General features: G+C 73.0%; 51 protein-coding genes and 1 pseudogene (1 of these 52 only partly in view). 15 read left to right on the plus strand and 37 right to left on the minus strand.

All coding sequences use genetic code 11. The features are described 5' to 3' along the window. From KUM38_RS41930 to KUM38_RS18020, 3 genes are all read right to left on the minus strand, one after another. Positions 1–312: SPFH domain-containing protein (locus KUM38_RS41930; RefSeq protein ID WP_254397370.1), on the minus strand; the 312-nt coding region annotated here is incomplete at its 3' end. Positions 313–521: 209 nt separating this feature from the next. After that, positions 522–1427, minus strand: coding sequence for a S1 family peptidase (locus KUM38_RS18015; protein WP_217130397.1), 906 nt, complete (start codon positions 1425–1427; stop codon positions 522–524). Between the two features lie 300 nt (positions 1428–1727). Next, positions 1728–2906, minus strand: a complete 1179-nt coding sequence (locus KUM38_RS18020) for a DUF5685 family protein (RefSeq protein WP_254397320.1) — start codon at positions 2904–2906, stop codon at positions 1728–1730. Between the two features lie 299 nt (positions 2907–3205). Here KUM38_RS18020 and KUM38_RS18025 point away from each other — a divergent pair, with 299 nt between their 5' ends. Continuing rightward, positions 3206–3643 (plus strand): cell division protein SepF, encoded by a 438-nt coding sequence (locus KUM38_RS18025; protein WP_217130399.1) that lies wholly within the window; start codon positions 3206–3208, stop codon positions 3641–3643. 36 nt (positions 3644–3679) lie between these two features. On the opposite strand, the gene KUM38_RS18030 is transcribed toward KUM38_RS18025, so the two are convergent. Further along, positions 3680–4870, minus strand: coding sequence for an acyl-CoA dehydrogenase family protein (locus tag KUM38_RS18030; protein ID WP_217130400.1), 1191 nt, complete (start codon positions 4868–4870; stop codon positions 3680–3682). Between the two features lie 112 nt (positions 4871–4982). Beyond that, a complete protein-coding gene (locus tag KUM38_RS18035) occupies positions 4983–6584 on the minus strand; it encodes an MFS transporter (RefSeq protein ID WP_217130401.1) in 1602 nt (533 codons plus the stop codon). Positions 6585–6846: 262 nt separating this feature from the next. Here KUM38_RS18035 and KUM38_RS18040 point away from each other — a divergent pair, with 262 nt between their 5' ends. Next, positions 6847–8211 carry a glycosyltransferase family 39 protein gene (locus tag KUM38_RS18040; RefSeq protein WP_217130402.1) on the plus strand — a complete coding sequence of 455 codons (1365 nt, stop codon included), beginning with the start codon at positions 6847–6849 and terminating at the stop codon, positions 8209–8211. 238 nt (positions 8212–8449) lie between these two features. Further along, positions 8450–9451, plus strand: a complete 1002-nt coding sequence (locus tag KUM38_RS18045) for a phosphatase PAP2 family protein (RefSeq protein WP_217130403.1) — start codon at positions 8450–8452, stop codon at positions 9449–9451. Between the two features lie 72 nt (positions 9452–9523). On the opposite strand, the gene KUM38_RS18050 is transcribed toward KUM38_RS18045, so the two are convergent. Continuing rightward, positions 9524–9739 carry an I78 family peptidase inhibitor gene (locus tag KUM38_RS18050; protein WP_217130404.1) on the minus strand — a complete coding sequence of 72 codons (216 nt, stop codon included), beginning with the start codon at positions 9737–9739 and terminating at the stop codon, positions 9524–9526. A 425-nt stretch (positions 9740–10164) separates the two neighbouring features. Here KUM38_RS18050 and ctaD point away from each other — a divergent pair, with 425 nt between their 5' ends. Continuing rightward, positions 10165–11856, plus strand: a complete 1692-nt coding sequence (gene ctaD, locus KUM38_RS18055) for a cytochrome c oxidase subunit I (protein WP_217130405.1) — start codon at positions 10165–10167, stop codon at positions 11854–11856. A 200-nt stretch (positions 11857–12056) separates the two neighbouring features. Here the strand turns inward: ctaD and KUM38_RS18060 are convergent, their stop codons facing one another. Then, complete coding sequence (locus tag KUM38_RS18060) at positions 12057–13355, minus strand: ABC transporter substrate-binding protein (protein ID WP_217130406.1); 1299 nt, start codon at positions 13353–13355, stop codon at positions 12057–12059. Beyond that, positions 13324–13896 (minus strand): hypothetical protein, encoded by a 573-nt coding sequence (locus tag KUM38_RS18065; protein ID WP_217130460.1) that lies wholly within the window; start codon positions 13894–13896, stop codon positions 13324–13326. Before KUM38_RS18065 ends, KUM38_RS18060 begins: the two co-directional genes overlap by 32 nt. An 82-nt stretch (positions 13897–13978) precedes the next feature. Here KUM38_RS18065 and KUM38_RS18070 point away from each other — a divergent pair, with 82 nt between their 5' ends. Genes KUM38_RS18070 through KUM38_RS18080 form a run of 3 tightly spaced genes read left to right on the plus strand, consistent with a single transcriptional unit; the run spans position 13979 to position 18208 of the window. Beyond that, on the plus strand, positions 13979–14452 hold the full coding sequence (locus KUM38_RS18070; RefSeq protein WP_217130407.1) for a hypothetical protein: 474 nt from the start codon (positions 13979–13981) through the stop codon (positions 14450–14452). Positions 14453–14462: 10 nt separating this feature from the next. Beyond that, positions 14463–17549, plus strand: coding sequence for an ATP-binding cassette domain-containing protein (locus KUM38_RS18075; protein ID WP_217130408.1), 3087 nt, complete (start codon positions 14463–14465; stop codon positions 17547–17549). Beyond that, on the plus strand, positions 17546–18208 hold the full coding sequence (locus KUM38_RS18080) for an ABC transporter ATP-binding protein (protein ID WP_217130409.1): 663 nt from the start codon (positions 17546–17548) through the stop codon (positions 18206–18208). Before KUM38_RS18075 ends, KUM38_RS18080 begins: the two co-directional genes overlap by 4 nt. A 51-nt stretch (positions 18209–18259) precedes the next feature. Here the strand turns inward: KUM38_RS18080 and KUM38_RS18085 are convergent, their stop codons facing one another. Then, complete coding sequence (locus KUM38_RS18085; RefSeq protein WP_217130410.1) at positions 18260–18907, minus strand: transglycosylase family protein; 648 nt, start codon at positions 18905–18907, stop codon at positions 18260–18262. A 539-nt stretch (positions 18908–19446) separates the two neighbouring features. Here KUM38_RS18085 and KUM38_RS18090 point away from each other — a divergent pair. Together KUM38_RS18090 and KUM38_RS18095 are read left to right on the plus strand one after the other, a co-directional pair. Next, a complete protein-coding gene (locus KUM38_RS18090; protein WP_217130411.1) occupies positions 19447–20229 on the plus strand; it encodes a hypothetical protein in 783 nt (260 codons plus the stop codon). A 99-nt stretch (positions 20230–20328) separates the two neighbouring features. Then, the gene (locus KUM38_RS18095; RefSeq protein WP_217130412.1) at positions 20329–20709 is read left to right on the plus strand and encodes a hypothetical protein; all 381 of its coding nucleotides are present in this window, start codon (positions 20329–20331) and stop codon (positions 20707–20709) included. Positions 20710–20769: 60 nt separating this feature from the next. Here KUM38_RS18095 and der read toward each other — a convergent pair whose 3' ends face one another. From der to aroH, 5 genes are all read right to left on the minus strand, one after another. Continuing rightward, a complete protein-coding gene (gene der, locus KUM38_RS18100; protein WP_217130413.1) occupies positions 20770–22260 on the minus strand; it encodes a ribosome biogenesis GTPase Der in 1491 nt (496 codons plus the stop codon). Between the two features lie 78 nt (positions 22261–22338). Further along, positions 22339–22986, minus strand: coding sequence for a 1-acyl-sn-glycerol-3-phosphate acyltransferase (locus KUM38_RS18105; RefSeq protein WP_217130414.1), 648 nt, complete (start codon positions 22984–22986; stop codon positions 22339–22341). Then, complete coding sequence (gene cmk, locus KUM38_RS18110) at positions 22983–23669, minus strand: (d)CMP kinase (protein WP_217130415.1); 687 nt, start codon at positions 23667–23669, stop codon at positions 22983–22985. Before cmk ends, KUM38_RS18105 begins: the two co-directional genes overlap by 4 nt. Before the next feature lie 153 nt (positions 23670–23822). Further along, entirely contained in the window at positions 23823–24908 is a 1086-nt protein-coding gene (locus KUM38_RS18115; protein WP_217130416.1) for a prephenate dehydrogenase, read from the minus strand. Beyond that, on the minus strand, positions 24905–25267 hold the full coding sequence (gene aroH, locus KUM38_RS18120; RefSeq protein ID WP_217130417.1) for a chorismate mutase: 363 nt from the start codon (positions 25265–25267) through the stop codon (positions 24905–24907). The genes KUM38_RS18115 and aroH overlap by 4 nt, the downstream gene beginning before the upstream one ends. A gap of 194 nt (positions 25268–25461) precedes the next feature. Here aroH and KUM38_RS18125 point away from each other — a divergent pair, with 194 nt between their 5' ends. Both KUM38_RS18125 and KUM38_RS18130 read left to right on the plus strand, forming a co-directional pair. Then, the gene (locus KUM38_RS18125; RefSeq protein ID WP_217130418.1) at positions 25462–25887 is read left to right on the plus strand and encodes a Rieske (2Fe-2S) protein; all 426 of its coding nucleotides are present in this window, start codon (positions 25462–25464) and stop codon (positions 25885–25887) included. Between the two features lie 22 nt (positions 25888–25909). After that, positions 25910–26653, plus strand: a complete 744-nt coding sequence (locus tag KUM38_RS18130) for a DNA polymerase beta superfamily protein (protein ID WP_217130419.1) — start codon at positions 25910–25912, stop codon at positions 26651–26653. Here KUM38_RS18130 and KUM38_RS18135 read toward each other — a convergent pair. From KUM38_RS18135 to KUM38_RS18190, 12 genes are all read right to left on the minus strand, one after another. Next, on the minus strand, positions 26579–27331 hold the full coding sequence (locus KUM38_RS18135) for a nucleotidyltransferase domain-containing protein (RefSeq protein WP_217130420.1): 753 nt from the start codon (positions 27329–27331) through the stop codon (positions 26579–26581). The genes KUM38_RS18130 and KUM38_RS18135 overlap by 75 nt on opposite strands. A 3-nt stretch (positions 27332–27334) precedes the next feature. Further along, positions 27335–28363, minus strand: coding sequence for an ADP-ribosylglycohydrolase family protein (locus tag KUM38_RS18140; protein ID WP_217130421.1), 1029 nt, complete (start codon positions 28361–28363; stop codon positions 27335–27337). Beyond that, on the minus strand, positions 28360–29079 hold the full coding sequence (locus KUM38_RS18145; protein WP_217130422.1) for an NUDIX domain-containing protein: 720 nt from the start codon (positions 29077–29079) through the stop codon (positions 28360–28362). The genes KUM38_RS18140 and KUM38_RS18145 overlap by 4 nt, the downstream gene beginning before the upstream one ends. Before the next feature lie 65 nt (positions 29080–29144). Further along, positions 29145–30260, minus strand: coding sequence for a pseudouridine synthase (locus KUM38_RS18150; protein ID WP_217130423.1), 1116 nt, complete (start codon positions 30258–30260; stop codon positions 29145–29147). Then, positions 30260–30913 (minus strand): SMC-Scp complex subunit ScpB, encoded by a 654-nt coding sequence (gene scpB / locus KUM38_RS18155; protein ID WP_217130424.1) that lies wholly within the window; start codon positions 30911–30913, stop codon positions 30260–30262. Before scpB ends, KUM38_RS18150 begins: the two co-directional genes overlap by 1 nt. Continuing rightward, positions 30910–31899 (minus strand): ScpA family protein, encoded by a 990-nt coding sequence (locus KUM38_RS18160; protein WP_374227060.1) that lies wholly within the window; start codon positions 31897–31899, stop codon positions 30910–30912. The genes scpB and KUM38_RS18160 overlap by 4 nt, the downstream gene beginning before the upstream one ends. Before the next feature lie 411 nt (positions 31900–32310). After that, the gene (locus KUM38_RS18165) at positions 32311–32862 is read right to left on the minus strand and encodes a hypothetical protein (protein WP_308408988.1); all 552 of its coding nucleotides are present in this window, start codon (positions 32860–32862) and stop codon (positions 32311–32313) included. Continuing rightward, a complete protein-coding gene (locus KUM38_RS18170; protein WP_217130426.1) occupies positions 32847–33983 on the minus strand; it encodes a ParA family protein in 1137 nt (378 codons plus the stop codon). The genes KUM38_RS18165 and KUM38_RS18170 overlap by 16 nt, the downstream gene beginning before the upstream one ends. A gap of 411 nt (positions 33984–34394) precedes the next feature. Then, complete coding sequence (gene ald, locus KUM38_RS18175) at positions 34395–35519, minus strand: alanine dehydrogenase (RefSeq protein WP_308408989.1); 1125 nt, start codon at positions 35517–35519, stop codon at positions 34395–34397. 136 nt (positions 35520–35655) lie between these two features. Further along, on the minus strand, positions 35656–37713 hold the full coding sequence (locus tag KUM38_RS18180) for a tetratricopeptide repeat protein (RefSeq protein ID WP_217130427.1): 2058 nt from the start codon (positions 37711–37713) through the stop codon (positions 35656–35658). Positions 37714–37876: 163 nt separating this feature from the next. After that, positions 37877–38503, minus strand: a complete 627-nt coding sequence (locus KUM38_RS18185) for an NUDIX hydrolase (protein ID WP_217130428.1) — start codon at positions 38501–38503, stop codon at positions 37877–37879. Positions 38504–38613: 110 nt separating this feature from the next. Then, a complete protein-coding gene (locus tag KUM38_RS18190) occupies positions 38614–40263 on the minus strand; it encodes a CTP synthase (protein ID WP_217130429.1) in 1650 nt (549 codons plus the stop codon). Positions 40264–40724: 461 nt separating this feature from the next. On the opposite strand from KUM38_RS18190, the gene KUM38_RS18195 reads away from it, so the two are divergent. Next, positions 40725–42527: a glycoside hydrolase family 15 protein gene (locus KUM38_RS18195; protein ID WP_217130430.1), complete on the plus strand. Its 1803-nt coding sequence runs from the start codon at positions 40725–40727 to the stop codon at positions 42525–42527. Between the two features lie 18 nt (positions 42528–42545). Here KUM38_RS18195 and KUM38_RS43600 read toward each other — a convergent pair. After that, positions 42546–43518: pseudogene (locus KUM38_RS43600) on the minus strand (TIGR03619 family F420-dependent LLM class oxidoreductase). 97 nt (positions 43519–43615) lie between these two features. Between KUM38_RS43600 and KUM38_RS18210 the strand changes: the two are divergent. Then, complete coding sequence (locus tag KUM38_RS18210) at positions 43616–45247, plus strand: PucR family transcriptional regulator (RefSeq protein WP_217130432.1); 1632 nt, start codon at positions 43616–43618, stop codon at positions 45245–45247. A gap of 15 nt (positions 45248–45262) precedes the next feature. Here the strand turns inward: KUM38_RS18210 and KUM38_RS18215 are convergent, their stop codons facing one another. From KUM38_RS18215 to KUM38_RS18235, 5 genes are all read right to left on the minus strand, one after another. After that, positions 45263–46384 (minus strand): glycosyltransferase family 4 protein, encoded by a 1122-nt coding sequence (locus KUM38_RS18215; protein ID WP_217130433.1) that lies wholly within the window; start codon positions 46382–46384, stop codon positions 45263–45265. 195 nt (positions 46385–46579) lie between these two features. Beyond that, positions 46580–48298, minus strand: coding sequence for a DNA repair protein RecN (gene recN / locus KUM38_RS18220; protein WP_217130463.1), 1719 nt, complete (start codon positions 48296–48298; stop codon positions 46580–46582). A 195-nt stretch (positions 48299–48493) separates the two neighbouring features. After that, positions 48494–49399, minus strand: coding sequence for an NAD kinase (locus KUM38_RS18225; protein ID WP_073933519.1), 906 nt, complete (start codon positions 49397–49399; stop codon positions 48494–48496). Then, positions 49396–50211, minus strand: a complete 816-nt coding sequence (locus tag KUM38_RS18230; protein ID WP_217130434.1) for a TlyA family RNA methyltransferase — start codon at positions 50209–50211, stop codon at positions 49396–49398. The genes KUM38_RS18225 and KUM38_RS18230 overlap by 4 nt, the downstream gene beginning before the upstream one ends. A 7-nt stretch (positions 50212–50218) precedes the next feature. Continuing rightward, complete coding sequence (locus KUM38_RS18235; protein WP_217130435.1) at positions 50219–50506, minus strand: hypothetical protein; 288 nt, start codon at positions 50504–50506, stop codon at positions 50219–50221. A gap of 42 nt (positions 50507–50548) precedes the next feature. Between KUM38_RS18235 and KUM38_RS18240 the strand changes: the two genes are divergently transcribed. Further along, positions 50549–50896, plus strand: a complete 348-nt coding sequence (locus KUM38_RS18240; protein ID WP_217130436.1) for a sterol-binding protein — start codon at positions 50549–50551, stop codon at positions 50894–50896. Here the strand turns inward: KUM38_RS18240 and KUM38_RS18245 are convergent. The 4 genes from KUM38_RS18245 to KUM38_RS18260 form a co-directional block, all read right to left on the minus strand. After that, positions 50880–51761, minus strand: a complete 882-nt coding sequence (locus tag KUM38_RS18245) for an ABC transporter ATP-binding protein (RefSeq protein WP_217130437.1) — start codon at positions 51759–51761, stop codon at positions 50880–50882. The two genes, KUM38_RS18240 and KUM38_RS18245, sit on opposite strands and share 17 nt — an antisense overlap. Beyond that, a complete protein-coding gene (locus KUM38_RS18250) occupies positions 51758–52795 on the minus strand; it encodes an iron chelate uptake ABC transporter family permease subunit (protein WP_217130438.1) in 1038 nt (345 codons plus the stop codon). The genes KUM38_RS18245 and KUM38_RS18250 overlap by 4 nt, the downstream gene beginning before the upstream one ends. Continuing rightward, positions 52792–53835 (minus strand): iron ABC transporter permease, encoded by a 1044-nt coding sequence (locus KUM38_RS18255; protein WP_217130439.1) that lies wholly within the window; start codon positions 53833–53835, stop codon positions 52792–52794. The genes KUM38_RS18250 and KUM38_RS18255 overlap by 4 nt, the downstream gene beginning before the upstream one ends. Before the next feature lie 72 nt (positions 53836–53907). Further along, positions 53908–54936 carry an HAD hydrolase-like protein gene (locus KUM38_RS18260; RefSeq protein WP_217130440.1) on the minus strand — a complete coding sequence of 343 codons (1029 nt, stop codon included), beginning with the start codon at positions 54934–54936 and terminating at the stop codon, positions 53908–53910. 72 nt (positions 54937–55008) lie between these two features. On the opposite strand from KUM38_RS18260, the gene KUM38_RS18265 reads away from it, so the two are divergent. Then, positions 55009–56298: a DUF1015 domain-containing protein gene (locus tag KUM38_RS18265; protein ID WP_217130441.1), complete on the plus strand. Its 1290-nt coding sequence runs from the start codon at positions 55009–55011 to the stop codon at positions 56296–56298. 58 nt (positions 56299–56356) lie between these two features. Here the strand turns inward: KUM38_RS18265 and KUM38_RS18270 are convergent, their stop codons facing one another. After that, on the minus strand, positions 56357–56982 hold the 3' portion of the coding sequence (locus KUM38_RS18270; RefSeq protein WP_217130464.1) for a tetratricopeptide repeat protein. It continues 97 nt past the right edge of the window; the window shows 626 of its 723 coding nt (coding positions 98–723); its start codon lies beyond the right edge, outside the window; the stop codon is at positions 56357–56359.

Consider the following 56982-nt stretch of genomic DNA (forward strand, 5'->3'; position numbering starts at 1 on the left):
CTGCACCAGGGCGTCGGCCGCGTCGACGACCTTGAAGTAGACGACCGCGTCGACCCGTACGGTCACGTTGTCCCGGGTGATGCCCTCCTGGGCGGGGACCGGCATCGTGACGATCTGGAGGTTCACCTTGTGCAGCCGGTCCACGAACGGAACGATCATGGTGAACCCGGGCCCGCGCACCTGCGGGCGGAGCCGGCCGAGCCGGAACACCACGCCCCGCTCGTACTGCTTGACGACCCGTGCCGCCGCCATCAGACAGACCGCTCCGGCGGACGCCACCGCCGCTCCCGCCGTCACCAGCTCCTCGACCATCACGGCCCCCCGGGGTCCGAAGTGGCGCACCAGGTGATCCCACGCGTCCGGTACCGCCCGGCGCGTCCCGGTGTGTCCTTCGACGGTAGCCCCGTACCCCTGACGAGAGCGAGCCCCTGCACGCGATCGCGTGCAGGGGCTCGTCGTGCTGCCGGCTGCGAGGTGGGACCCGCGGGACCGGTGGTGCCGGCCGGTCCCGGTGTCCGTTCCTAGGTGAGGGTGACGCCGTAGGCGCTCAGAGCCTCGGTCACCGGCTGGAAGAAGGTCGTACCGCCGGAGGAGCAGTTGCCGCTGCCGCCGGAGGTCAGGCCGTACGCGGTGCCGTTGCTGCCGTAGAGCGAGCCGCCGGAGTCGCCGGGCTCGGCGCAGACCGTGGTCTGGATGAGGCCGTAGACGATGTCGCCGCCGCCGTAGTTGACGGTGGCGTTCAGGGCGGTGACCCGGCCGCTGTGGGTGCCGGTGGTGGAGCCGTCGCGGATGACGGTGGTGCCCACGCTCGGGGTGGCCGCGCGGGTGATGTCCACGCCGTTCGCGGTGCCGGGCCGGCTGACGGACCCGGTGTACCGGACGATGCCGTAGTCGTTGCCCGGGAAGCTGGTGCCGGCGGTCGAGCCGAGCACCGTGGTGCGGCTGGAGTTGCCGTACCAGGTACCCGCGCCCTCGGTGCAGTGACCGGCGGTCAGGAAGTAGTCGGCTCCGCTGCTGGAACGGACGTTGAAGCCGAGGGAGCAGCGGCCGCTGCTCGAGTAGATCGCGTCGCCGCCCTGGATGAGCTTGCTGAACGTACCCGGGGTGCGCTTGACGGTGATCGCGTCGGCGTCGTCCCCGGCCTGCTGCTTGATCTTGTTGATCTCGGCCTGGGAGACGGTGCTGTCGACGGTGAGCAGCACCCGGTTGGTCTTGCTGTCGACGGCCCAGGCGGTGCCCGGGACATCGGCCTTCAGCACCGAACCGCTCACGCTCTTGAGTTCGGCGGAGCTGAAGGTGGTGGGGGTCTCGGCCGCGTTCGCGCTGGGGACCACGATCGCGGCAGCGGCCACGAGTCCGGTGGCTACGGCGATCAGCCGAGTCCGTCTCGAGACGCCGCTGCGGGGGGTGGTGCGCTTGATCCTCACTTCTCGTTCCTCCACAAAGGAAGTAGGGGGCCCTCGTGGGGTTTGTGGGCCCGTGAGGCGCAGCCAGGAAGCCTGGTGCCCGGATTCCGAACACGTCGTGCCCCTGACAAGCGCTGTGGGAAGCGAGTATTCGACCGACCGACCGTTCGGCGCAAGGGTGCCTTTCGGCCGTCAACCTTTGAACCGTCTAGGAGATTTGGTCCGCGTACGGGATCGCGTTACCCGTGGCCACGCTCGCGGCACGACCGGTCGAACGATCGCGCGATGTCCGGAACTCGCCCCTCCGGATGGCCGGTCCGGTCAGCAGCCGCAGTCGCAGCCGCAGTCGCACCCGTCACAGCAGCCGTCCTCACCGCAGCAGTTGCAGCAGCTGCAGCAGTCGCCGCACCCGCTGCAGTCGCAGTTGGCGCAGCTCCCCTCCTTGCGCTCCCCGCTCCAGGGGTCCTCGTAGGTGCCGCAGCACAGCTGGCACGTGCAGGCGAGCCCCAGCCACACGGCGCAGCCGGCCAGCAGCCCGCGCCGGTCGCGGCGCGGCGGCTCGGGGGGCGGCGGGGCGCCGGGGGTGCCGGGAGGCGCGTAGGGGCCGGTTCCGTGGGCACAGGAGACCGTACCGAAGGCGCGACGGACGGAGTTGGGCAGTTCATGGACGAGCAGCCGGTGCGCGAGACCGCCGTCGGAGCTGTGCCTTCCCGGGGAGACCCCGGACCCCCAGTCCACCTCGCGCAGGGCGAGCCGGATGCCGTGCACCGCGTCGTCGGCGAGCCGACGGGCCTCCTCGAGCGGGGTCCCGGTGGCGGTGAGCGGGTTCCAGGCACCGGAGGCGGCGTCGGCCTCCCGGTCCTCCACCGCGTCCAGGAGGTGCGCGAGGCGCCCGAAGAGGCGCCCGGCCTCCGCGAGCGGTACGGCGTTGTGCGGCCGGCCGGCCAGCACCGCGGTGTGCGCGAAGGCCGCGGCCGTCGCGGTCTCGGTCGGCTCGGTGACGGTGAGGACCGGGGTGCCGGGCCCGGCGAGGGTCTCGACGCCGGTCTGCCGGTCCACGGCGTCGACGAGGACGGCGGTGTCGAACCCGACGTCCGAACCGGTCCGCGCTCCCGCCCGGTCCCAGCTCGCCGCGACCCGGCGCGCGGCGAACGCGACCGGCTTGCGCGCCAGCATCCCGTCGCCGTCGGCGACATGGTCGCGCATCTTGGCGGAGGCGAGGACGAGGGAGACGGCCGCCGCGAGCCGCGCGCCCTCACCGTGCGCGACGGACGCGGTGCGCATGCCGCGCAGCGGGCACGGCCCCGCGGTGCGCCGTCCCGCGTCGGGACGTTCCGCCTGAGCCTCCGTCAGAACGGATATGAGGAGCCCGTCGTAGTTGGTGACGATCCGCGCGAGCTGTCCGTGGTCCCCGCGCAACGCGAGGCACAGCCCGCACAAATGGGCCATCCACTGGGCGGTGAGCTTCTCCCCGAGCCGGTGCCGACACGGCCTGACCATTCCGAACACGACGTTCCCCCGTGCAGTCGTACGACGTTGAGCGGCGGCATCGTATCGGCCCGGCGTTCACCCGTACGCCCCCTCCCTCACCCGTACGCCGCGAAGAATCATATTTCACTCACAGTCAGCAGCCGTTTACACCAAGACCCTTGGGAAACCCGGGCTCTCGACGGATCAGCTGTGCACCAGTACCGTCACAAACCCCCCGCGCGGCGTCTATCCACTTGGCGCGACGTCCGCATCATGGACGACCATAGGGATGCGGAAAGCAAAAAAGACCGCTGTGAGAGGAGGCGTCCATGGGATCGGTACGCAAGGCGAGTGCCTGGCTTGGCCTCGTCGACGACAACGAAGACGAGCGTTACTACGACGACGACTACTCCGACGGGACCGAGCCCGGCGAGGCCTGGGTCACCGATCCGCGGGTCAAGGTGGCCGCGGACGTCGCCGAGGAGAGGGGCCGCCGGATCGGCACGGTCACCCCGGACAGCTTCCGGGACGCCCGCGCCATCGGCGAACTGTTCCGCGAGGGCGTTCCCGTCATCATGAACCTCACGGCCATGGACGCCGGCGACGCCAAGCGCGTGGTCGACTTCGCCGCGGGCCTGATCTTCGGTCTGCGCGGTTCCATCGAGCGCGTGTCCAGCCGGGTGTTCCTGCTCAGCCCGGCCGACACCGAGGTCGTCAGCGGTGATCCGGCCGCGCACCGGTCGGACGGCTTCTTCAACCAGAGCTGAGGCGGGGCCGTTCACCGGCCCCGCCTCTTCGGAGGCTCACCGGAAGGCGTCGAGTCCGGTGAGCGCCTTGCCCAGCACGAGCTGGTGCATTTCCACGGTGCCCTCGTAGGTGAGCACCGATTCCAGGTTGGTCGCGTGCCGCATCACCGGGTACTCGAGCGAGATCCCGTTGGCACCGAGGATCGTGCGGGCCGTACGGCAGATGTCGATGGCCTCGCGGACGTTGTTGAGCTTGCCGAAGCTGACCTGCTCGGGACGCAGGCGGCCGGCGTCCATGCGCCGCCCCAGATGGTGGGCGAGCAGAATCCCCTTGTGCAGTTCGACCGCCATGTCGGCGAGCTTGGCCTGGGTCAGCTGGAATCCGCCGATGGGCCGTCCGAACTGTTCCCGTGACTTCGCGTAGCCGACCGCCGCCTCGAAACAGCTCCGCGCGGCGCCCATGGCGCCCCAGACGATCCCGTACCGGGCGTGCGTCAGGCAGCCGAGCGGGCCCTTGAGGCCGGTCACCTCGGGCAGGACGGCATCGGCGGGCAGCCGTACGTCGTCGAGGACCAGCTCGCTGGTGACGGAGGCGCGCAGTGACCACTTGTGCTTGATCTCGGGCGCCGAGAAGCCGGGAGCGTCGGTGGGTACGACGAAGCCGCGGATCCCGTCCTCGGTCCCCGCCCACACCACGGCGACCCCGGCCACGGACCCGTTGGTGATCCACATCTTGCGCCCGTTGAGCACCCAGTCCCCGCCGTCGCGCTTGGCGTGGGTGCGCATCGAGGCCGGGTCGGAGCCGTGGTCGGGTTCGGTGAGCCCGAAGCAGCCGATGACCTCGCCGGACGCCATCCGGGGCAGCCACCGCTGCTTCTGCTCCTCGCTGCCGAACCGGTGGATGGCGTACATGGCCAGCGAGCCCTGCACGGAGACCAGGGAGCGGATCCCGGAGTCGGCCGCCTCCAGCTCCAGACAGGCGAGTCCGTACTGGACGGCACTCGCGCCCGCGCAGCCGTAGCCGTCGAGGGACATGCCGAGCGCGCCGATCCCGCCGAGCTCCCGGGCCAGCTCCCGGATGCCGGGCAGCTCGCCCTGCTCGTACCAGTCGGCGACGTACGGGAGCACGCGGTCGGCGGCCCAGGCGCGCACGGTGTCCCGGACGGCCAGGTCCTCCGGCTCCAGCAGGTCGTCGAGGCCGAGGGGGTCGGCGGGGTCGAAGGGGGGCAACTTCGCGGACGCGGACATGGGGGCACCCTCCGGGGGCTGGTCCGGGGTTAACTAGCGCTGCTAGTCACGGCTCGGGGCGACGTTACGACGCGGTCTCCCGCACGTCCACCCGGCCGGTGCGGGACACGGCTCACACCTTCAGCTCGGAGACACGGCGCTCCGTGGCCTCCCGCGGCACGGGCACCTGCACGGCCGGCGGCTCGCACTGCATCACCCGCGGCAGGCGCAGCGCCATCGCCGCCCCGAGCAGCAGCAGACCCGCGCTCACCAGCAGGGTCACGTGCAGTCCGTGCACGAAGGAGTGGCGCGCCGCATGGCGCAGGGCGGTCCCGGCGGGCCCGCCGAGCCGGTCGGCCACCTCGTAGGCCTCCCCCAGCGAGTGCGAGGCCGCCGCGGACGCCGCCGCGGACACCCCGGGTATGCCGGTGAGGCCGGGTGCGTAGGCCGCGTTCATCACGCTGCCGAGGAGGGCGATCCCGATGCCGGCGCCCAGCTGGTAGGAGGTCTCGCCGATCGCGGCCGCCCCGCCGGCCCGGTCCGGCGGCGCCTCGCTGAGCATCGACTCGTAGGCCCCGAACAGCGTGGTCTCCAGGCCGAAGCCGAGCAGGACGAAACCGGTGAGCAGCAGTGGGGCGTTGTCCTGTCCGCCCATCGCGGTCAGGACCACCACCGCGGCGGCCGTCAGGCAGAAGCCGGAGCAGACCATGCGGCGCGGGCCGAACCGGCGCAGCATCCGCGCGCCCGCCAGGCCCGCCGCCATCGCCGCGATCGTCAGCGGCAGCAGGCGCAGCCCGGTCTCCAGCGGGGAGAGCCCGAGCACGAGCTGGAGGTACTGGGCCGCGATCAGCTCCAGGCCCACCAGGGCGAGCATCGCCAGCACGATGCAGCCCACCGACGTGCTGAACGCGGGCCGGGCGAACATCCGCAGGTCGACCAGCGGGTGCGCGCGGCGCCGCTGCCGGCGCACGAAGGCGGTCAGCAGTCCGGCGCCCACGAGCAGCGGCAGCACGGTCCACACGTCGGCGGCGCCGCCGCCGAGCCGCTTCACTCCGAGGACCACCGCGAACAGCCCGGCGGCGGCCGTCAGCGCGCCGGCCACGTCCCAGGGGCCGTCGTCGTCGCCCTTCGACTCGGGCAGCAGGATCCACCCGACCGGGAGGCTGACCAGCATCAACGGGATGTTGACCAGGAACACCGAGCCCCACCAGAAGTGCTCCAGCAGGAAGCCGCCGAGCAGGGGGCCGACCGCCGCGCCCACGGCGGCGACCGCGCTCCAGACGCCGATGGCGAGCGCCCGCTCGCGCCGGTCCGGGAAGACCTGGCGCAGGATCGACAGCGTCGCCGGCATGATCATCGCGCCGCCGACACCGAGCAGCGCCCGCGCCACGATCAGCACCTGGGCGCTGTCCGCGAGGGCCGCCATGCCGGAGGCGACGCCGAACAGGGTGTAGCCGAGCAGCAGGACGCGTCTGCGGCCGATCCGGTCGCCGAGGGTGCCGAAGAGGATCAGCAGCGAGGCGCAGACCAAGGGGTAGGCGTCGACGATCCAGAGCAGCTCCATCGCGCCGGGCCGCAGGTCCTCGGTGACGGCGGGGACCGCGACGTGCAGCACGGTGGCGTCGACGGCGACCAGCAGCAGGCTGACGCAGAGGACGACGAGCACCACCCAGCGGTTGGCACCGGCCCCGGCCGCCCGACGGCGCAGCGCGGCGGCCGTGGTCGTCCCGGACATGTACGTACCTCCCAGATGTTCCCTCGCGACCGGCGGGCTCACGGGGTCGGGGACTCCCCCGTGACTCGGCCGGAGAGGAGCGGTGGTCTCCGGCCCGCGCGGCGAGCGGCGAGTGACACGTCAGAGTACGCGAGTGGGAGCCGGGGTCGAGTGGTGGGCCTCTCACTGCTCCGGCGGATCGGTGTGGCGTACACCACTCCCCCGTCGGGGTCACACGCCCCGCCGGGCGGGCCGGTTCCCCTCCGGGTCGATAATCGGGCGCGTGAACGATCTCGACGCGCGCGGTGTCCCGGCCCGCCCCGGAGCACTGCGACGGGCCGCGCCGGCGCTCCTCGGGTACGCCGCCGTGCGTGCCCTGGGCCTGGTCGTGCTGGCCCTGTGGAGCGGGGCGCGCGGCAAGGACGCGTACACCCTGCTGACCGCCCGCTGGGACTCGCTCTGGTACACGAGGGTCGCCGAGCTGGGGTACGGCTACGAGGTGCGGCTGCCCAACGGGGACGTGCACTCCAACCTGGCGTTCTTCCCGTTGCTCCCGTGGCTGGAGCGGCTGGTGGCGGCGGTGTCCCCGCTGTCGTACGCCGACGGCGGCTTCGTGGTGAGCGTGCTCGCCTCGCTCGCGGCGGCCTGGGGGATCTTCGCGGTGGCCGACCACGTGTACGGGCGCCGGGCCGGGGTGTGCGCGGTGCTGCTGTGGGCGGTGCTGCCGGTCGGGATCGTGCAGTCGATGGCGTACAGCGAGTCCCTGTTCACCGCGCTCGCCGCGTGGTCGCTGTACGCCGTGCTGACGGGGCGCTGGGTGACGGCGGGCGTCCTGGCGGGCCTGGCGGGGCTGACCCGCCCGGTGGGGCTGGCGGTGGTCGCGGCGGTGTGGGCGGCGGGCGTCGCCGCGTTCCTGCGGGAACGCGCCTCCACGCGGGGACACGCCTCCACCCGGGAACGCGCCTCCTCCCGGGAGCACGTCTCCGCGCGAGGGCACGCCTCCGCGCGGGACCGCACTTCTTTCGCGCGAGATCGCAGCGCGGCGCCGGAGGACGGCGCGCGGGCCGGGGAACGCGCCGGCGCTCCCGCGAACGCCCGGCGCGTCGGGGCACCGGAGGGCGCCCCGCACGCGACGGACACCTCCGGCGTGCGCCTGCGCCGGGTGCTCGGCATGCTCCTCGCGCCCCTCGGGGCCGCCGGTTACGTTCTGTGGGTCGGGCACCGGACCGGCGACGGGCCGCTGGGATATCTCGACGTGCAGGCCGGATGGCGGAACGGTTTCGACGGGGGCTACGCCTTCGCCCGTTTCATCGCCGCCATGTTCACGTCGTTCCCGTCCGCCCTGGCGGGCCTCGGGCTGGTGGCCGGCGTCGGCCTCGTGGTGTGGCTGTACGTCGTCTGCGTACGGCAGCGCCAGCCGCTCCCCCTGCTGGTGTACGCCGGGGTCGTCACCGCGCTCGCCCTGTGCGCGTCGAGCTACTTCGGCTCGAAACCACGGCTGCTGCTGCCCGCCTTCCCCCTGCTGCTGCCCCTCGCCCTGGCCCTGGCCCGGCTGCGTACGCCCAGGTCCGCGCTGGTGGTGGGGGCGGTCGCGGCGGCCTCGGCGGTGTACGGGGCCTTCTGGCTGAACGGCTCCGGTCCGCCCTGACCGTCCCGGAACGGACGATGAGCGACAAGGAAATTCCGCACCAGCCCCCGGTGAACGAATTCAAAAGCGCGATAAAACCCTCCCCCGGAATGATCAAAGGAATTGAAGTCCACGGCATCCGGGCTTTGCGGATTCACCGGCGATAAAGGCCCTCCTGAGAGGAATGCCACATCACATCGTCATCACAAAGAGCCTGATTCGACGGGGTTCCGCACTCAATCGCTGTAACGTCGATTGGGTGCGTACCGAACGGAAGCCCACCCGTCTGGACCGGGTGTTCGCGAGGCTGGATCGTGAGCCGGAACGACCGGCTCACATCGGCGTGCCGCGAATGAGCCGGCACCGGGTGGTGCTGTTCGCCGCCGGTCTGGCCTTCTATCTGGCGATCGTGTGGGCCGTACTGATCACCTCCTGGCTGGTCCGGCTGGACTGGCAGGTGATGTTCTTCCGCCCCTACCAGCAGTGGTCCGAGATCCACGCCTTCGTCGACTACTACGTGGTCCTCGGGCAGCGCGGCCCGACGGCGGTGATGGTGGCGGCCTGGCTGGGCTGGCGCTCCTGGCGGCAGCACACCCTGCGCCCGCTGCTCGCCCTGGGCGTCTCCCTGCTGTTGCTCAACGTCACCGTCGGTGCCGCGAAGTACGGCATGGGGCGCCTCGGACCGCACTACGCGACCGAGATCGGCTCGAACGAGATGTGGCTCGGCGGCGATATATTTCCCAGCGGCCACACCGCCAACGCCGTGGTGACCTGGGGAATCCTGGCCTATCTGGCCTCCACCCCGAGAGCGCGCCGCTGGCTGTCCGCACTGTCGGCCGTGACCTCACTCGGGGTCGGGCTGTCCACCGTCTACATCGGGACGCACTGGCTGAGCGATGTGATCCTGGGCTGGGTCGCGGGCCTGCTGATCCTGCTGGCGCTGCCGTGGTTCGAGCCGCTGATCGCCCGCGCGGAGACGCGTGTTTTCGACCTGCGCACCCGCTGGCGGGCATACAGGGGAGGCACGGCGGAGGCCGGACCGCCCGGGCGGTCCGTCGTCCTCAAGCCGCTCGCCGACCGCCCGGACACGGCTCCCGAGCCGCTTCCCACGGGCCGCCCGGCCTCCCGGTCGCCCGCCTACCTGGCGCCCGGGCCGCACACGGCCCGCGCGGAGCGCTCCCCGGTCACCCCGGCGGGCAGCCGCCGCCCGCCGCACGCGGAGCGCCACCCGCGCGGTACGACCTCGGCCACCCGTCCCTGACGGACGGCGCGGCGTCCGCCGCGCACGCCACGGCCCCGGTTCCGGCGAGGGAACCGGGGCCGTCACCGTGCGTCAGCCCTTCCAGGCGCGCGCCACCAGGCCGTCCCTCACCTCGAAGTTCAGCCGGCCCACGCGGTACTCCATGGTGATGATCGCCCCCGGGGGCAGCGCCCGCACCGTCGACCAGCCGCGCTCCCGCGCGAGGTGCTCGGCCCGGTCCGCCGCGAGGCCGACATAGGAGTCCGGACTGTCGTGGGGTTCCGCGGAGGGTGTCGGAATGGGTGCCATGCGGCCACGCTATGCCCTGGCCCGGGAGCCGGGGAAGCCGGAAGCGGGAACACCGGGCCGGATCCGTCGGCGGTCACACTTCTGTCACAAGATCACGACAGACGTTCATGACGGTGACCATCACCCGAACGGCCGCTTCGGTACGCCTTCCGCAGGTATTCGAACGTAATTACCGCGTGTCACGCCACGGGCGCGATTAACTCCGGCGGAAAGTGCCGGGGGACGTGCTCCCGGACCCCATTCCTTTTCCGCCACCACACATGACCGTACAGGCCGGTGCGCACATAAAATACGCGATTCCGCCACACGATCCGCCACGTCCCCGGTCGGGGACCGGCAGGGGCGAGCATCATGGCGTGGGCCCGGGGTACATGTGGCGCGGGCTCCCGGCGGGGCCCGGCGCGCGAGGAGCGAAGGGGCGAGCGATGGGGACGCAGACCGTCCAGGCTGCGGCGCGACCGGCGCGCCGGCAGCGGCGCGGGCAGGTGGTGATCGACTGGCTGACCACCACCGACCACAAGAAGATCGGCCACCTCTACCTGATCACGGCGTTCGTGTTCTTCCTGATCGCCGGCGTGATGGCACTGCTGATGCGCGCCGAACTGGCCCGGCCCGGACTGCAGCTCATCGACAACCAGCAGTTCAACCAGATGTTCACCCTGCACGGCACGATCATGCTGCTGCTGTTCGCGACGCCCAGCTTCGCGGGGTTCGCCAACGAGCTGATGCCGCTGCAGATCGGGGCACCCGACGTGGCCTTCCCGCGGCTGAACATGTTCTCGTACTGGCTGTTCCTCTTCGGCGGGCTGATCGTGCTCGGTTCGCTGGTGGTCACCGGGGGACCGGCCGCCTACGGCTGGTTCGCCTACGCGCCGCTGAACAGCATGCGGTACTCGCCCGGCCTCGGCCCGGACCTGTGGATCATGGGCCTCGCGCTGTCCGGCTTCGGCACCATCCTCGGCGCGGTCAACTTCGTCGCCACCATCGTCGGGATGCGCGCCCCCGGGATGACGATGTTCCGGATGCCCCTGTTCACCTGGAACACGCTGTTCACGTCGATCCTGATCCTGCTGGCGTTCCCGGTGCTCGCGGCGGCGCTGCTGGTGCTGGAGGCGGACCGGCGGTTCGGCTCACAGGTCTTCGAGGCCGCCCACGGCGGAGCGATCCTGTGGCAGCACCTGTTCTGGTTCTTCGGCCACCCCGAGGTCTACATCATCGCGCTGCCGTTCTTCGGCATCGTCACGGAGATCATCCCGGTCTTCAGCCGCAAGCCGCTGTTCGGCTATCTGACGCTGGTGGGCGCCACCATGGCCATCACGGGCCTGTCGATGGTGGTGTGGGCGCACCACATGTTCGCCACCGGCGCCGTGCTGCTGCCGTTCTTCTCCTTCATGAGCTTCCTGATCGCGGTGCCCACGGGGGTGAAGTTCTTCAACTGGACCGGCACCATGATCAAGGGTTCGCTGTCCTTCGAGACACCGATGCTGTGGGCGACCGGGTTCCTGGTGTCGTTCCTCCTGGGCGGGCTGACCGGGGTGCTGCTGGCGTCGCCGCCCCTGGACTTCCACGTGACGGACTCGTACTTCGTCGTCGCGCACTTCCACTACGTGGTCTTCGGCACCGTCGTCTTCGCGACCTTCGCCGGGTTCTACTTCTGGTGGCCCAAGTTCACCGGCAAGATGCTCGACGAACGGCTCGGCAAGATCCAGTTCTGGACGCTGTTCATCGGCTTCCACACCACGTTCCTGGTGCAGCACTGGCTGGGCGCCGAGGGCATGCCGCGCCGCTACTCCGACTATCTGGCGGCGGACGGCTTCACCGCGCTGAACACCGTCTCCACCATCGGCTCCTTCCTGCTCGGCATGTCCACGCTGCCGTTCCTCTACAACGTCTGGAAGACGGCCAAGTACGGCGAGAAGGTCGAGGTCGACGATCCCTGGGGCTTCGGGCGCTCCCTGGAGTGGGCGACCTCGTGTCCGCCACCCCGGCACAACTTCACGACGCTGCCCCGGGTCCGTTCGGAGTCGCCGGCGTTCGACATGAACCATCCGGAGTACGCGGCCGTGACGTCCCAGCCCGAGCCAAGGAGCGAGCAAGCCGGTCATGAGCCGCTCTGACCGCGTCGATCAGCCCGGCCCGGGCTCCAGCACCTCGAAGCGGCTCGACGGTACGGCGTGCCCCCGGGCGAGACCGGCGCCGGACCACTCACGGTGGGCCTGGAGCAGGGACGGCAGGCGCAGCAGGCGTGCCGAGGTCTCCCCCGTGCGGGCGAGTCCGCCGGCCGTCGCGGACGGCCACTGTCCTGAAGGGACGGGCGTCAGGGCTCGTAGGCCAGTTGCGGCACCGTGAAGCAGGTGCGGTTCATGTCGCCCTGCGACACCCAGCCCTCACCGTCCCGCCAGCGGGCCACGGACAGACAGGTCCGGCCGGTGGCCGGCGGCTCGGGCGACCGCCGGAACGAGACGGGCAGCAGCAGTCCGCCCGCGGTGTAGTCCCGGGCGCGGCCGACGTGGGCGTCGACGCACGCACGCGTGATGCCCGTACGGGCGCAGGACCTCGCCGCGTCGGTGAACCAGCGGGCGGCGGCCCAGCCCTCCAGCTGCCACTGGGAGTGCGTCTCCAGGTCCTCGGTGGCGTCCCGGAACTCGCGCACGGCCGGATGGCCGGTGTCCTCGAAGTTGCGGCTGGAGCCGGTGGCCCACAGGGCGTTGCGGCAGTGCGGGGCGTCCTTGTGGTCCTCGGCGACGGTGGACGTCCAGTTCTGCACGTTGGTGACCTTGGCGGTGACCCGGGCGCCGACGTCGTCCATGGCCCGGCACAGGCGGGCGTTGCCGTGGCCGTCGATGGCGTCGAAGACCAGGTCGGCGCCCTGCTGCTTCAGGTCGGCGGCCACCGCGCGGAAGTTGGGCAGCGCGAAGTCGACCCGCTCGGTGACGACCTCGTAGCCCTCGGCCTTCAGGCCGCGTTCGACGAGCCGGGCGTAGGCGGCGGACGCGGACTGGTTGTAGGAGACGACGGCCGCGGTGCGGGCGCCGTGCTCGCGCTTGAAGTAGCGGTACACCTCGGTGCCGCCGTACAGCGTGCCGTCCCAGCCGGGGGTGCCGTTCCTGGGGGCCCTGCTGCCGTAGATGCTGTAGAGGTGCGGGTAGGTGTCGTACGCCGTCCCGATGGGCTGGCCGCCGATGTCGGGCACGCCCGCGCGGGAGACGCGGGGGGCGCCCGCGTAGTCCAGGGCGGTGGTGGCGACCAGGGCGACGACCTTCTCCTCGTCGATCAGCTCGTGCACGCACTCGTTGTTGCCGACGCCGCTGCCGCCGTCGTCGCACAGCCGCACCTCGACGCGCCGGCCGTCGATGCCGCCGCGCGCGTTGAGCCGGTCGAACCAGGCCTTCGCGCCGTCGCGCGGGCCGGTGAAGGCGCTGCCGCCGACCGGGCTGGTGGCGCTGGTGACGATGCCGACGCGGATCGGCTCGCCGGCACCCCCGGCGGTCGCGGGCGGGCGGTCGTCGTGCTCGAAGTCGCTCTCCGGCAGGCGGCTGCCGCAGGCCGCGGTCAGCGCGAGGAGCGCCGCCGCGGCAAGGGCCTCAGCAGCCCGGAATGTCCGGGGGTGATTCATCGCCGCTCAGTCGCACCAGCGCGCACAGGGACTTGACGGACACCTTCCAGGTGCCGTCGTCCTCGACGGCGACGCCGGAGGCGTCCGGGAGGGCGGTGGCTCCCCTGAGGGTCAGGGTGAACGTCACGTCCGCCTCGGTCGGTGAGATGAACGCGATCTCGGTGACCTCAGCCTTCACCTGTCCGACGCGGTTGTCGCCACTGAACGCCTCGAGCACCGGGCCCAGCAGCTCACCGTTCTGCAGGAGCTTCTTCTTCTCCTCCACCGGGGTCTGGGGGTCGAAGAACTTCTCCCAGTTCTGCCGGATCTCCTGTTCGGCCTCCGCCTGGTTCGCGGGCGCGCTGCCCGGTGCGCTCGTCGTCCGGTCCGCCGACGGCGTGGAAGTCCCGCCGCCACCGCCACCGCCGTCGTCGCCGCACGCCGCGAGGCCCGGCGCCAGGACCAGGAACAGGGCGGCGATCAGTGCCGTGCCCCGTCCCGCCGTCCGCGGGCCGCGCCCCGCCCTCGCGTTCCCCCGCCCGATGTCACTGCCGAGAACCATCTGGCTCACCAATCGGGTGTCGGTCCGGAACCTGTACGTCCGGTGCTTTCAGGGTCGGCCTCCAAGGGGCATAGTGCAAACCATGCGGACAGCCCGGCAGCGGATCGCGCACCCCGTCCGGTGGGCGGGCTGGGCCGCGCTCGCCGCCGGCGCGGTGCTGTGCGTCATCGGCTGGTACGGCGTCTCGGGCGAGCGTCACGCCGAACGGCAGCTGCCCTACCTGGCCTCCTGCAGCATCCCCGGAGCCGCGCTGATCGTCGCCGGGGCGGTACTGCTCGCCCACGGCCGGGGCGCGAGCGCCGCCACACGCGCGGAGGAGCCGTACGGCCTGCCTGCCGCCGAGCCGGGCGGCGCCGACGATCCGGGCCGGCCGGCGGGCGGGCCGGTGGCCGCCGGCGGGGAGACGCTGATGGTGCCGGGCGGGACCCTGTGGCACCGCGCGGACTGCCCGCTGGTCGCGGGGAAGGCGGAGGCGGTCCCGGTGGACGAGAAGCTGGTCGCGGGCGGTGAGCTGGAGCCCTGCCCTATCTGCGGACCCGCCGAAGAGACCGGCTGAAGCCTCGCCGATGTCCTCGCTGACGTACGACCTCACACTGGCCGGACTGTCGGTCGGCGCCGCGGCGGCGCTCACCGGGATCGGCCTGATCGTGACGTACCGGGCGACCGGGGTGCTGAACTTCGCGCACGGCGCGATCGCGATGGTGTGCGCCTATGTGCTGCGCGGCCTGGTGGTCGACCGGGGCTGGCCGCTGTGGTGGGCCGCCGCGCTGACGCTGCTGGTGGTGGCGCCGGGGATCGGGGTGGTGCTGGAGCGGTTCGTGTTCCGGCCGCTGTCCGTGCGGGGCGGTGACCCGGCGCGGACACTGGTGGCGTCCCTCGGGGTGTTCGTGCTGCTGGTGGGCGGGGCGGCACTGGTGTGGGGGCAGGGGGCGCGGGACGACGCGCCGGTGCTGGTGGCGGCGGAACCGTGGGGACAGCTGGCGGTGGTGGCGGTGCTGGCCGCGGGGGTCGGGGCGGTGATCCGCCGGACGCGGTTCGGGCGGGAGCTGCGGGCCGTCGTGGACGACCGCCGGCTGGCCGTGCTCGCCGGTGTGGACGCGGACCGGGTGGCGGCGGCGGGCTGGGCGTTCGGCTCGTTCACGGCCGGTCTGACCGGCGTGCTGCTGGCGCCGTACGTGCGGCTCGACCCGTACGGGCTGCCGCTGCTCGTGATGGAGGTGGTGGCGGTCGCGGTCGCCGCGCGGATGCGCGGCCTGACGGTGGCGGTGGTCGTCGCGCTCGGCGTCGGGGTGGCGCAGAGTCAGCTGACGCGGCTGCACCCGTCCGGGTGGGGCGAGCCGTTGCTGCAGGCGATCGGCGCCAACCTCTTCGTCGTGGCACTGCTGGTCGCCACCCTCGTGCTGCCCGGAGTCGGCACGCGCGACGCGCTGCCGCACCCCGTCACCGCGCGGGTGTCCACTCCCCCGGGCGCCTGGATCGTGGCCGGGGTGCTGTTCCTGCTGCCGCTGGGCTTCGCCGGGCGCGATCTGCACACGGCGGTGCAGGTACCGGCGCTCGGGGTGGTGCTGCTGTCACTGGTGGTCGTCACCGGCCGGGGCGGGCAGATCTCGCTCGGGCAGGCGGCGTACGCGGGTCTGGGCGCCCTCTTCACGGCGCTGCTGGCGGCCGGCCGCTTCCCCGGCCTGCCCCGGCTGCCGGAACTGGCCGCGCTCGCGGTGGCGGTCGTCCTGGTCGCTCCGCTGGGCGTGCTGACCGGCTGGCCGGCGATCGGCCGCCGGGGGCTCGCGTTGGCGCTGGCGACGTTCGCGGTGGGCGTCGGGGTGAGCCGGTTCGTCTTCGACCAGCCGTACGCCACGTCCGGACTGTCCCTGGGCCGCCCGGCGGGCTTCGACGGCGACCGGGCGTACTACGTCCTGGAACTGGTCCTCCTGGCGTGCGCGCTCCTCGCCGCCCGGGCCCTGCGCCGGGGCCGCACGGGCCGCGCCCTGGCGGCGGTGCGTGACCACGAGGCGGGGGCGCGGGCGGCGGGCGTGCGCGTGCCGTCGCTGAAACTCCTCGCGTTCGTCTCCGGCGCCGCGCTGGCCGCGCTCGGCGGGGGCATGCTCGGCATGGGGCTGCGCGCCTTCGACCCGGCCGCGTACGACCCCGTGCGGGGCCTGCTGTGGTTCGCCGCGGTGGTGGTCCTGGGCGCCGACAGCACCCTGGGCGCCCTCCTCGCGGCGGCCCTCCTGGTCGGCCTGGACGCGGGCACGCGCGGGGGCGTGGCAGCGGCGGTGATCGGCGTCCTGGCGGTCCTGTCCGGCCGCTTCCCCGACGGCCCCCACGAGGTCCTGCGCGACGCGGCGAACCGGCTCCGCGTCCGGTTCCGCCCGGCACCGGCCCCCTTGGCCGCACACCGGCGCGCCCGCCCGCACCCTCCGGGACCGCCACCAGGGCCGCCCCGGGTCCCGGCGGGCGCGACGGCGACGGGCGCCGGGCCGGGACCGGACGCCCGGGCCGGTGAACCGGGCGAACACGGCGCCGGCTCCCGGACCGGGATGCCGGAACGGACCGCGCCGGGCACCCGGACCGGCGAGCCGGGCACGGGGGCCCTCGGCCGCCCCGAAGCCACCGGCGGACCACGAACGTCGGCGAGCCGGCCCGCCGACGGCCCGGCACGACGGCAGGGCGCCACGGAAGCCACCGGGGACGAACGCGCCACCGGACAGCCGCCAGGGCACCCGCGCGAAGAAGAACCGGCCGCCGAAGGGCCACCGGGCCACGAGCCCGCACGACGGCAGGACGACACGGGCCGGGAAACCACCGAGGACGAACGCGCTCGGGAGCTGCCCGGCCGGGGGGCGCCGCACGCGCCTCACCGGCCCTCGGCGCCGGGCGCCCCCGCGCCGGTGCGTGAGGGCGGGGGCGAGGCCCCGGTGGGGCGTCGGCCCGCGGGGCCCTCCGCGCCGGCCCCCGGCCCTCCGGTGCTCGCCGCCCGCGGTCTGCGTGTCCGTTACGGCGGGTTCACCGCGCTGGACGGGGTGGACCTGGACGTCCCGGCCGGGCGGGTGACCGCCGTCGTCGGGCCCAACGGCGCCGGGAAGAGCACGCTGTTCCACTGTCTGGCGGGGACCCTGCACCCCACGCGGGGGTCGGTTTCGCTCGACGGGCGGGACATCACGCGGCGGCCCGCGCACGCCCGCACCCGGCTCGGGATCGCGCGGACGTTCCAGCAACTGGCGGTCTTCCCGACGCTGACCGTCACCGAGAACGTGCGCGTCGGTGCCGAGCAGGGCCGGCTGCCCGATCCCGGCGCGGTGGAGCGGACGCTGCGGCTCTTCGGGCTCGACGGGCCGATGAGGGCGCGGCCCGCCGCCGGGCTGCCCACCGGGACGCTGCGCCGGGTGGAACTCGCGCGGGCCCTCGCCACCGCCCCGCGCGTGCTGCTGCTCGACGAACCCGCCGCCGGTCTCGACACCGCCGAGGTCACCGCGCTGGCCCGGGTCCTGGGGGCGCTGGCCGCCGACGGCATGGCGCTCCTGGTCGTCGAGCACGATCTCGACCTGGTCGCCGGCCTCGCCGACGTCGTGCACGTGATGGCGGCGGGCCGGATCGTCGCCTCCGGACCGCCCCGGAACGTCCTGGACGCCCTCGGGGAGGCGACCGGCCCGTGACCACCATCGCCCTGCGCCACGCGCGCGTGCGCCACGGCCCCCTGGAGGCCCTGCACGGCGTCACCCTCGTCGCGCCCGGCCCCGGCCTCACCGTATTGCTGGGCCGCAACGGCTCCGGCCGTACGACCGCCCTGCGCGCGCTGGCCGGCGACGTGCCGCTGTCCGGCGGGGCCGTCGTGTGGGACGGGCTGGACGTGACCGGCGTACCGGCGTACGAGCGGGCCCGGCGCGGGCTGTGCCTGGTGCCGGAGCGGCGGGCGGTGTTCGGTTCCCTCACCGTGCGGGAGAACCTCGCCCTCGCCCTCCCCGACCCCGCTCGCGCCCTCGACGCCTACCCGCGGCTGCGGCCGCTGCTGGAGCGCCGGGCCGGCACGCTCTCCGGAGGCGAGCAGCGGATGCTGGCCCTGTGCCGGGCGTTGTCGCCGCGCGTGCGCGTGGTGCTCGTCGACGAGCCCGTCCAGGGCATGTCACCGGCGGTCGCGGCCCGTACGTACGCGCTGCTGACCGCGCTCGACGCGTGCGTGGTCCTCGCCGAGCAGCGGCTGCCGCCCGCCCTGCACGGCCGGCCCGCCTTCGTGTACGTGCTGCGCCGGGGCGCGGTGGTGTTCGCCGGTGAGGCCGGTGAACTCGGCCGGTCCGCCTCCGCGCGGCAGCCGTAGGCCCCGTCCGGCCGGCCGGACGGGGCCCGTGTCCCGGGTGAGGGGGGCGGCTCAGACGTCGAGACGCTGCCCGGGCACGATCACGTCGGGGTCCCCGCCGATGACGGACCGGTTGGCCTCGTACAGGCGCTGCCAGCTCGTGCCGTACCGCGCGGCGATCCCGCTCAGCGTGTCGCCCGCGCGGACGGTGTGGTCGCCGCGGGACGCGCCCCGGTCCGTGTGCCCGGACGGTGCCGAAGTCCTGGCCGGCTCCGACGGTTTCGACGGATTCGACCGCTTCGACGGGGTTCGCTCCGCGGTCACCGGGTCCGCGGCGGGTGCGTTCCCGGCCGCCCCCGCGCGCGCCGAGCAGGTCGGCCAGGCGCCCCAGCCCTGGGCGCGCTGCACCTTCGTGGCGATCGCGATCTGCTGGGACCTGGTGGCCCGGTCGGCCGTCGGCGCGTGGGCCGTGCCGCCGTAGGCGCGCCAGGTGGCGGCGGAGAACTGCAGTCCGCCGTAGTAGCCGTTGCCGGTGTTGATGTGCCAGTCGCCGCCGCTCTCGCACTGTGCGATGCGGTCCCACACTCCGCTGTCCGCCGCCGTGGCGGTCCCGGTCGCGGCGAGCAGTCCGAGGGGCGCGAGCAGTGCCGCGCCGGCCAGGACGGCCGCCGTACGGGTCGTGCGGACGTGGTCGCGGGTGTTATCGGCACATGCGGACATGTAGGTCCTTCCCGAAGGACTCGGGGTCCCCGAGGCGGAGCGCCGCCCGCCGCGTCATGGGACGCGTGGGCCGCGCTCGCCCCGTCCGCCTCCGGGTCGTGCGGTGGTGCCGTGCGGTGTGGTCGGCGGACGTACCCGAGCGGTGCTCGTTGCACACGGCGGAGGAATCTAAGGAGCCTCCGGCACCGGGATCAACCAACGTCCCGTCGCTCCAGGCCAGTTGCCCCTTACCTCGAGTAGCGGCGATTTCCGGCCACCCATTTCATTCCCTGATTTCGGGATTTGTCGACCAGCGCACGAGGTGCCCTGTGAGCCACTTCACCCCTTCAACGGCGCTGCGACAGCAAGGAGTTGACGATGAGTGGCCGGTTCCGCGCCGAACGTGACCGTGTGCGCTGGATGGTTCGATTCCGTTCGCCCTGGGGCGTGACTACCGCCACAGATCGCCCGTTGTCTTCTTCATGAGCCGGGGACCCACCCGGACCACGGGCCGGGAGCCACCCGGCCTCGCCACGCACCGCATCCCGAGGGAGCCACCCGTGCCGCGCATGCTCGACGTCAGCGACGAGGTACGCGCCGAGATCGGCGACGAAGAAGCAGCCCGCCTGCTCGCCGGGGAGTCCGCCCCGGGCAGTTACGACTGCACCTCCTGCCGCACCCCGGGCGACCCGGAGCAGGAGCGCACCAGCACCGTCCTGTTCATCGGGGACGAGACCGCCGTCCTCGCCTTCGCCCACGCCGGCTGCCTGCCCTCGCAGGTCGTCCAGGTCACCGAGGAACAGCTCCAGGGGGCCGTGCGGGCCATCGGCGGCGACACCGGGGAACCGGCGTCCGCGAAGGCCGCCCCCGAGCAGGCCGTGCTCGGGGTGACCAGCGGACTGGTCCTGATCTCCGGGGAGTTGCACCCGGCGCTGGTCGTGGAGCCGACCGCGCCGGTCGCGCGGCCCGGTTCGCCCGGGGCCGGCGACGACTTCCTGCCGCTCCTCATCGAGCAGGGCTTCATGCCCCTGACCGAGCTGTCGGCCGTACCGCCGGCGCTGCACGGCTGGTCGGTCCTGCTCGCCGCGGGGCAGCTGCACGCCGTGCTCCAGCCGAACCCCCACGGCGGCCGTCCGGTGGCCTGGTGGCAGGCGCACCAGCCGCTCCAGGTCACCGACGGCTGGCGGTCGGCCGCCAACAAGCACCAGCAGGTGCTGATGTTCGCGGCCCCGGTCGGCTCGATCGGCCGCCAGCCGCGCGAGGACCTGCTGCGCGACGCGCTGGACAAGGCGGCGGCGAACGGGAAGCTCGTCGCCGCGGCGCTGCCCCTCGCCGGCCTCTGACCGATCCCGCCGGTGCCCGGCCGGCACCCGACCGGAGCACTGACGGCGAATGCCGCAAAAGGGCCGCATCCCTTACGGCACGGGGTCGTTTGGACATACGTGCACGCATACGACGTTCCCCGCCGCCAGTCCCTCGCCTCGGTCCCCGCACCCGCGCGCCCGGCGCAGGGCTCCCGGAGCGGCCTCTCGGCCACGCCGATCTACGACGCCCTCTACACCGAGTACGTCAAGTCCTTCCGTTCGCTGCCGGGTGACCGCAGCGGCGAGGAGGAGCTGGGCTTCACCGCCTTCGGGAACATCCCGCGCAGTACGGACTCGTACGGCGGCCACGGCTCGAGCACGTTCGGCACCTCCCTCGTGAGCGTCGGCCGCCAGGGCACCGGGCCGCAGTGGCAGCGGGTCGGCACGGTCGGCCGGCCCGCCTCCGGGATGCACCACGTGCCGGCCGGACTGCCGCCGGCCCCGCGCAGGGGCGCCTGACCCGGGCACGGTGAAGGGGCGGCCCCACCGGGACCGCCCCTTCACCATGTCTGCCGTCGGCTACTTCTTCTTGCCGCGCTTCTCCCGCACCCGCACGGAGATGTGGATCGGCGTCCCCTCGAAGCCGAACTCCTCGCGCAGTCGGCGCTCGATGAACCGCCGGTAGCCGGCCTCGATGAAGCCGGAGGCGAACAGCACGAACCGCGGCGGCTTGGTGCCGGCCTGGGTGCCGAACAGGATGCGCGGCTGCTTGCCGCCCCGCACGGGGTGCGGGTGGGCGGCGACCAGCTCGCCGAGGAAGGCGTTCAGCCTGCCCGTCGGAACCCGGGTCTCCCAGCCCTCCAGGGCCGTCTCGATGGCCGGGACCAGCTTCTCCATGTGCCGGCCGGTGCGGGCCGACACGTTCACCCGGGGCGCCCACGCCACCTGGCCGAGCTCGGTCTCGATCTCCCGCTCCAGGTAGTAGCGGCGCTCCTCGTCGAGGGTGTCCCACTTGTTGTACGCGAGGACGAGGGCGCGGCCCGCCTCCACGGCCATGGTGACGATCCGCTGGTCCTGCACCGAGATGGAGTCGGCGGCGTCGATGAGGACGACGGCCACCTCCGCCTTCTCGACGGCGGCGGCGGTGCGCAGCGAGGCGTAGTAGTCGGCGCCCTGCTGGAGGTGGACGCGCTTGCGGATGCCCGCCGTGTCGACGAACTTCCAGGTCTTGCCGCCGAGTTCGATCATCTCGTCGACCGGGTCACGGGTGGTGCCGGCGAGTTCGTTGACGACGACCCGGTCCTCGCCCGCGACCTTGTTCAGCAGCGAGGACTTGCCGACGTTGGGCCTGCCGATCAGGGCCACCCGGCGGGGGCCGCCGACGGCGGTGCCGAAGGTCTGCGCCGGGGCCTCGGGCAGCACCTCCAGGACCTGGTCCAGCATGTCGCCGGTGCCGCGGCCGTGCAGGGCGGAGACCGGGTACGGCTCCCCCAGGCCCAGGGACCACAGGTAGGCCGCGTCGGCCTCGCCGCTCGGGCCGTCCACCTTGTTGGCGCACAGCACGACCGGCTTGCCGGCCTTGCGCAGCAGCCGGACGACGGCCTCGTCGGTGTCGGTGGCGCCGACCTTGGCGTCGACGACGAAGACGACCGCGTCGGCGGCCTCGATGGCGTACTCGGCCTGGGCGGCCACGGAGGCGTCGATGCCGAGGACGTCCTGCTCCCAGCCGCCGGTGTCGACGACCTTGAAGCGGCGGCCCGCCCACTCGGCCTCGTAGGTGACGCGGTCGCGGGTGACGCCCGGCTTGTCCTCGACGACCGCCTCACGGCGGCCGATGATGCGGTTCACCAGGGTCGACTTGCCGACATTGGGACGGCCGACGACGGCGAGCACGGGCAGCGGACCGTGGCCCGCCGCCTCGAGGGCGCCCTCGACGTCCTCGAGGTCGAAGCCCTCCTCCGCGGCGAGCTCCATGAACTCCGCGAACTCGGCATCGCCCAGCGCCCCGTGGTCGTGCTCGTGCGCACCCTCGTACGCGTCCGAGCCGTCGGGCTGGATGTGGTCGTTCATGAAGTCCGTACCTCTGCGTTCATCGTGGTGATCGGTGGAACGCCCCGCATGCGAGGCTGATCCACTACTCAGTGTCGCCTAGCGCCCGGTGAGGCGCCTGGCGTTTTCCAGGTGCGCGGTGAGCTGCTTCTGGATGCGCTCGGTCGCCTCGTCCAGCGCCTTGCGCGTACGTCTGCCGGTGCCGTCGCCGGCGTCGAAGGGGTCGCCGAAGACGACGTCGACGCGGGAGCGCAGCGGGGGCAGTGCCTTTATCAACCGTCCGGACCGCTCGGAACTTCCCAGGACGGCGACCGGCACGATCGGCGCGCCGCTGCGGACGGCGAAGTACGCGAGCCCCGCGCGGAGCGCGGCGAAGTCGCCCTCGCCCCGTGTGCCCTCGGGGAAGATGCCGAGGACGCCACCCTGCTCCAGCACGCCCAGCGCCCGGGAGATCGCCGTGCGGTCGGTGCTGTGCCGGTCCACCTTCAGCTGGCCGATGCCGGTCAGGAACGGGTCGAGCGGGCCGACGAACGCCTCCTTCTTGATCAGGAAGTGCGTCGGCCGGGGCGCCACGCCCATGACCATGGGGCCGTCGACGTTGTGGGAGTGGTTCACGGCGAAGATCACCGGGCCGGCCGCGGGCACCCGCCAGGCGCCCAGCACACGCGGCTTGAACAGCCCGTACATCAGGCCGACGCCGATGCGCCGGCCGACCTCGGCGCCGCGCACCGATGGGACGTCGGTCACTTCCCGGCCCGCTTCTCCTCGACGAGGGTGACGACACACTCGATGACCTGCTGGAGCGTGAGGTCGGTGGTGTCCACCTCGACCGCGTCGTCCGCCTTGGCCAGCGGGGAGGTCTTGCGGCCGGCGTCGGCCGCGTCCCGCTTGATCAGGGCCTCGCGGGTGGCGTGGACGTCGGCGCCCTTGAGCTCACCGCTGCGGCGGGCGGCACGGGCCTCCGCGCTGGCGGTGAGGAAGATCTTCAGGTCGGCGTCGGGCAGCACGGTGGTGCCGATGTCGCGGCCCTCGACGACGATGCCGGTGACGGCGGAGGCGGCGATGGACCGCTGCAGCTCGGTGATCCGGGTCCGCACCTCGGGGACCGCGGAGACCGCGCTGACCTTGGAGGTGACGTCCTGTCCGCGGATCGGGCCGGCCACGTCGACGCCGTCGACGGTGATCGTCGGGTCCTGGGGGTCCGTACCGGAGACGATCTCGGGCTTGCCGGCGACGGCGGCGATCGCGGAGGGGTCGTCTATGTCGATGCCGTTGGTCACCATCCACCAGGTGATGGCCCGGTACTGGGCGCCGGTGTCCAGGTAGCTCAGGCCGAGCTGCGCCGCCACGGCCTTCGACGTGCTCGACTTGCCCGTGCCGGAGGGGCCGTCGATGGCGACAATCACGGGCTGGGCGGCGCCGTTTTCCACGGGGGAACACCTTCCTGGTGCGGTGGAGTGGTGTGTGCGGGGCGCGGACACGCCCCGCACCAGGTTACCGGCCTCCCGGAACCCTTCCGACAAGCGGACGATCCGGCCCTTCGGGGGGAAGGACCGCCTCCGGGCCTCCCCCGCCCCGGGCCGTCACTGCCGGATCGCCCAGCCCCGCTCCCGCAGCCCCGCCATGAGGACGGGGGCCGCCTTGGGCTCCACCATGAGCTGGACCAGACCGGCCTGCTGTCCGGTGGCGTGCTCGATGCGGACGTCCTCGATGTTGACGCCGGCGCGCTCGGCGTCCGCGAAGATGCGGGCCAGCTGGCCGGGCTGGTCGTCGATGAGCACCGGCACGACCTCGTAGACGCGCGGCGCGGAGCCGTGCTTGCCGGGGACGCGGACCTGGCCGGCGTTGCCGCGGCGCAGCACGTCCTCGATGCCGGTGCTGCCCTCGCGGCGCTTGTCCTCGTCGGAGGACTGCAGCGCGCGCAGGGCGCGCACGGTCTCCTCCAGGTCGGCGGCGACGTCCGTGAGCAGGTCGGCGACCGGCCCGGGGTTCGCGGAGAGGATGTCGATCCACATGCGGGGGTCGGAGGCGGCGATCCGGGTCACGTCCCGGATGCCCTGCCCGCACAGTCGTACGGCGGCCTCCTCGGCGTGCTCCAGGCGCGCGGCGACCATGCTGGACACCAGGTGCGGCATGTGGGAGACGAGGGCCACGGCCCGGTCGTGGGCGTCGGCGTCCATGACGACGGGCACGGCCCTGCAGTGCGAGACCAGCTCCAGGGCGAGGTTCAGCACCTCGGTGTCGGTGTCCCGGGTCGGGGTCAGCACCCAGGGGCGCCCCTCGAAGAGGTCCCCGGTGGCGGCCAGCGGACCGGACCGCTCGCGGCCGGACATCGGGTGGGTGCCGATGTACGGGGCCAGGTCGAGCCCGCGCTCCTGGAGCTCGCGGCGCGGTCCGCCCTTGACGCTGGCGACGTCGACGTAGCCGCGTGCCGCGCCGCGCCGCATCGCGTCGGCGAGCACGTCGGCCACGTGGGCGGGCGGGGCGGCGACGATCGCCAGGTCGACCGGCCCGTCGGGCGCCTCGTCCGTGCCGGCGCCCAGCGCGGCGGCCGTACGGGCCTGCTCCGGGTCGTGGTCGGCGAGGTGGACGGCGACGCCCCGCTGGGACAGGGCGAGGGCGGCGGACGTGCCGATCAGTCCGGTGCCGATGACGAGTGCGGTCCTCATTGGGCGATGTCCTTGCGCAGGGCGGCCGCCGCGCCGAGGTAGACGTGCGCGATGTCGGCGCGGGGCCGGTCGGAATCGATGTGCGCGAGGACCCGGACGACGCGGGGCATGGCGCCCTCGACGTCCAGTTCCTGGGCGCAGATCAGGGGGACGTCGGCGATGCCGAGCTTGCGGGCGGCGGCGGCCGGGAAGTCGCTGTGCAGGTCGGGCGTGGCCGTGAACCAGAGGCTGATCAGGTCGTCGGTGTGCAGGCCGTTGCGCTCCAGGATCGCGGTGAGCAGCGCGCCGACCTGCTCCTCCATGTGACCGGCCTCGTCCCGCTCCAACTGGACGGCCCCCCGGACCGCGCGTACCGCCACGACGATGCTCCTTGCTGACGTGCGTGTCTGCTGCTCGGTCGTCCAGCGTAGTCAGCCCGCGCGGGGGGCGGTGCCGGGTGCCCGCCACCTGAGACGGGCGATACGCGTGTTTGACGATGCTTTGTCGTAAGTTGCTCATTGTTCGGCGCATTCGGTGTCAGGATGCGGGAACCGCGACCTCCGGGAGTGATGACATGGCCCCTCGTGCGACGCGCCGCACGGTTCTTCTCGCGACAGGTGCGGCGGCGCTGGCCGCCGGCTGCGGCTCGGACGGCGGGAACGGCGGAGACGGCAGGGACGGCGACGGGGGCGGCGCCCCGCCGGACACCGCCGGGCAGGAGCTGATCTCGACCGCCGACGTCCCGGTGGGCGGGGGCACGGTCCTCGCGGACGAGAAGATCGTGGTCACCCAGCCCGAGGAGGGCGGCTTCAAGGCCTTCTCGGCGATCTGCACCCACCAGAACTGTGTCGTGGCCGACGTCGCGGACGGCACGATCAACTGCGCCTGCCACGGCAGCCGGTTCAGGATCACCGACGGCTCGGTGGAGCAGGGCCCCGCGACCCGGCCACTGCCCGAGGAGCGGATCACGGTGGAGGGAAATTCGATCCGCCGGGCGTGATCCACCGCGTACGCTCCCGGGCATGCGCCCCGAGACCCTGGTCGGCGACCACACGATCTACGCCTGTGTCATGGGCTCGCGCGCCTTCGGTCTGGCCACCGAGGGCAGCGACACCGACCGCCGGGGCGTCTTCCTCGCGCCCACTCCGCTGTTCTGGCGCTTCGAGAAGCCGCCGACGCACGTCGAGGGCCCGGCCGAGGAGCAGTTCAGCTGGGAGCTGGAACGCTTCTGCGGGCTGGCCCTGCGCGCCAACCCCAACATCCTGGAGTGCCTGCACTCCCCGCTGGTGGAGTACGCCGACGCCACCGGCCGCGAACTGCTGTCCCTGCGCGAGGCGTTCCTCTCCCGCAGGGTCCACGAGACCTTCACCCGGTACGCCCACGGCCAGCGCCGCAAGCTGGATGCGGACGTCCGCGCGCACGGCGCCCCGCGCTGGAAGCACGCGATGCACCTGCTCCGCCTGCTGACCAGCGCCCGCGACCTGCTCCGCACGGGCATCCTCACGATCGACGTGGGCGAGGACCGCGAGTCCCTGCTCGCGGTGAAGCGGGGCGAGGTGTCCTGGCCCGAGGTGGAGTCCCGGATGACCCGGCTGGCGGAGGAGGGCTCGGAGGCCGCCCGGCGCAGTCCGCTGCCCGAGGAACCGGACCGGCGCCGGGTGGAGGACTTCCTCGTCCGCACCCGCCGCGCCTCAGCCCTCCAGCCGGATCCGTACGACGAGGTCGTGCAGGGCGTCGTACGCGGTGGGGGCGTCGGGCAGGGCTGACGCGGCCTGCGCCTCGTCCAGCACGCCGTGCAGCCGCTCCACGTCGGCCCGCACGCGTGCGTGGTCGACGGCGGCGTCCCCGTGCTCGCGCTCCGCCTTGGCGGCGATCAGCTCCGGCAGGTGGTCCGGGGCGACGTCGACCTCCCCGGCGAGGGTGGGCAGATGGGGCTGCACCTCGCCGGAGCGCATCAGGTGGATGCCGGTGAGCAGTACCCGGAAGGTGTAGAGCAGCGGTTTGAGTTCGCCGGTCTTCTCGAACAGCCGCCACTGGGTCTGTGCGAATCCCCGGTAGTGGTGGGCGTGGTGGCTGGTGAGGACGTCCGGGGCGAGCGCGGCCAGTTCGCGGTGGGTGTCGGTGGTGTGCACGACCAGCGGGGACAGCAGCTGCTCCAGCACATAGCCGTTGCGCCGCAGCATCAGGCGGACGAACTTGCGCAGGTCGTGCGTGACCAGGTCCATCTCGACGCCGTCCCTGACCCACATCCGGGACCGGGTCTCGTCCGGCTCGCGCAGCCCGACGAGGTCGGCGGCGGGCAGCAGGTGCACGCCCCGCAGGTCCACGTCGGAGTCGCGGGACGGGAAGCCGTACAGGTGCGCGCCGGAGACGGTGGCGAACAGCACCGGGTCGGGCTGTTCGGCGATCACCGGGCTCAGGTCGAGGTCCAGGGCGTCGGTCATGGCTCAAGCGTCCCAGAGCGTTCCCAGCGCCAGCAGCTCGCCCCGGTACTCGATGCGGTCGGCCCAGTCGGCCGGCCAGGCGTCCGCGCCCAGGTACGCGCCGGCGAAGGCGCCCGTGAGGCAGGCGATGGAGTCGGAGTCGCCCGCGGTGCAGGCGGCCCGGCGCAGGGCGGTGAGGGGTTCGTCGACGAAGAGGAGGAAGCAGAGCAGACCGGTCGCCAGGGCCTCCTCGGCGATCCAGCCCTCCCCCGTGGCCAGGCACGGGTCGGTCTCGGGCGAGACGGTGCGTACGGCGCCCCGGAGGCGCTCCAGGATCTCCAGGCACTCGTCCCAGCCGCGTGCGATGAAGTGCTCGGGGGTGGGGTCCTGGGCTCGGGTCCACAGGTCACCGAGCCAGGACTCGTGGTAGCGGGTGCGGTTGTCGTAGGCGTAGGAGCGCAGCAGTCCGATCAGGCCGGTCGGCTCGGCGCCCTCCGCCAGCAGCCGTACGGCGTGTGCGGTGAGGTCGGAGGCGGCGAGGGCGGTGGGGTGGCCGTGGGTGAGGGCGGACTGCGACTGGGCGGCGCCCGCGCGCTGTTCGTCGGTCAGGCCGGGGGCCAGGCCGATGGGGGCGACGCGCATGTTGGCGCCGCAGCCCTTGGAGCCGATCTGGCTGGCGTCCTGCCAGGGCCGGTCCTCGCGGGCCAGCAGGTGGCAGGCCTTGAGACAGGTGTTGCCCGGGGCGCGGTTGTTCTCGGGCGAGCGGTACCACTCCACGAACTTCTCGCGCACCGGCCGCTCCAGCCGCTTCGGGGTGAGCGGCCCGCGGTCCATCGCCGTGCGCAGTCCCCGCCCGAGCGCGAGGGTCATCTGGGTGTCGTCCGTGACGATCGCCGGCTTCGGCAGGTCCATCTCCCGCCAGGGGCCGAACTTCGCGAGGATCGACGGCACGTCGTTGAACTCGGTCGGGAAGCCCAGCGCGTCCCCGAGGGCGAGCCCGGTGAGCGCTCCCGTGGCGGCGCGCTTGGTGACGGTGGTCGTGGTCGTGGTCATGCGGGGCGTCCTTCCGGGGTCGGCCGGAGCAGGGGCGGGTGGAGGGCGGTGGCGGTGCCCGCGCGGTAGAGGGCGGCGGGTTTGCCCCGGCCGCCGGTGAGGCGCGCGGCGCCGGGGACGGCTTCGACGAAGCCCGGGGTGGCGAGCACCTTGCGCCGGAAGTTGGGCCGGTCCAGGGCGGTGCCCCACACGGTCTCGTAGACCTGCTGCAGCTCCCCGAGGGTGAACTCGGGCGGGCAGAAGGCGGTGGCGAGGCAGGTGTACTCGAGCTTGGCGCCGACGCGTTCCCGCGCGTCGGCCAGGATCCGGCCGTGGTCGAAGGCGAGCTCCCGCGCGGAGTCGTACGGCGTCCAGCGGGCCTGCGCCGCGTCGCTGCCGCCGTGCGCCTCGGGCGCGTCGGGCAGGAGGGCGGCGAAGGCGACGGAGACGACCCGCATCCGGGGGTCGCGGTCGGGTTCGCTGTAGGTCCGCAGCTGCTCCAGATGCAGCCCGGACACGTCCGTCAGCCCGGTCTCCTCGCCCAGTTCGCGCCGCGCGGCGCTCTCGGCGGCTTCGTCCGGCCGGACGAAGCCGCCGGGCAGCGCCCACCGTCCGGCGTAGGGCTCCTGGCCGCGCTCGACGAGCAGCACGTGCAGCGCGCCCGCGCGGAGGGTGAACACGGCGAGGTCGACGGTGACGGCGAACGGTTCGAAGGCGTACTTGTCGTAGCTGTCCATGACCCGCACCCCCTTTAATAGTCACTGCGACTATTAAAGGGGGTGCGGGTCGGGCGCACAAGCCCTTAGAGGTCGACCTCCTGCATCAGCATCCCGACCTCGGTGTTCGACAGCCGCCGCAGCCAGCCCGACTTCTGGTCGCCCAGGGTGATCGGCCCGAAGGCGGTGCGCACCAGCTTGTCGACCGGGAAGCCGGCCTCCGCGAGCATGCGGCGCACGATGTGCTTGCGGCCCTCGTGCAGGGTCACCTCGACGAGGTAGTTCTTGCCGGTCTGCTCCACGACCCGGAAGTGGTCCGCGCGCGCGTAACCGTCCTCCAGCTGGATGCCGTCCTTGAGCCTCTTGCCCAGGTCGCGCGGGATCGGGCCCACGATGGCCGCCAGGTACGTCTTCTTCACGCCGTACTTGGGGTGGGTCAGCCGGTGCGCCAGCTCGCCGTGGTTGGTGAGCAGGATGACGCCCTCGGTCTCGGTGTCGAGCCGGCCGACGTGGAAGAGCCGGGTCTCGCGGTTGGTGACGTAGTCACCGAGGCACTGCCGCCCCTCCGGGTCCTCCATGGTCGACACGACACCGGCGGGCTTGTTCAGCGAGAAGAACTGGTACGACTGGGTGGCGACGGTCAGGCCGTCGACCTTGACCTCGTCCTTCTCCGGGTCGACCCGCTTGCCCTGCTCGAGGACGATCTCACCGTTGACCTCGACGCGCGCCTGCTCGATCAGCTCCTCGCAGGCACGCCGGGAGCCGTAGCCCGCGCGGGCGAGCACCTTCTGCAGCCGCTCGCCCTCCTGCTCCGCGCCGGGGAAGGTCTTGGGCAGCTTGATGTCCTTCCTGCCCGCGTACCGCTCCCGGTTGCGCTCCTCGGCCCGTGCCTCGTACTCGCGGGACGTGGCCGGGACCGAGCGCCCCCGCTGCAGGGGCTTCTTCGGCCCGCCCTTGGCGCCTCCGCGGGCCGTGGGCCCGCGGCCCGACTTGGGACCCTCCTGGGTGGCGCCGGGACCCACGTCGTAGCGCCGCTCCTCCGGACGCGGCTTCTTCGGACGACCGCCCTGCCTGTCGTCGCGGTTGTTGCCGGCACCGCGGTAGTTACCGCGGCCACCGCTGCTCCCGCCGCGGCCGCCGCTGTTGCCACCACGGCTCCCGCCGTTGTTTCCGCTGCTGTTCCTGCCGCTGCTGCTTCGCATCAAAGTTCCGTCTTGTCGTCTGCGTCCTCGGAATCCGGGGCGTCCGGATCGAACGACGGGACCCCTTCCAGTGTCTCGGCCTCGATCGCCTCCGCCTCCGGGAGGAAGGGCGCGAGCTCCGGGAGCTCGTCCAGACCGCGCAGGCCCATCCGCTCCAGGAAGTAGTTCGTCGTCGTGTACAGGATCGCACCTGTTTCGGGTTCCGTGCCCGCCTCCTCGATCAGACCGCGCTGCAGGAGGGTGCGCATCACGCCGTCGCAGTTGACTCCGCGCACGGCGGAGACGCGGCTGCGGCTGACCGGCTGCCGGTAGGCGACGACCGCGAGGGTCTCCAGGGCGGCCTGGGTGAGCCGGGCCTGCTGGCCGTCCAGGACGAAGCCCTCGACGGCGGCGGCGTACTCGGGGCGGGTGTAGAAGCGCCAGCCGCCCGCGACGAGGCGCAGTTCGAAGCCGCGGCCCTGGACGGTGTACTCGTCGGCCAGCTCGCGCAGCGCGTCCGCGACCTGGCGCTTCGGGCGCTCCAGTATCTTCGCCAGGTGCTCCTCGGTTGCGGGCTCGTCCACGACCATGAGGACCGCCTCGAGGGCGGGCTTGAGGTCGAGCTCCGCGACGGTGCGCGGCCCCGCGGTGGTCCCGGTCGTCTCCTCGCTCACGGTTTCCTCTCCTCCTCGGGCTGCTCCGGCGGCCGGTCGAACTCGTCGGTGACCGTCGGTGCGGCGTCCCCGTCCCCGCCGGTCCAGCGCACGGTCAGCTCGCCGAGCGCGGTCTCCTGGTCGAGGACGACGGCCTTCTCGCGGTACAGCTCCAGCAGGGCGAGGAACCGGGCCACGACGGTCAGGGTGTCGTCCGTGTCCTCGACGAGGGCCCGGAAGCTCGCCTCACCGAGTTCCCTGAGCCGGGCGACGACGATCCCGGCCTGCTCCTGCACGCTGACCAGCGGCGCGTGGATGTGGTCGACGTACACCTGCGGCTTGGGTTTGGGCTGCATCGCCTTGACGGCGAGTTCGGCGAACCCCTCGGGGCCGATGCTGATGACGACCTCGGGCAGCAGCTCGGCGTACCGCGGCTCCAGCCCGACGGTACGGGGGTAGCGGCGGGCCTCGTCGTCGAGGCGCCGGCTGAAGATGTCGGCGATCTGTTTGTACGCGCGGTACTGCAGCAGCCGCGCGAACAGCAGGTCCCGGGCCTCGAGGAGGGCGAGGTCGGCCTCGTCCTCCACCTCGGCGGCGGGCAGCAGCCGGGCCGCCTTGAGGTCGAGCAGCGTGGCCGCCACGACCAGGAACTCGGTCGTCTCGTCCAGGTCCCAGTCGGGCCCCATGGCCCGGATGTACGCCATGAACTCATCGGTCACCTTGGACAGCGCGACCTCGGTGACGTCCAGCTTGTGCTTCGAGATCAGCTGCAGCAGCAGGTCGAACGGCCCCTCGAAGTTCGCCAGCCGGACCTTGAACCGCCCGTCGTCGTCCTCGCCGGCGTCGATCGCGCCGGTCCCGGCCCCGGACGCCTCCGCGGGTTCCGGTGCGCCGGGCACGCCCACCGTCCCGCCGACGGCCGGGGCGTCCGGTCCCGCCGCCGGGTCCGACGCACGCGCGGCGGTCTCCACGACCGCCTCCCGCACCGGTGGCGTCCCCGGCTCCAGCGGTGAAGGCCCTCCGGGGAACGTCCCGGCGCCCGCCCGCTCCACGGTCGCCGGGCCGGCCTTCGGCCCCGCCGCCCCGGGCACGACGGTCCCGTCCTCCGACGCGACCACCGGCTCGACCGGCGAGGGACGCCTCAGGGGCCCCGGACCCGGCTCCTCGGATCCGGCGACCGTGCCCTCCGGCTCAACCGGGGGCGGGACCTCGGCGAAGGACTCGGCGTCCGCCTCCGCCGCGAGCGCCCGCCGCACGGGACCCGGCTCGGCGGCCGGGTCGTCCGGCGGCGCCGTCGGTTCGGCCGGCGCGGGCGTCGGCGGGACCGCTCCCGGACCCCGGCCCAGGGTGCGACGGCGGTTCGGCCGGTTGCCGGGGGCGGGTGCGTCGTACGAGGTCATGGCCTCCGCAGGCTACCGCTACCGTCCCCGGAGACGTCGTACGAGGATGCTGGCGTCCCCACGGCTCTCCAGGTCGGCGAGGACCACGGCGACCGCCTCGCGGACGATCCGGCCCCGGTCCACCGCCAGCCCGTGCTCGCCGCGCAGCACCAGGCGCGCGTGCTCGAGGTCCATCAGCTCCTCGGCGGACACGTACACGGTGATCTTCTCGTCGTGCCGCTCACGGCCGCTGGGCCGCCGAGACGCCGCTCGCCCCCGCTTGCGCTGGGCCGCGCCGTCCTGCGCCGCCTGGCGCCGCCCGGAGCCCGCCGCGTCACGGTTGCGGGACTCCCCGGCCCCGTCCGGCTCCGCGTCCGCCGCGACGTGCTCCGCGCCCTCGCCGTCGCCGCCCTGCGCGGGCACCGACTGCGGCGCGTCCTCCACTGCGGCCGCCGCGTCGCCCTCCCCCGCGGGTGCGGGGACACGGGCGTCGCCGTTGGCCTGGCGCCTGGGGGTCGACGCCTGGAGCGCCATCCCCCCTGTCGTACGGAAGAGTTCGTCGGCCCCCGGCAGACTCACTCGGCGTGACACCGGGCGAGCACCTCCCTGGCGAGCTGGCGGTAGGCGGCGGCACCGACGGAGTTGGACGCGTACGTGGTGATCGGCTCACCGGCGACCGTGGTCTCCGGGAAGCGGACCGTGCGCCCGATGACCGTGTGGTAGACGTGGTCGTCGAACGCCTCGACCACCCGCGCGAGCACCTCGCGGCTGTGCACCGTGCGCGAGTCGTACATGGTGGCGAGGATGCCGTCGAGCTCCAGGTCGGGGTTGAGCCGCTCCTGGACCTTCTCGATGGTCTCGGTCAGCAGCGCCACACCGCGCAGCGCGAAGAACTCGCACTCCAGCGGCACGATCACCTTGTGCGCGGCGGTCAGCGCGTTGACCGTGAGCAGGCCGAGCGAGGGCTGGCAGTCGATCACGATGTAGTCGTAGTCGTCCATCAGCGGCTTCAGCGCCCGCTGCAGCGTGGACTCGCGCGCGACCTCGCTCACCAGCTGCACCTCGGCCGCCGACAGGTCGATGTTGCTGGGCAGCAGGTCCATGTTGGGGACCGCGGTCTTCAGCAGCACCTCGTCGGCCGCCATGCCCCGCTCCATGAGCAGGTTGTAGACGGTGAGGTCGAGTTCCATCGGGTTGACGCCGAGACCGACCGACAGCGCGCCCTGCGGGTCGAAGTCGACGAGCAGCACCCGGCGTCCGTACTCCGCGAGCGCGGCACCCAGGTTGATGGTCGACGTGGTCTTGCCGACGCCGCCCTTCTGGTTGCACATCGCGATGATCTTCGCGGGACCGTGGTCGGTCAGCGGACCCGGGATCGGGAAGTACGGCAGCGGGCGCCCGGTCGGGCCGACGCGCTCACGGCGCTGCCGCGCCGCGTCGGGCGCGAGCGTGGCCGCGTACTCGGGATCGGGCTCGTACTCGGCGTCGGGGTCGTAGAAGTGCCCCTCGGGCAGTTCGTCGTAGTCGGCGAAATGGTTGTGGGGCGCGCCACTTCCGTCGCCGGCCATGGCGTTCACGTGATGGCCATCCATGCTCTGGTGTGCTGGTTGAGTCACCACCGAAGTCCGGTGACTCCGGTGGGCTGCGAAGGTGCGCACAGCAACGGAGCCGACAGCAGCGGATCCCGCGGGCCCCTGGTCCGGCGCAGGCATTCCTGGTTGACCACCCCCGGGAGTAAATGTCGACTCATTCACAAGTCGTCTTACCTCCTTGGTGACCAGGAAACTTCTAGACAGGTCAGCGTGGCACCATGCCGACGATTGGCGACTCTATGGCGTGTCGACCGTTCGCAGCAACACAATCCGCCGGACCCGGCCCGATGTGTCGGCAATGAAACATCCCTCTGTCAAGGGCGTACGGCCGTCGCACGGCAGGTTTCACGGGTGTGCGAATCGGTAGAAGGGTTACGTTCGAGGCGAGTTGCCCCGGAATCAGGAAGTGACCATACACACATCAGGCCGGACCTTATGGGCAAGGTCCGGCCTGACACGTGACGTTGACGACATATGTTGACGTATCGCCTTCGGCGGTCGGCGACTTGGTCGACTTACCGCCCCGGCGGCTCAGCCGAGCAGCGAGGCGAGCTCCACGTGCTCCAGGCCGTGCGCCTCGGCGACCTCCTTGTAAACCACCTTGCCGTCATGCGTGTTGAGGCCCTTGGCGAGCGCGGGGTCGCGGCGCAGCGCCTCCACCCAGCCGCGGTCGGCAAGTTCGACGATGTACGGCAGCGTGGCGTTGGTGAGCGCGTAGGTGGAGGTGTTGGGCACCGCGCCGGGCATGTTGGCGACGCAGTAGAACACCGACTCGTGGACCTTGAAGGCCGGCTCGGCGTGCGTGGTCGGGTGGGAGTCCTCGAAGCAGCCGCCCTGGTCGATCGCGATGTCGACAAGGACACTTCCGGCCTTCATCCGCGAGACCAGCTCGTTGGTGACCAGCTTCGGGGCCTTGGCGCCGGGGATGAGGACCGCGCCGATCACGAGGTCGGCCTCCAGGCAGGCCTTCTCCAGTTCGAAGGCGTTGGAGACGACGGTCTGGATCTTCGTGCCGAAGATCTTGTCCGCCTCGCGGAGCTTGTTGATGTCCTTGTCGAGCAGGGTCACGTGGAAGCCCATGCCGATGGCGATCTGCGCGGCGTTCCAGCCGGAGACGCCGCCGCCGATGACGACGGCCTTGCCGGCCAGCACGCCGGGGACACCGCCGGGCAGCACGCCGCGGCCGCCGTTGGCGCGCATCAGGTGGTAGGCGCCGACCTGCGGGGCCAGCCGGCCCGCGACCTCGGACATCGGGGCGAGCAGCGGCAGGGCGCGGCTGGGCAGCTCGACGGTCTCGTAGGCGATCGCGGTGGTGCCGGACTCCAGGAGGGCGTCCGTGCACTCCTTGGACGCGGCCAGGTGCAGATAGGTGAAGAGGGTCTGGTCCTTGCGCAGGCGGTGGTACTCCTCCGCGACGGGCTCCTTGACCTTCAGCAGCAGGTCGGCGGCGGCCCAGACCTCGTCGGCGGTGTCCAGGATCTGCCCGCCGGCGGCGATGTACTCGCCGTCCGGGATCGAGGAGCCGACACCGGCGCCGCGCTCGATGACGACCTGGTGGCCGTGGCGCACCAGCTCGTGCACGCCGGCGGGGGTGATGGCCACCCGGAACTCGTTGTTCTTGACCTCGCGGGGGATGCCGACCTTCACGTCGATCACGGTCCTTGGCTCAGAGGGTATGGGGGTATCACTGCACATACCCGGGCACACACGGGCACACCGGGAGAGACCGCAGGAGATGGTGCGGCAGAGCCAGTTTAATGAAGGTGTTCCCGCTGTCTAGCCTTTCATTGCATCAATCTTCGACGGATGAGCTACGGATTTCGCAGGCGTTAGCTCCATGTTCCGGCTCGAAGTCGTCCTCCAGGGCCTCTTCTGCCAGCATGCGCTCGGCCGTACCCCGGTGCAGCGCGGCCGACGCGGGGTCGCCGAGGTGCTCGAAAGAATCGGCGATCCGCAGGTGCAGCGCGGCCTGCAGGCGGGTGTCCTCGGCCCGGCACGCCCAGTCCACGGCCTCCTGGCAGGTGCGCAGGGACTCGTCGAGCCGCCCCGCGTACTCCTGCACCCGGGCCAGTTCGCTCAGCGCCCGCGCCTGCGCGGCCACGTCCCCGTGCCTGCGGTGTCCGGCGACGGCCGCGCGCCAGTCGCGCAGCGCCTCGCCGTAGCGGCCGGCGTAGGTGTGGGCGGCGCCGATACGGCCGTAGAGCCGGGCGGCGTCCTCGTGCTCGCCGCGGGCCAGCCGCTCGGCCAGGGCGCGGCCGAACCAGTCGGCGGCCCGGTCGTAGTCCCCGAGTTCCAGATGGGCGCCGCCCACGGATTCCATCGCGCGGCCGGTCGCGTACGGGTCGTTCGCCTCGCGTCCGGCGTCCAGCGCGGCCCGGTAGCGCCCCAGGGCGTCGGCGGTGCGGCCGGTGCGGGCGTCGAGGTCGCCGAGGTTCAGCAGGGCCGCCGCCCGCTCGCGGGGCAGGTTCCGGCGCTCGGCGACGTCGAGGACCAGGCCGTGGATGTCGTACAGGTCGCTCGCGGCGGCCTGGGTGCCGAAGTGGGCCACCATGGCCCGCGCCAGCTGGGACATCAGGCGCCGGGCGAGGGTGTCCAGCTCCCCGTCGGCGACCGCGAGCCGCGCGGCGGCCAGCAGGGCGGGACGGCGCACGCGCAGCCAGTCGGCGGCGGCCCGCGGGCCGGGGAAGCGCAGGGCGCGCGGCATGCCGAGGAGCTTCTCGCGCGCCTTGAGGCTGTCGGTCTCGGTGATGGCCCGGCACGACTGGAGCAGCCGTACGGTCCGCTCCAGCATCCGGGCCCGGGCCAGTTGCAGCTCGGCGGGCCGCTCGTGGTCCTCGGCGAGGGCGCTCAGCAGGGGCTGCAGACAGCAGGGCACCTCGTACTGCGGCAGCGCCGAGCCCACCGGGTGGAGCAGCCCGTGGGCGACGAAGTCGTCCAGGGTGGTGCGGGCGGACTCCACCGAGCAGCCCGCGAGGGCGGCGGCGGTGTGCGGGTCGATCAGACCGGCCGGGGCGAGGCTGAGCAGCCGCAGGGTGCGGGCGGCCGACGCGGGCAGCGAGGCGTGCACGAGCCTCAGGACCCGGCTGACGACGGTGTCCTGGCCGGGGTCCGTGTGCAGTTGCCTGGCCAGGTCGGCGACGGCGGCCTTGGGCCGGGCGGCGAGCCAGCCCCCGGCCAGCACCAGGGCGGCCGGCTGGCCCTCGCACTGCTCGGCGAGCCGCTCGGCGGCCCGGGGGTCGACCGTGATGCGCACCGATCCGGTGAACCGGGACAGCACCTCCACCGCGGACTTGGTGTCGAGGCCGCCGAGGGTGCAGGGGCGGACGTCCGCGATGCCGGTCAGCGGCCCCGAGGAGACGGCGACGGCCAGGCAGTCCGGGTTGTCCGGCAGCAGGGCGTCGACCTGCTCGGCGTCGGCCGCGTCGTCCAGCAGGAGCAGCACCCGGCGGTCGGCCAGCGCGGTGCGCAGCGCCTCGCTGAGTTCGTCCTCGTCGGCCCCGGCGGGGGCGGGCGCCTCCAGCGCGTCGAGCAGTTCCCGCGCGGCGCGCTCGACGGGCACGCGGGTGCCGTCGGGTTCGCTCAGCCGGGCGCGCAGCACGCCGTCGGGGTAGCGGTCGGCGACCTGGCGCACGAGTTCCCCGGCGAGGGCGCTCCGGCCCGAGCCGGGCCGGCCGGCGATGAGCAGCACGCGCGCGCGGGGCGCCTTGCGGCCGGAGAGGGTGTCCAGTCCCGCGCGCTCGATGTCGGCGCGCAACTCCTTCAGCTCCCTCGTACGGCCCAGGAATCGACCCTCGTCGGCGACGTCCCGAAGGAGCCGCACACCGTCTGGGTCCACCGCCTGATCCGTCACGGGCCTCACTCCCGTCCCACCGCGCGCGCAAGCCCGCCGGGACTCCGGACCGGGCGTTTTCCAGAGCCTAGTTCACGCTCTGCGACGTTCCCGGTGGAGCGCGGCGGGCACATCCCCCAATCGGATCAGCCGATGGTCATACCACCGTGGACGCAGGGCGGGGTCAGGCCTCGAACGGACGTGCCGGCCACGGTGCCTGAGCCGGGCGCAGCGCGTCCAGGCCGTCGCCGGCCCGCGCGGCGACCAGCGAGAGGACGCCCACCACCAGGCAGTTGTTGTGCAGCTCGCCGGCCAGCACACCGCGCACCAGTTCCTCGGCCGGGACCCGGGCCAGCTCCATGTCGGCCTCCTCGTGCTCGACCTCGAAGCGCTCGCCCTCGGCCTCGGACAGCCCCCGGGCCAGGAAGATCCGTACGGCCTCGTCACAACCGCCGGGTGTGGTGTAGACGTCGGTCAGCACCCGCCAGTCCTCCGCCTTGACGTGCGCCTCCTCGTACAGCTCGCGCTGGGCGGCGTGCAGCGGGTTCTCGCCGGGGACGTCGAGCAGACCGGCCGGGATCTCCCACAGCTTGTGGCGCACGGGATGGCGGTACTGGCGCAGCACCAGCACCCGGTCGGCGTCGTCGAGGGCGAGGACGGCCACGGACCCGGGGTGGACCTGGTAGTCGCGGTGGACCACGGTCCCGTCGGGCATGACCACGTCGTCGGTGCGGACGGAGGTCTTGTTGCCCGTGAAGGGGGTCTCGGTCGCCCGGATCTCCCACACTTCCGGGGTGTCCTTGATCGTCATGCCTGTCCTTCCGAACGTACGGCGGTCGTGCGCGTGCCCTGCGCGAAAAAAGGCAGCCGGGGTGAGGACCTTTTGGAGGTCCGCACCCCGGCAACCGTACAACCGGTGTGTTACTTCGAGATCTTCCGCTCGACCGAGGCCTTCACCAGGCCCGCGAAGAGCGGGTGCGGACGGGTCGGACGCGAGCGCAGCTCCGGGTGCGCCTGGGTCGCGACCAGGTACGGGTGGACCTCGCGCGGGTACTCGACGTACTCGACGAGCTTGCCGTCCGGGGAGGTGCCGGAGAAGACGATGCCCGCCTTCTTCTCCAGCTCCGCGCGGTAGGCGTTGTTCACCTCGTAGCGGTGCCGGTGGCGCTCCTCCACGTACTCCTTGCCGTCGTACACCTCGCGCACGATCGAGCCCTCGGCCAGCTTGGCCGGGTACATGCCGAGCCGCATGGTGCCGCCCATGTCGCCCTCACCGGCGACGATGTCCAGCTGCTCGGCCATGGTGGAGATCACCGGGTGGGCGGTGCCCGGGTCGAACTCGGTGGAGTTGGCGTCCGAGACGTCCGCGAGGCTGCGCGCGGCCTCGATCACGATGCACTGCAGGCCCAGGCACAGGCCCAGCAGCGGGATCCGGTTCTCGCGGGCGTACTTGATCGCGCCGACCTTGCCGAGCACACCGCGGTCGCCGAAGCCGCCCGGGATGCAGATGCCGTCGACGTCGCCGAGCTGCGCCTGGGCGCCGGCCGGGGTCTTGCAGTCGTCGGAGGTGACCCACTTGATCTTCACGCGGGCCTTGTTGGCGAAGCCGCCCGCACGCAGCGCCTCGGTGACCGAGAGGTAGGCGTCGGGCAGGTCGATGTACTTGCCGACCAGGGCGAGGGTGACCTCGTGGTCGGGGTTGTGGACGCGGTCGAGCAGGTCGTCCCAGGTCGTCCAGTCCACGTCCCGGAACGGCAGGTCCAGCTTGCGCACGACATAGGCGTCCAGGCCCTCGGAGTGCACGACCTTCGGGATGTCGTAGATCGAGCGGGCGTCGGGGCAGGCGACCACGGCGGCCTCGTCGACGTCGCACATCAGCGAGATCTTCCGCTTGATCGCGGTCGGCACCTCACGGTCGCAGCGCAGCACGATCGCGTCCGGCTGGATACCGATGTTGCGCAGGGCGGCGACCGAGTGCTGGGTCGGCTTCGTCTTCAGCTCACCCGAGGGACCGATGTACGGCAGGAGCGAGATGTGCACCACGAAGACGTTGTCCCGGCCCACCTCGTGCCGGACCTGGCGGACGGTCTCCAGGAACGGCAGCGACTCGATGTCGCCGACCGTGCCGCCGACCTCCGTGATCACCACGTCGACCTCGTCGGTCGCCATGCGGCGGATGCGGTGCTTGATCTCATTGGTGATGTGCGGGATGACCTGCACGGTGTCGCCCAGGTACTCGCCGCGCCGCTCCTTGGCGATCACCGTCGAGTAGATCTGGCCGGTGGTGACGTTGGCGGAGCCGTCCAGGTCGCGGTCGAGGAACCGCTCGTAGTGGCCGATGTCCAGGTCGGTCTCGGCGCCGTCGTTGGTGACGAACACCTCACCGTGCTGGAAGGGGTTCATCGTCCCCGGGTCGACGTTGAGGTACGGGTCCAGCTTCTGCATCACGACGCGCAGGCCCCGGGCCTTGAGCAGCATGCCCAGGCTGGAGGCGGTGAGCCCCTTGCCGAGCGAGGAGGCGACACCCCCGGTGACGAAGATGTGCTTGGTCGTCGAGGATTTGGGCGGCATGGCCAAGAGGGGGCTCCCGTGGTCGCGGTCTGTGGGTGCGGTTCCGGGGCTTTCTCGCCCACTGGTCCACGGGCTACCAGCGTATCAGCGCGGCGCGGGGATGGCGTCCGGCCACGCTCCGCGCACGCGCCGCCACAGGCGCGTACCGCACACGGGGCCCTCACCGCTTGCTCACTCGTTCGGCGGGGGCGGGTTGCCCGGAGCGACACACAGATCATCTACGTGCGTCGTATCCTGCTCGGACACTCGCTGCCGAGCCCGGCCGGCCGAACGGCACCACCCCCGCCCGTGACCTCCGGAACAACGCGAGCTCGTCAGTTCGTTGAGCAGGGATTGGCGCTTTGCGTTCACCGCCGAGCGACTGCTTTGCTTCACAGCTCAACGACGTATTCCCAGACCCCTTGACCGCATCAGCGACAACCCCCTTGCGGGGTGACGTGGCCGTTCGACTGGAGTTGCACGTGGCCGGGCGCATCGAAGACTACGCACTCATCGGAGACATGCAGACCGCTGCTCTGGTCTGCCGTGACGGCACGGTGGACTGGCTGTGCCTGCCCCGCTTCGACTCGCACGCCGTCTTCGCCGGCCTGTTGGGCACCGAGGAGCACGGCTTCTGGCGGCTGGGTCCCGCGCACGCCGACGACGCCGAGCCACCAAGGGCGACCCGGCGCGGCTACCGCGGCGACTCGCTGATCCTGGAGTCGGAGTGGGACACCCCGCGCGGCACGGTCCGGGTGACGGACTTCATGCCCCCGCGCGACGGCGCACCGCAGCTGATCCGGATCGTGGAGGGCGTCTCGGGCCGGGTGCCCATGCGCTCGGCACTGCGGATGCGGTTCTCCTACGGCAGGATCGTCCCGTGGGTGCACCGGCACGAGGGGCGCACGGTCGCCGTCGCGGGCCCGGACTCCGTGTGGTTCGACACCTCCGCGCAGACCTACGGCGAGTCGCTGACCACGTACGCGGACTTCACCGTCTCACCGGGCGAGCGGATCGCGTTCACCGTCTCCTGGGAGCCCTCGCACAAGCAGCCGCCGCCGCTGCCGGAGCCCGAGCAGTCGCTGGAGGCGACCGAGGAGTTCTGGCGCGAGTGGGTGGAGCACTGTACGTACCACGGTCCCTACCGCGAGGCCGTGATCCGCTCCCTGATCACGCTCAAGGCACTGACGTACGCCCCGACCGGCGGCATCGTGGCCGCGCCCACCACCTCCCTGCCGGAGGACATCGGCGGCGTCCGCAACTGGGACTACCGCTACACCTGGCTGCGCGACGCGGCGATCACCCTGTCCTCGCTGCTGCGCACCGGCTACCGCGAGGAGGCCCGCGCCTGGCGCGAGTGGCTGCTCCGCGCGGTGGCGGGCGACCCGGAGAACCTGCAGATCATGTACGGCATCGCCGGTGAGCGCGAGCTCGGCGAGGCGGAGCTGGACTGGCTGCCCGGCTACGAGGACTCCGCCCCGGTCCGGGTGGGCAACGGCGCCGCGCACCAGCTCCAGCTGGACGTGTACGGCGAGGTCACCGAGGCCCTGCACCTCGCCCACATGACGGGCCTGGCCCGCAACGACTACGCCTCACTGCTCCAGCTGAAGCTGATCCGCTACCTGGAGAAGCACTGGCAGGAGCCGGACGAGGGCATCTGGGAGGTGCGCGGCCCGCGCCGCCACTTCGTGCACTCCAAGGTGATGGCCTGGGTCGCCGTCGACCGCACCATCAAGCTGATCGAGTCCGGCGACGCCGACGGCCCGGTGGAGCAGTGGAAGCGGCTGCGCGACGACATCCACCGGGACGTGTGCGAGAAGGGCTACGACAAGGAGCGCAACACCTTCACCCAGTCCTACGGCTCCAAGGAGCTGGACGCCTCCCTGCTGCTGATCCCGCAGGTGGGCTTCCTGCCGCCGGACGACAAGCGGGTGATCGGCACCGTCGAGGCGATCCAGCGCGAGCTGTCCACGTCCGACGGGTTCATCCTGCGCTACCCGACGGAGGGCAAGGACGAGGGCGTCGACGGCCTGCCGGGCGACGAGGGCGCGTTCCTCGCCTGCTCGTTCTGGATGGCGGACGACCTGGCGATGATCGGCCGGGTGGACGAGGCACGGAAGCTCTTCGAGAAGCTGCTCGCCCTGCGCAACGACCTCGGCCTGCTGGCGGAGGAGTGGGACCCGCGCCTGAAGCGCCAGGTCGGCAACTTCCCGCAGGCCTTCAGCCACGTGCCGCTCATCGACACGGCCCTGCGGCTGACGGCCTCGGGGGCGTACGGGGGCTGAGGCCTCCCGGCGACGGCGTCAGGTGAGTCGCGGTACGACCTCGGCCGCGACCCACTCCATCGCCTCCTCGAGGTGCCCGGCCGCGACGGGCAGCCACAGGGTGCACACGGTGAGCCCCGCCTCGGCGAGCCGCCCCAGGTCGTCGGCGACGCCCGCCGCGGTGGGCGCCTCGCCGCCGAGCGGCCGTCCCGGCGGCGGGACCACCGCGGGAACACCGGGCGGGGTGAGGAACACCACCGAGGCGAGCGTCAGCCGGTCGGCGTCGTCCGTACCGGCGAGGTCCCGCAGGCGGCGCCGGACATCGGTGACCTCGGCGGCGTCGACGCCGGTGCCGTACCAGCCGTCGCCGTACCGCAGCACCCGGCGCAGGGCGGCGTCGCTGTGGCCGCCGACCCACACGGGCGGCCCTCCGGCGGTGACCGGGGGCACCCCCAGGTTCGCCGAGCGCAGCGTGGTGAACGGCCCGTCGAAGTCCGCGGGCCGCCGCGTCCACAGGGCCCTGGCCGCCGCGAGGTGGTCGTCGGTGCGCGCCACGCTCGCGGACGGGCACGCCCACCGCTGCGAACTCGTCCGGGTTCCAGCCGGTGCCGACCCCCAGCACCAGACGGCCCCCGGACACGACGTCCAAGGTGGCCGCCTGGTTGGCGAGCACCACCGCCGGGTAGTACGGCGCGACGAGCACGGACGTCACCAGCCGCAACCGCGTCGTGGCCCCCGCGACGGCCGCCAGCAGGACCAGCGGGTCGGTGTCGAGACCGAAACCGCTGTCCAGGACGCGGTTGCCGACCGCGACATGATCAAAACCCAGCTCCTCGGCGTGCCGTGCGGCGCGGAGCGCGCCTGCTCCGTCGTCGAGCGGCCAACGCGGCTGAAGGGAGATCCCGAGACGCGGCAGAGCCATGCGCTTGCCTTTCGACGACAGCCGGACCGCACCGGAGCGGCCCCTGGACCGCCCCGTCACCACACCCAACTCCCGTACGCCCCAAGTCATTCCGGCCGCCCGGCGCGGCGTGCCGGGCGGTGGGGGCCGACGGGCCGGCGGGGTTCGTGTGCGCCCGGGATCGCCCGCACGGGTAGCGTCCGGGGGTATGGACAGCGGATACGACACCCGGGGCGCCGGGATCACCGTGCGGCGGGCGCTGGAGCTGCCCGGGCTGCGCGGTGGGCTGCCGGAGGTCGTGGCGGGCGCCGACCGGCTGGGGCGCACGGTGCGCTGGGTGCACGCCGGTGAGGTGCCCCACATCGCCTCGCTGCTCAAGGGCGGCGAGCTGCTGCTGACCACCGGGTACGGGTTCGGCACCCGCCCGGCCGACCAGCGGGCGTTCGTGCGCACGCTGGCCGACCGGGGCATCGCGGCCCTCGTCGTCGAGCTCGGCCCGCGCTTCTCCCGGCTGCCCGCCGCCCTCGTCGACTCGGCCCGGGCGGCGGGGCTGCCGCTGGTCCAGCTGCACCGCGAGGTGCCGTTCGTGGCGGTCACCGAGGAGATCCACACCGAGATCGTCAACGGGCACTACGCGCTGCTGCAACGCGCGGAGGAGGTGCACCGCCGGTGCACCGGGGCGCTGCTGGGCGGCGGCGGGGTCCCCCGGGTGCTGGAGATCCTCGCCGGGTTCACCGGCAACCCGGTCTTCCTGGAGACGACCGACGGCCGGCTGCTGTACGCGGCCGGTGAGGGACCCGAGGGCGCGGACCCGCTCCAGGTGTGGGAGGGGCTGCGCGACCGGCACCAGGACGACCCGCCGGCCGGTTCGGCGCTCGTGGACGTGCCCGGCGGCGGCCCCGGCAGCGGCGGCGTACGGGCGCGTCTGGTGCTGCTTCCGGTGCGCAGCGCGCCGGAACCGGTGCACCGGATGGCCGCCGAGCGGGCGGCCGGCCTGCTCGCCGTGGTGCTGATGCAGGCACGTCAGGAGGAGGAGCTGGCGGCGCGGGGGCGCGGGGACTTCCTCACCGACCTCGCCGAGGGCCGCGTCGACGCGGCGGACGCGCCCGCGCAGGCGCGCGTACTGGGCTTCAGGCCGGGCTCCGGACCGCTGCTGCCGGTGGTGATGCGGCTCGGCGACGCGCTGTCCCCGCAGGGCGGCGGCTGGGCGGTGCTGGCCCGCGCGGTGGGCGAGGAACTGGCCTCGCTCGGGGTGCCCGTCCTGCTGGGCGTGCGGCCGGTGGAGGGGCGGGTGCCGCTGCTGCTGGGCCTGCGCGCGGAGGCCGAACGGCCGGCGGTCGCGGACCGGGTGGCGGCGGCGCTGCGGGCGGGCGTGGAGCGTGCGGGGATGCTGCGGCCCGGGGGCCGGCCGCCCGTCGTGGTGGTCGGGCCGGCCGGCGGCTGGGCGGCGGCCCCGACGGGCCTGCGGCACGCGGCGGAGACGGCGACGGCGGCGCAGGGACTGCCGGACCGCCCCTGGTACGACGCCCGGCGGCTGGACATCGACCTGCTGCTGTGGCGGCTGCGCGACCACCCGGACCTGGCGGACTTCGTGGACCGCGCGATCGGTCCGGTGCTGGACCACGACCGCCGTTCCAAGCCGCCCCTGCTGCCCACCCTGGAGAGCTATCTGGCGCACGCCGGACGCAAGGCGGAGACGGCCCGCGAACTCCACCTGAACCGGCAGACGCTCTACAACAGGCTCGCCCGCATCGGCGAGTTGCTGGCCACCGACCTCGACGACCCGCACACGGTCCTGGCGCTGGGCCTGGCCCTGCGCGCCCGGCGGCACGTGCCCTGACCGCGCCGGCCGGCCTCAGCTCAGGGGCCGGGGCTGGGTCAACTCGTCGTACACGCTCAGCACCTGGGCGACCGTCTCGTCCTCGGTCGGCCAGGTGGCGGCCTGCCGCACGCCCCGCTCCCGGAGCAGCTCCCGGCGGCCGGGATCGTCCAGCAGCCGTACGACGGCGTCCGCGAGCGCCCGCGCGTTGCCGTACGGGACGAGTTCGGCGGCGTCGCCGACGAGTTCGGGGATGCCGCCGACGGCGGTCGCGACGAGCGGCACGCGCGCGTGGAGGGCCTCCTGGGCGAGCGGTGAGCGCGACTCCCACCGGCTCGGCAGCAGCGCGATGTCGGCGGCGGCCAGCAGATCGGTGACGTCGTCGCGCCGGCCGATGAGCCGGACCGGCAGCTCCTCGTCCTCGATCCTGCGCTGGAGTTCACCGCGCAGCGGCCCCTCCCCGGCGAGCACCACCAGCGGTACGGGGTCGAGGCGCCGCCACGCGTGCGTGGCGTCCAGCAGGACGTCGTAGCCCCGGTGCCGGTCGAGGGAGCCGACGGCGATGAACAACGGGCGGCCGATGGCACCGAGTTCGGCCCGGGCCTTGGACCGCAGCCGGTCGGGGTCGTCCGGCACCGGGGAGGTGCGGCGACCGGGGAGGGACACGGCGGCCAGCCGGGCGTCGCGCGCGCCCGCGCGGCGCGCCCGGTCGACGAGGGCGGAGGTCGTCCCGAGCACCACGGCGGCCGCCTTGACGACCCGCCGCTCCAGTACGCGCAGGAAGTGGGCGCGCGGGCCGTCGGCGTGCGCCCGGTCGTGCCAGGTGACGACGAGCGGGGTACGCCGTCCGCTCAGGGCCAGCGCGGTACGGAAGGAGGCGTGCAGCCCGTGCGCGTGGACCAGGTCGGCGCCCGTGCAGGCGACCCGGAGGGCGGCCACCGACCCCGGGTCGCTGCTGCGCGGCACGTGCACGTGGTCGGCGCCGGCGCCGGTGAAGTCGTAGGTGTCATCCGCCTCGACGGGGGCGCACACCGTGACCCGCACGCCCCTCGCGACGAGCCCCGCGGCCAGCGAGCGCACATGGGCGCTGCTGGCGGCGTTGCCACCGCCCAGCACCTGCACGGTGCGCAGCGGTGAGTGACTGCTCGCGGGGGTCACGTGGCCGGGCTCCTGGTTCGGTTCGTGCGGTCCCGAAGAACCTACGCGAGGATCGGGCGAGTTCCTCGCCGTACTCCGTCAAGGATGCCAGGCCGTACGGCCGTTCCGGCGACGCCGACGTCCCGGGCCCGGGCCCGCACAGGACCACATATCACCCACACGAGTGAAAGAACCTCACTCGTCGCGGCCCCGCGGCTACCCGTCCGCCCTCGCCGTCGCCAGCAGTTCCTCCGCGTGGGCCCGGGCCGTCTCCGAGTCCTCCTGGCCGGCGAGCATGCGGGAGAGCTCCCGGATCCGCTCCTCGCCCTCGAGCACCTTCACACCGGACCGGGTGACCGAGCCGTCGCTGGTCTTCTCCACCAGCAGCTGCCGGTCGGCGAACGCGGCCACCTGCGGCAGGTGCGTGACGACCACGACCTGCGCCGTCTTCGCCAGCTTCGCCAGCCGCCGGCCGATCTCGACCGCCGCCTTGCCGCCGACACCGGCGTCGACCTCGTCGAAGAGGTACGTCGGCACCGGGTCCGTGCCCGCGAACACCACCTCCACGGCCAGCATCACGCGCGACAGCTCACCGCCCGACGCGCCCTTGGCGATGGGCCGGGGCGGCGCCCCGGGGTGCGGGGCGAGCAGCAGCTCCACCTCGTCCACGCCCGACGGCCCGTAGGCCACCGTGCGCCCGCCCACCTCGACGCCCTCCGGGTCCTCGGTCTGCCGGATGTCGAACGACACGCGCGCGTGCGGCATGGCGAGCGAGGCCAGCTCGGCGGTGACCGCCGACGCGAACCGCTGTGCCGCCTCCGTCCGCGCGTCCGTCAGCTCCTGCGCCAGGACGCCCAGTTCCGCGCGGAGCGCGTCGCGCTCGGCGGTCAGCTCCCCGATCCGCTCGTCGTCGCCGTCCAGTTCGGTCAGCCGCGCGGCACCCTGCTCGGCCCACGCCAGCACCGACGCGATGTCCTCGCCGTACTTCCGGGTCAGCCCGGTGAGCGCGGCCCGCCGCTCCTCGACGGCCGCCAGGCGCAGCGGATCGGCGTCCAGGTCGTCGGCGTACCCCGCCAGCTCCCCGGCCACATCGCGCAGCAGGATCCCGACCTCCCCGATCCGGTCGCAGAGCGCGGCCAGCGCCGGATCGTGCGCCCGTACGGCTTCCAGGGCCCGCTGGGCGCCCGCGACGAGCGTCCCGGCGTCCACGCCCTCGGGGTCCTCCGGATTGCCCGCGAGCGCGGCGTGCGCGAGTGCCGCGGCGGACGCCAGCGCCTCGGCGTGCCCGAGCCGCTCGGCCTCCTCCGCCAGCTCCACGTCCTCACCCGCACGGGGCTCCACGGCGGCGATCTCCTCGAGCCCGAAGCGCAGCAGGTCGGCCTCCTGGGCCCGCTCACGCGCGCGCGTGGTGATCTGTTCCAGCTCCGTGACCACGGCCCGCAGCCGCTTGTACGCCTCGGCGTACTTGCCGAGCGGCACGGCGACCGCGTACCCGGCGTACCGGTCGAGCGCCTGCCGCTGCCGGGACAGCTTCAGCAGCCCCTGCTGGTCGGTCTGCCCGTGCACGGCCACCAGCTCGTCGGCGAGCTCGGCCAGCACCCCCACGGGCACGCTCCGCCCGCCGAGGTGCGCCCGTGACCGCCCCTCGGCGGAAACGGTCCGGCTGACCAGCAGCGTCCCGTCGTCGAGCTCGGCCCCGGCCTCCTCGGCGCGCACGACGGCCGCGGCGCCCTCGGGCACGGTGATCCGTCCCTCGACGACCGCGTTCTTCGCGCCGATCCGCACCAGGGCCGCATCCGCCCGTCCACCCAGCAGCAGGCCCAGGCTGGTGACCACCATGGTCTTGCCCGCGCCCGTCTCACCGGTGACGGCGGTGAAGCCGGGCGACAGCTCGACAACAGCGTCGTCGATGACCCCGAGCGACCGTATCCGCATCTCCTCAAGCACGACACGACCTTACGAGGTCCGAGCCGGGGAGTGCGACCGCCCCGCCCTTGTCACCCGGGCGAGTGGAAGCGCCCCCTCAGGGGCGCGGGGCTGTATCGATGTGCGGCTCCGCCGCGTGGGCGCGAGCAACCCACACACAACCCGCACACGCCGACGCACCCGTTCCCCTACGGCGACACGGCACTAATGAGGTGCCCCACGCCACCCCGACACGGGCAGAGCGAATTTCGCGACCAACCGGTCGGTGAACGAGGCATGGTGCAACCGGGCCAACCGCACCGGCACAGCCCCCCGCCGCACCTCCACCCGCGCCCCGACCGGCAGCTCGACGGTCCGCCGCCCGTCACACCACAGCACCCCCGGAGGGACGTGCGGCAGCATTTCCACCGCCAGCACCGAGTCCGGCGAGGTCACCAGCGGCTTGGCGAACAGCGCGTGCGCCGAGATCGGCACCATCAGCAGCGCCTCGACCTCCGGCCACACCACGGGCCCGCCCGCGGAGAACGCGTACGCCGTGGAACCCGTCGGCGTGGCGCACACGATCCCGTCGCAGCCGAACCCGGTGACCGGCCGCCCGTCGATCTCCAGGACGACCTCCAGCATCCGCTCGGCGGACACCTTCTGCACGGCCGCCTCGTTCAGCGCCCAGTCCGTGTGCACGATGTCGCCGTTGCGGTGCACCACGACGTCGACGGTCATCCGCTCCTCGACCTCGTACGCCCTGCTCACCACCCGGTCGACCACTTTGTCCAGGTCGTCCCGCTCGGCCTCGGCGAGGAAGCCGACCCGTCCGAGGTTGACGCCCAGCATGGGCACCCCGGAGGCGCGGGCGAACTCGGCGCCGCGCAGCAGCGTGCCGTCACCGCCCAGCACGATCAGCAGCTCGCAGTCGTCCAGGCACTGCGGGGTGGCCTCCTTGACGGTCTCCACGTCGTCCGGCAGCGGCAGGTCGCGGGCCTCGTCCTCCAGGACCCGCACCCCGAGGCCGGAGCGCAGCAGGCCCTTGACCACGAGCTCGGCGCTGCGGATGGCCGCGGGCCGCCCGGTGTGGGCCAGCAGGAAAACAGTACGAGCTCGGTTCTGTGTCAACGCGGCCCCTCCGCCACAGCACGGTCAACGTCGGCCGGGTCCAGTTCCGGAGCCCCGGCCCGCAGCCACAGGAAGTATTCGACATTCCCGGAGGGTCCGGGCAGCGGACTCGCCGTCACGCCCTTCGCTCCGAGCCCCAGCTCCCAGGCCCTGGCGGCCACCCCGCGCACGGCCTCGGCGCGCAGCTGCGGGCTGCGGACGACCCCGCCGCTGCCCAGCCGCTCCTTGCCCACCTCGAACTGCGGCTTCACCATCATCACCAGGTCGGCGTCCGGCTTCACGCACCGCTTCAGGGCGGGCAGCACCAGTCCGAGCGGGATGAAGGACAGATCCCCCACGACAAGATCCACAGGCTCCCCATCGATGACCTCGAGCGTCAACTCCCGTACGTTCGTACGGTCCTTGACGGTGACGCGTTCATCGTTGCGCAGAGTCCAGGCGAGTTGTCCGTATCCGACGTCCACGGCGACCACGTGCGCGGCCCCGGCCCGCAGCAGGACGTCGGTGAAGCCACCGGTGGAGGCGCCGGCGTCGAGCGCCCGCCGCCCCTCGACGACCAGCCCCCGCGGCACGAAGGCGTCCAGGGCGCCGGCCAGCTTGTGGCCGCCGCGCGAGACGTAGTCCGGGTCGCCCGCGTCCTCGACGACGACGATCGCGGCGGCGGTCTCCACCTGCGTGGCGGGCTTGGTGGCGACCGTCCTGCCGACGCTGACCCGCCCGGCGGCGATCAGCTGGCTGGCGTGCTCACGCGAGCGCGCGAGCTTACGGCGGACCAGCTCCGCGTCGAGACGGCGGCGTGCGACTCCTGCCACGTTCGGTTCAGCTCCTGTGTTCGTGAGGCCGTGGGGGCCCCGGAGGTCCCGGGCGGGCGTCGAGCGCGGTGAGCGCGTCGCGCAGCCCCCGGTGTACATCCTCGTACACCTCGACATGGCCGTCCGTGGTGAGGTGGTCGGCGTCGGCCAGCCGCTCCACATGGGCGTCCACCTCGGGGTGGCCGGTGGGGGTGCGCGGCACGTTCAGGGGCGCGGGGGCGGCGGGCCCGTCCTCGGGCGGCGGCTGCACGATGCCCGGGTCCGTGCCCTCCGCCTCCGGCACTGCGTCGTTCATGCCCCGACGCTACCGCGAACGGCTGCGGTACCGTCGTCCGCGATGGCCACGATCGAGGAGTGCCGCGCCGCACTCGACAAGCTTTCGGACAACATGCGGGGCGCCGAGGGGGACGTCCGCGCGGCCGCGGCGATGGACCGCTCGGTCAGCTGCCACATCACCGACCTGGACGTGACCTTCGCCGGCCGGCTCACCGGCGGCCGGATCGAGGTGCGCGACACGTTTCCCGGCCCGCCGCGCGAGAGGGCGCAGATACGGCTCGCGATGACGGGCGACGACCTGCTGGCCCTGGTCGACGGCGAACTGCACTTCGCCAGAGCCTGGGGTTCGGGCCGGGTACGCCTTGAGGCGGGGCTGCGCGACCTGTTCCGCCTCAGGAGGCTTCTGTAGCGCCCACCTTCTCGGCCGTCCCCTTCGCCCGTGCCGTGCGGGCCGCCGGCACCACCAGCGGGGTACCCGTCTCGGGATCGTCGATGACCTGGCAGCGCAGCCCGAAGACCTCCTCGACCAGCCCGGCGGTGACGATGTCCTTCGGGGCGCCCTGGGCGATGACCTTCCCCCCGCGCAGGGCGATGAGGTGGGTGGCGTACCGGGCCGCGTGGTTGAGGTCGTGCAGCACGGCGACGAGGGTGCGCCCCTGCTCCTCGTGCAGGTCCGCGCAGAGGTCGAGTACGTCGATCTGGTGCTGGATGTCGAGGAACGTGGTCGGTTCGTCGAGGAGCAGCAGCGGGGTCTGCTGGGCCAGCGCCATGGCGATCCACACACGCTGCCGCTGACCGCCGGAGAGCTCGTCGACGTAGCGTTCCGCCAGCTCGGCGACGCCGGTGCGGGCCATCGACTCCTGGACGACGCGCTCGTCCTCGGCGGACCACTGGCGCAGCAGGCCCTGGTGCGGGTACCGGCCGCGGCCCACCAGGTCGCCGACGGTGATGCCGTCGGGCGCGATGGACGACTGGGGCAGCAGGCCGAGGGTGCGGGCCACCTTCTTGGCCGGCATCGACTGGATGACCTGCCCGTCGAGCAGGACGCGCCCCTCGCTCGGCTTGAGCATCCGCGACAGCGCCCGCAGCAGCGTCGACTTGCCGCACGCGTTGGGGCCGACGATCACGGTGAAGGAGTTGTCCGGTATCTCCACCGACAGCTGTTCGGCGATGACCCGCTGGTCGTAGGCCAGGGTGACGTTCTCGGCGGACAGTCGGTTCACGGTGCTCCTTCGGTGGTTCGTCCCGCTGCCGGCGGTGCCGCCGACGCTCATATCCGGCCCGCCTTGCGCTCGGTGACCAGCAGCCACAGCAGATAGACACCGCCGAGCACACCGGTGACCACGCCCACGGGCAGCTGCTCGGCGCCGAACGCCCGCTGCGACACCCAGTCGGCGGTGACCAGGAGGGCGGCGCCCATGCACAGCGACGCGGCCAGGTTGGGGCCGGGCGAACGGGTCAGCCGCCGGGCCAGCTGGGGCGCGGTGAGCGCGACGAAGCTGACCGGTCCGGCGGCGGCGGTCGCGGACGCGGTGAGCAGCACGGCCGACAGCATCAGCAGCAGCCGTACGCGCTCCACGCGCACGCCGAGGGCGTACGACACGTCGTCGCCCATCTCCATCATCCGCAGGCCGCGCGAGTTGGCCAGAACCAGCGGTACGAGGACGGCGCACAGGGCGAGCAGCGGCCAGACCTGGTCCCAGTCCCGGCCGTCGAGGGATCCGGTCATCCACACGACCGCGCGGGCCGCGTCGACGATGTCGGACTTGGTGAGCAGATAGCCGTTGACCGCCGTGACGATCGCCGAGACGCCGATGCCGACCAGGACCAGACGGTATCCGTGCACGCCCCGCTTCCAGGCGAGCACGTAGATGGCGAAACCGGTCACCAGTCCGCCGGCGAGCGCGCCGAGGGCGACCTGGTTGGCGGTCCCGGAGAACAGCACGATCACCGTGAGGGCGCCGGCCGTCGCCCCCTGGCCGAGGCCGAGCACGTCCGGGCTGCCCAGCGGGTTGCGGGAGACGGACTGGAACAGCGCGCCGCCGAGCCCGAGGGAGGCGCCGACGAGCAGCCCGACCAGGACCCGGGGCAGTCGCAGTTCGTTGACGATGAACTCCTGGCCGGCGTTCCCCTCGCCGACGAGTGTCCTGAGCACATCGGCGGCGGGGATCGGGAAGTCGCCGGTGCCGATCAGCACGACACTCGCGGCGAGCGCCGCGAGCAGCAGCAGGACGACGACGGTGAGGGCGCGCACGTCCAGCCGGACCGAGAGGCCGCCGGGAGTCCGCACCGCGCGGTTGGTCTTCACAGCTGGGCCGTCCTCCGCCGTCGTACGAGAAAGATGAAGACCGGGCCGCCGAGGATCGCGGTGACGATGCCGACCTGGAGTTCGGCGGGCCGGGCCACGATCCGGCCGAGCACATCGGCGCCGAGCAGCAGCACGGGCGACAGGATCGCGGCGTACGGCAGGATCCAGCGCAGGTCGGGTCCGGTGAAGGAGCGCACGATGTGCGGCACCATCAGACCGACGAAGACGATCGGCCCGCAGGCGGCGGTCGCGGCCCCGCACAGCACGGTCGCGGCGAGCATGGACAGCGCGCGGGTGCGGTTGAGGTTGGCGCCGAGCGCCTTGGCGGTGTCGTCGCCCATGGCCATCGCGTTGAGCGGCCGGGCGAGCGCCAGCGCCAGGAGGGAGCCGGCGAGCAGGAACGGCAGCACCTGGGTGACGGTCGAGTCGGTCCCCGAGGCCAGCGAACCCACCGTCCAGAAACGCATCCTGCCGAGCGCCGCGTCGTCGAGGATCATGACGGCCTGGAGATAGCCGTACAGCGCCGCGCTGATGGCGGTACCGGCGAGCACCAGCCGCACCGGCGTCGCGCCCCGGCTGCCGCCGAGGAACCACACCAGCGCGCCGACGGCGGCCGCGCCGAAGAAGGCGAACCACACGTATCCGGACAGCGAGGTGACGCCGAAGAAGGTGATGGCGGTGACGACGGCGGCGGACGCGCCCGCGTTGAGGCCGAGCAGTCCGGGATCGGCCAGCGGGTTGCGGGTGAGCGCCTGCAGGACCGATCCCGCCAGGCCGAGCGCGGCTCCCGCGAGCACTCCGAGGACGGTTCGTGACAGCCTGTCGGCCACGACGACGTCGCCGTAGGTGCCCGAGTCCTCGAACAGGCCGTGCCAGACCTGCTCCAGGGACAGCTCCTTCGCCCCGACCGCGATGCTCACCAGCGCGACGAGCACCAGGATCACGACGGAGACGAGCAGCCCGAGGACGCGTATCGCCCGGCGGTTCGGGGGCGCGGGGGCGGTCTCCGCGCGCTGTTCGGGGGGACTCTCGACCAACACGCGGTTAGGTTAGCCTACCCTCCCCGCCGATCACGATTCCCGGGTGACGGGAGGCACGGGAGACGGGAGGCCTCACAGTCCCAGCCGTGCCAGCGCCTTCCCGCCGTCCAGCTCGCACACGCCGTCCCCGGCCGCCGTCCACGCCGCCGCGCACAGCGCACGCAACCCGTCCAGCGCGCCGCCGTCGCCCTCCAGCTCCAGCGCCCCGGCCCCGGCCGTCGCCGTCCAGCCACCGCACCGGAACCCCTCGCCCGTCCCGACGACCTCCGGCTGTCCGGTGAGCATCCCGCGCAGATCGGCGTCGACATACGTCGGCCGGTGCTGCGGCGGCGCGGCGAGCAGCCGCGCGCCGTCCGTCACACCGGTCAGCACCAGCAGCGAGTCGACCTCGCCATTGAACGCGCCCTCGATGTCCGTGTCCAGCCGGTCCCCCACCACCAACGGCCGCTCGGCGCCCGTCCGCAGGATCGTCTCCCGGTGCATCGGCGGCAGCGGCTTGCCCGCGACCTGCGGCTCGGCGCCCGTGGCGATCCGTACGACCTCCACCGCCGCGCCGTTGCCCGGGGCGATGCCCCGGCCGCTGGGAATCGTCAGGTCGGTGTTGGACGCGAACCACGGCAGCCCGCGCGCCACGGCGTACGACGCCTCGGCGAACCTCCCCCACGGCAGCTCGGGCCCGCCGTACCCCTGGACGACCGCCACCGGGTCGTCGTCCGCCGACTCCACCGGCACGAGCCCCCGCTCCCGCAGCGCCACCCGCAGCCCCTCGCCGCCGATCACCAGCACCCGGGCGCCCTGCGGCACCTGCTCACCGACCAGCCGCGCGACCGCCTGCGCGGAGGTGATGACGTCGCCGGCCTCCGCCGGTATCCCGAGCTCGGTCAGATGAGCGGCCACCACGTCCGGGGTGCGCAGGGCGTTGTTGGTCACGTACGCGAGACGCATACCGCCCTCGCGGGCCGTGGCCAGCGACTCGACCGCGTGGACGATCGCGCTCCCGCCCGCGTACACCACACCGTCGAGGTCGAGCAGCGCCGTGTCGTACGCCTCGCTCAGGGCCTGCCCACTGCCCTCGGGCCTCGTCCTGACGCTCCGGCTCATTCGCATCGCTCCTCGTTCGACGGCTTTCCCCCGCATCATCCCCCATGCCACCGACACCCGTACGATGCCGGGATGAACACTGCAGGTCACTCGACGGCAAAGGCGCCCCGGGGCCTGGAACTCACCCCGTTCCGAGGCCTTCGTTACGACCCGGACCGGGTCGGCAGCCTGGCCGCCGTGACATCCCCGCCGTACGACGTCGTCGTCCGCCCCGACGGCCTGCACCACCTCCAGTCCGCCGACCCGCACAACATCGTCCGGCTGATCCTGCCCGAGGCCGGCACGCCCGAGGCACGCAACGCCCAGGCCGCCGACACGCTGCGCCGCTGGCGCGCTGAGGGGATCCTGACCGCCGACCCGGAACCGGGCCTGTACGTCTACGAGCAGCGCGACGGCGACGGCATGGTGCAGCGCGGCATCATCGGCGCGCTGCGCGTCTCCGACCCCGAGGAGCGGCTCGTCCTGCCGCACGAGGACGTCATGCCGCACATCGTCGCCGACCGTGCGGACCTGATGCGGGCCACCTCCGCCAACCTCGAACCGCTGCTGCTCACCTACCGGGGCGACGGCTCTGCCGGTGCCACGGCCGACGTGATCGAGCGCACGGCGGAACGGCCGCCCCTCCTGGCGACCACCACGGAGGACGGTTTCCACCACCGCCTGTGGTCCGTCACCGACCCCGCCGACCTGACCGCCATTCAGCGCGAACTCGCCGGTCACCAGGCCCTCATCGCCGACGGCCACCACCGCTGGGCGACCTACCGGCGCCTGCGCGCGGAGCGCTCCTCCCCCGGCCCCTGGGACCACGGGCTGGTCCTCCTCGTCGACACGGCCCGCTACCCCCTGCGCGTCCGCGCCATCCACCGCCTGCTGCACGACCTGCCGGTCGCGGACGCCGTGACCGCACTCGACGGCCTGTTCCGCGTCCGCCGCCTCGACGCACCGCTCGCCGAGGCCGTGAACGTCCTCGCCGAGGCCGCCTCGGCGGGCAACGCCTTCCTCCTCGCCGGGGACGGCGCCTTCCATCTCGTGGACCGCCCGGACCCGGACCTGCTGGCCCGCACGATCCCGATGGACCGCCCGGCGGCCTGGCGCACCCTCGACGCGACGATTTTGCACGCCACGCTCCTGGACCACGTCTGGCGTGTCCCCGACTCCCCCGCCCACATCGCCTACATCCACGACACGGCGGCCACGGTCGAGAAGGCGGAACGCGACGGCGGAACGGCCGTCCTGATGCACCCGGTGCACGAGGACGTCGTCCGCGACCTCGCCCGCCAGGGCGTCACGATGCCGCGCAAGTCGACGTCGTTCGGCCCGAAGCCCGCGTCGGGCCTGGTCCTGCGCGCGCTCGACCTGTGACGAAGGGGCGGGCCTCCGTGGAGACCCGCCCCTTCATGCCTGCCCTGCGCCTCGGACGTCAGTCCTTGTCGTCCTCGTGCGCGGTGTCGTCGGCCTCGTCCTCGCCGAGGGCGTCCACGAATTCCACGCCGTCCAGCTCGGCCAGCCGGTCGGAGGCGTCCGTGCTGCCGTCCCGGTCGGCCTCCACGGCCTTGGCGAACCACTCCCGTGCCTCGCCGCTCCGGCCGGCGGCGTGCAGCGCGTCGGCGTAGGCGTAGCGCAGCCGCGCGGTCCACGGCTGGACCGAGTTGGACGCGAGCTCGGAGCTCTGCAGCGTCACGATCGCCGCGTCCAGCTGGCCCATGTCACGCCGGGCGCCGGCCGCGACGAGCCGCATCTCGACCTGCCCTGCCTTGTCCAGCTTCTGCACCTCGGGGGCCCCGGCCATGTCCAGCGCCTTCTCCGGCCGGCCGAGTCCACGCTCGCAGTCGGCCATGAGGGGCCACAGCTCCACGGTCCCGGTCATCCGCCGCGCGGCCCGGAACTCGGCGAGCGCCTCGGCGTACTTCTGGTTCGCGTACGCGGCGAACCCGGCGGCCTCCCGTACGGCGGCGACACGCGACGCCAGCCGCAGGGCCACCCTGGAGTAGCCGTACGCGCCCTCGGGGTCCTCGTCGATCAGCCGGGCCACCATCACCAGGTTCT

The organism is Streptomyces sp. AC558_RSS880 (genome assembly GCF_019049255.1).
Lineage (GTDB): Bacteria > Actinomycetota > Actinomycetes > Streptomycetales > Streptomycetaceae > Streptomyces.

What these genes read in the sequence shown, in the direction of transcription:
- KUM38_RS18020 (WP_254397320.1), bottom strand. Translation starts at nt 2,906, where the DNA reads ATGGTCAGGCCGTGTCGGCACCGGCTCGGGGAGAAGCTCACCGCCCAG.
- KUM38_RS18025 (WP_217130399.1), top strand. Translation starts at nt 3,206, where the DNA reads ATGGGATCGGTACGCAAGGCGAGTGCCTGGCTTGGCCTCGTCGACGAC.
- KUM38_RS18030 (WP_217130400.1), bottom strand. Translation starts at nt 4,870, where the DNA reads ATGTCCGCGTCCGCGAAGTTGCCCCCCTTCGACCCCGCCGACCCCCTC.
- KUM38_RS18035 (WP_217130401.1), bottom strand. Translation starts at nt 6,584, where the DNA reads ATGTCCGGGACGACCACGGCCGCCGCGCTGCGCCGTCGGGCGGCCGGG.
- KUM38_RS18050 (WP_217130404.1), bottom strand. Translation starts at nt 9,739, where the DNA reads ATGGCACCCATTCCGACACCCTCCGCGGAACCCCACGACAGTCCGGAC.
- ctaD (WP_217130405.1), top strand. Translation starts at nt 10,165, where the DNA reads ATGGGGACGCAGACCGTCCAGGCTGCGGCGCGACCGGCGCGCCGGCAG.
- KUM38_RS18060 (WP_217130406.1), bottom strand. Translation starts at nt 13,355, where the DNA reads ATGAATCACCCCCGGACATTCCGGGCTGCTGAGGCCCTTGCCGCGGCG.
- KUM38_RS18065 (WP_217130460.1), bottom strand. Translation starts at nt 13,896, where the DNA reads ATGGTTCTCGGCAGTGACATCGGGCGGGGGAACGCGAGGGCGGGGCGC.
- KUM38_RS18070 (WP_217130407.1), top strand. Translation starts at nt 13,979, where the DNA reads ATGCGGACAGCCCGGCAGCGGATCGCGCACCCCGTCCGGTGGGCGGGC.
- KUM38_RS18075 (WP_217130408.1), top strand. Translation starts at nt 14,463, where the DNA reads ATGTCCTCGCTGACGTACGACCTCACACTGGCCGGACTGTCGGTCGGC.
- KUM38_RS18085 (WP_217130410.1), bottom strand. Translation starts at nt 18,907, where the DNA reads ATGTCCGCATGTGCCGATAACACCCGCGACCACGTCCGCACGACCCGT.
- der (WP_217130413.1), bottom strand. Translation starts at nt 22,260, where the DNA reads ATGAACGACCACATCCAGCCCGACGGCTCGGACGCGTACGAGGGTGCG.
- KUM38_RS18115 (WP_217130416.1), bottom strand. Translation starts at nt 24,908, where the DNA reads ATGAGGACCGCACTCGTCATCGGCACCGGACTGATCGGCACGTCCGCC.
- KUM38_RS18125 (WP_217130418.1), top strand. Translation starts at nt 25,462, where the DNA reads ATGGCCCCTCGTGCGACGCGCCGCACGGTTCTTCTCGCGACAGGTGCG.
- KUM38_RS18130 (WP_217130419.1), top strand. Translation starts at nt 25,910, where the DNA reads ATGCGCCCCGAGACCCTGGTCGGCGACCACACGATCTACGCCTGTGTC.
- KUM38_RS18135 (WP_217130420.1), bottom strand. Translation starts at nt 27,331, where the DNA reads ATGACCGACGCCCTGGACCTCGACCTGAGCCCGGTGATCGCCGAACAG.
- KUM38_RS18140 (WP_217130421.1), bottom strand. Translation starts at nt 28,363, where the DNA reads ATGACCACGACCACGACCACCGTCACCAAGCGCGCCGCCACGGGAGCG.
- KUM38_RS18145 (WP_217130422.1), bottom strand. Translation starts at nt 29,079, where the DNA reads ATGGACAGCTACGACAAGTACGCCTTCGAACCGTTCGCCGTCACCGTC.
- KUM38_RS18150 (WP_217130423.1), bottom strand. Translation starts at nt 30,260, where the DNA reads ATGCGAAGCAGCAGCGGCAGGAACAGCAGCGGAAACAACGGCGGGAGC.
- KUM38_RS18170 (WP_217130426.1), bottom strand. Translation starts at nt 33,983, where the DNA reads ATGCCTGCGCCGGACCAGGGGCCCGCGGGATCCGCTGCTGTCGGCTCC.
- KUM38_RS18185 (WP_217130428.1), bottom strand. Translation starts at nt 38,503, where the DNA reads ATGACGATCAAGGACACCCCGGAAGTGTGGGAGATCCGGGCGACCGAG.
- KUM38_RS18190 (WP_217130429.1), bottom strand. Translation starts at nt 40,263, where the DNA reads ATGCCGCCCAAATCCTCGACGACCAAGCACATCTTCGTCACCGGGGGT.
- KUM38_RS18210 (WP_217130432.1), top strand. Translation starts at nt 43,616, where the DNA reads ATGGACAGCGGATACGACACCCGGGGCGCCGGGATCACCGTGCGGCGG.
- recN (WP_217130463.1), bottom strand. Translation starts at nt 48,298, where the DNA reads ATGCGGATACGGTCGCTCGGGGTCATCGACGACGCTGTTGTCGAGCTG.
- KUM38_RS18235 (WP_217130435.1), bottom strand. Translation starts at nt 50,506, where the DNA reads ATGAACGACGCAGTGCCGGAGGCGGAGGGCACGGACCCGGGCATCGTG.
- KUM38_RS18240 (WP_217130436.1), top strand. Translation starts at nt 50,549, where the DNA reads ATGGCCACGATCGAGGAGTGCCGCGCCGCACTCGACAAGCTTTCGGAC.
- KUM38_RS18245 (WP_217130437.1), bottom strand. Translation starts at nt 51,761, where the DNA reads ATGAGCGTCGGCGGCACCGCCGGCAGCGGGACGAACCACCGAAGGAGC.
- KUM38_RS18260 (WP_217130440.1), bottom strand. Translation starts at nt 54,936, where the DNA reads ATGAGCCGGAGCGTCAGGACGAGGCCCGAGGGCAGTGGGCAGGCCCTG.
- KUM38_RS18265 (WP_217130441.1), top strand. Translation starts at nt 55,009, where the DNA reads ATGAACACTGCAGGTCACTCGACGGCAAAGGCGCCCCGGGGCCTGGAA.